This is a genomic window from Psychroserpens sp. AS72, assembly GCF_038900375.1.
In the GTDB taxonomy this organism is placed as follows: domain Bacteria; phylum Bacteroidota; class Bacteroidia; order Flavobacteriales; family Flavobacteriaceae; genus Psychroserpens.
Genome location: NZ_JBBMRC010000001.1, coordinates 749,730 through 807,400, shown reverse-complemented (window position 1 = coordinate 807,400; position 57,671 = coordinate 749,730). Strand labels below are relative to the sequence as shown.

Here is a 57,671-nt window from a genome sequence, read left to right as displayed (position 1 = left end):
TAAAAATAATGGCAATACTAACAGAGTTAAAATAGTTGCATACGCAATACCAAAGGAAATTGAAATCGCCATTGGTTTTAAAAATTGCGCTTGTCTACTTTTTTCTAAAAGTAATGGCGCTAAACCTGCAACTGTTGTTAATGAGGTTAAGAAAATAGCTCTAAAACGTGATTTACCAGCTTCGGAAATAGCTAAATCAAAGCGCATACCTTCTTTTAAATTGGTGTTAAATTTACCTATAAGTACCAACCCATCATTAACCATAATTCCAATGAGCGCGATAATTCCTAATAAGGATAGTACGTTGACAGGGAAATCAAAAATCCAGTGTCCCCAAGCTACAGCTGTTAAACTAAATGGAACAAGTAAGATTAATAATAATGGCTGACTATAACTTCGGAAAGTAAACGCTATAGTCACATAAATAAGTAACAGTATAGGAATACCTGCTGCTGCTAAAGAACTATTTAATTTTTGTGCCTCTCGGTTTTGACCTTCAAAAGCAGCTGTAATTGTTGGATATTTAGAATGTAAATCTACAATGGCATTTGTTTTAAGGTCATCAAGAATATCTGTTGCACTAGAACTTGGGTCTTTTAAATCTGCAGAGACTCTAATTTCTCGTTGTCCATCTAAGTGATTAATTGCTACATCACCTCTTTCTATCGTGTAAAACGCGATATCTTTTAATGTTACTCGCTCTCCTGTTGGAGTTAAAATTCGCATATCATCTAAATCATTGATCGATGCACGATTACTTCTATCATAACGAACCCAAACTCGAATTTCATCTTGTCCTCTTTGAAAACGCTGTGCTTGAGCACCAAAAAATCCTGAACGTACTTGAGACATTACCGTTCTCAAATCTAGACCAAGCAGATAAGCACTTTCTTTAAGCTCCAACCTAATTTCCTTAATACCTGCAGGATCATTGTCCTCGACATCTTTCAATAACGGATTTTCTTGTAAAATTTGTTTTAATTCGTTTTTGGCTGCTTTTAATTCTTCAATATTATTCCCTAATAATGCTACGGAAACAGGACTTCCTCCAAAATTCCCTCCTGAACCATAAATCAATCGCTCTGCTCCAACTACAGGACCAACTAACTCTCGCAATCTATTAGCAATCATTGAGGATTTAATCTCATCTGGTCGTTCCTCTCCTGGCAACATATTAATTACCAAACGTGCACTTGAACTACTATTTAATGTTAATATGGTGTTTTCAAAAAGCGCTTTGTCGCTACCTTTTAAATACTTCTCAGTAAACTCTTTATTAACGATAAATGATTTTTCTTCAATCATAGAGATGATTGAATCTGTTATCTTTTCATTGGTTCCATTAGGCATATCCAATTCAATAGAAACACGATCACTCGCAATAGAAGGAAATATGGTCACACCAATTATACCTCCACCCATTGCTCCAAATGTTAAGATCAATAGAGCAACAAAAATACCTAAAGACAACATTTTAAATTTGAGGACAAAATCTAATGTTGGAGCATATACTTTATCTCTTAAAAAACTCATTATTTTATCACCAAAGGCATTAATGCCTCTCATTTTAGCGAAAAATTGTTTGAATTTTGATGGATTCTCATCAACTTCCTGTTTCCGAAGCGCTTTAGAATGTGCTAAATGCGCAGGTAAAATAATTAAAGCCTCAACAAGAGAAACCACTAATGTTAAAATAACAATTACTGATACTTCTCCAAAAAACTCACCTATTCTACTATCTAAAAACAAGAATAAAGAGAAGGCTAATATCGTTGTTATGATTGCAGAAATTACTGGAGGAATCACTTCCATTGTTCCATCAATAGCAGCTTCAATTGGTGTTTTACCTTTTTCGTAATGTTGATATATATTTTCTGCAATAACAATACCATCATCCACCAAAATACCAATCACGATTATCATCCCAAAAAGTGACAATACGTTTATCGTGACATCAAATTGACCTGCAAAAATAAACATTCCTAAAAATGAAATAGGCAAGCCAAATGCGACCCAAAATGCGAGACGCGTATTTAAAAATAGTGACAAGAAAATGAGTACCAATATCATCCCAACTATAGCATTTTCAGCAAGCAATGCAGTACGTTGTTCTAATGTAATAGATAAATCTCTAACGACATCTAATCTTACATTCTCATACTTTTGATTATACGCTTCTATATAATCCTTTACTTTTTGAGCAGACGCAACTAAATCTTCATTATTAGTACTTGTTACTGCTATATTTATTGATAATTCTTGATTAAAATAAGTAGCATTAGGTGTTTCAGAAAAACGATCTCTAACAACCGCTACATCTTTTAACCTAACCGTTTTACCGTCTGGAGTTGCACGAATTATTAAGTTAGATAACTCATCTCCATAATATGCACGATTGTTAGCACGAATCAAATATTCTTCGGCATCAGTTTTAATATTACCTCCTGTTACTAGAATATTAGAAGTACTTACCGCCAGAGCAACCTCATTAAAGGTTAAATTATAAGCTAATAAATTAATTTCGTTGACTGCAATTTCAATTTCTTCGGAAGGGTAACCAGACACTTCAACTTGCGAAATCCCATCAATAGCACGTAAATCATTTTCTACTTGACGACCAATCTGTTTTAAAGTAGCCAAAGGAACATTTTTCCCACTCAAAGCAAACGAAATCGTTTCTCTTACTTCCTCACGTTTAGAAACCACTAAAGGCTCCATACCAGTAGGAAATGATGGTACTCGATCTACTGCATTTTTGACTTCAAGCAACATGAAATCAATGTTTTCACCTTTCTCTATCTCAACTGTAATCGTTCCACTATTTTCACTAGATGTGGATGTCACACGATCAATACCTCGAAGTCCTTTGAGGTTATCTTCAATTTGCAATACAATACCTTCTTCAATTTCTTGTGGAGAAGCGCCAGGATATGCAATACTAACATTGATAATTTTAGAATCAACAAGTGGGAAAAATGATGATTTTAAGGACATATATCCCAAAATACCAAAGATAAAAAACGCAATAATGAAAATATTTACTGCAACGTGATAACGAATAAAATAGGCAATTAACTTTCTCATGTCCTATTTTGCTTTTTTAGATTTAGTTACAGCGTCTTTTTTTATATCTTCTTTTTCTTCGGAAATTGGCTGCTCAACTTTTTCGTCTACAAAAGCTTTAACTAGCATTCCTGCATAAGCTCCAGGAACTGGTTTTTCTAGTATTATAGTCCCATTTGGAACATTCTTCAAAACCACTTTTGAATCTGAAAAATAAACAGGCTTCACATCAATAACATCTAAAATACTATCCCTAACCACATAAATTTGATTGCCTTCTAGCACTAAATTTCGATCAATCTCAATGGCATCAGATTCGCTTTTTGCATTAAGATTAGCTTCCAAATACATGCCTTCTTTTAAACTCTTATCATTTACTTCTATAAAAGCTGTAATGGTTTGTGTAGTTGCATCTATACTTCCGTTAACACGTGAAATCACACCAGAAAACTCCTCAGTATTTTCAAGATTATTAAGTTTCACAGTTTCTCCTACATTTAAAAGACTTGCATAAGTTTTACTTAGAGCGACTTCCATTTCATAAGAGGACGGATCAATAAATTCTCCTAATTTTTGTCCGCTTCTAATTAGAGAACCTTCTGTAGCTAGCGCTTCAGTTAAAATGCCATTAAAAGGTGCTCTTATATTATATTTTGCTAGTCGTTGCTCTAAATTTTTGACGTTGTAATAATTAGATACAATACCACGACCAGTTATAAAATAGTTTTCCTTTTCCGAAGTCATTTCAGGTAACTTAGGTGTTGATTTATTTAAATCAAAACCATTGAGGTAGGTTTGCCATTTTGGAAACACATCTGGAAAATCCAGTCGCAAATCTGGCATAATTGCAGCTATAGAATTATACAAATTACTTTTTGAAGATTGAACACTAGCATAATATTCGGCAGCATCAATACGAATTAAATTTTCACCTTGATTATATTCTTGACCTGGTTTAAAAAGTTTACCACTAGTTCTAAATACACCTTGAACTTCAGCATATAATTCTACGCGACGTTTTGCTACCAAACTACCATTTGCAGGAATTACTATTTGTATTGTGCCATTTTGAACAGTATCTGTAAATACTGTCTTTACAACTTTTTCGGGTACAGGTTTAGGCTTTTTCTTATTATCAATTAATCGTTTAGCTATAAAATATGAGCCTACAATTAAAACGACACCAATAATGGAGAGTATTATATTACGCATTGATCTAATTTGGTTGAACTAGTTAGACCGCAAAAATATTAGTAAGTTTAGTGTATGGTTGTTAATTATTCCTTAAAAAAATAAAAACTGGTTGTTTTAACTCAACTCGTCCAGCTCTAGCGTGATCGTTTCCCAATCTGCCATTAACTTTTTTAGTTTATCCTTTTTAGCTTGGTAACGATCAAAAAAACTAGCGTCAGATGCTGTAGCGTCATAATTTGTAGCAAGATCAACATCATCTTTTTTGATATCCTTTTCTAACGCATTAATCTTAGACTCAATATTACTCAATTTATTATTTAAAGATTTCAGTTTTTTCTGGTCTTGGTAAGATTGCTTATTCGTCTCTTTAGGTGTCTCTTTTATGACAGTTCGTTTTTCTACTTCTCTTAAATTTTCAACATTACGCTCTTCTAGGTAGAAATCAATATCACCTAAATATTCTTTTATTTTTTGATCTTTAAATTCGTAAACATTGTTAGTTAATCCCTGTAGAAAATCTCTATCATGTGATACTAAAATTAAAGTGCCTTCAAATTTCTTAAGCGCTTCTTTTAGTACGTTTTTAGATTTAATATCCAAGTGATTTGTTGGCTCATCCATCACTAACATGTTAAGTGGTTGGAGCATTAATTTTGCCAAAGCTAAACGATTTCGTTCGCCTCCAGATAAAACACGCACATACTTTTCGGCCTCGTCACCTCTAAATAAAAATGATCCTAAAATATCACGAACCTTACTTCTATTTGTTTCATTAGCGGCATCAATCATAGTATCTAAAACAGTTTTGCTACCATCTAGATATTCTGCTTGGTTTTGAGCGAAATAACCAATTTGCACATTGTGTCCTAATTTTAAATCGCCTTGATGTTTTAATTCGCCAACTATGATTTTAGCTAGTGTTGATTTTCCTTGACCGTTTTGTCCAACAAATGCTGTTTTACTGTCTCTTTCAATTAATAGATTAACATTAGACAATACATGGTTATCTCCATAGTTTTTAGAGATATTCTTTGCTTCCACAACTACTTTACCTGGTGTTATAGATACAGGAAAGTTTAAAGTCATTACGCTATTATCATCTTCGTCAACTTCAATACGATCCATTCTATCTAACTTTTTGATAAGCGATTGTGCCATTGTTGCCTTACTGGCTTTGGCTCTAAACTTTTCAATAAGTTTCTCAGTTTGTTCTATTTGCTTTTGTTGATTTTTTTGCGATGCTAACTGTTGCGCTTTAATTTCATTTCTAAGTATTAAAAACTTAGAATATGGTTTTGGGTAATCATAAATTCTTCCGAGGGAAATCTCAATAGTACGATTGGTCACATTATCTAAAAACATTTTATCGTGAGAGACTATAACAACTGCACCTGAATACCCTTTTAAAAAATTCTCTAACCAAATAATAGATTCTATATCTAAGTGATTGGTAGGTTCATCTAATAGTAAAATGTCATTATTTTGAAGCAATAGTTTTGCTAATTCGATTCTCATTCTCCATCCACCAGAAAAAGTATCTGTTAGCTTATCAAAATCTTCACGTTTAAATCCTAAACCTTGCAATATCTTTTCGGTTTCACCTTGATAATTATAACCACCTATTATTTCATACTGATGCTGGACCTCGTTTAAATCAATCATTAACTGATGATAACCCTCACTTTCATAGTCGGTACGTTCTGCCAATTCTGTATTGACAAACTCCATTTTTGCTTCTAATTCTTTGATTTCTTTAAATGCCTCATACGATTCCTGGAGTACTGTTCTACCCAAGACAAAATCAATATCTTGTTTCAAAAACCCAAAACTCAGGTTTTTATCTGCTGCAATTTGTCCAGAATCTGGTTCTAGTTCTTTAGACAAAATTTTAAGCATGGTAGATTTACCTGCTCCATTTTTACCGATCAAACCAATACGGTCACCAGGACTTAATTTAAAGGTAATATCTTCAAATAAGAATTCGCCTTGAAATGAAATGGAAAGATTATGAATATTGAGCATTTGCTACTTTTGTTACAGTGAATTATTTATTAAAACGTAAATTTGTATATTATTTACAAAGCGCAAAAGTAATCAAATTTAAATCATGTTAAAAGGCACAAAAATTTATAGCATTTTTACAGGAGCTTGTCCTAAATGCCAACAAGAATCCATGTACAAGACCAAAAATCCTTATGTACTTAGTGATGTCTTAAAAATTAATGACCATTGTTCGCATTGCAAATTTAAATACCGCCTTGAACCTTCATTTTTCTACGGATCTATGTATGTGAGTTATGGTGTAGGGATTGCCTTTGCTGTAGCTGCTTTTATAACAAGTTTTTTGATATTTAATTCGTCTTTAATGACAGCCTTTATCGCAATAGTTGTGACACTCATTGTTTGCGGACCAATAATCATGAGATTATCAAGAAATATTTGGATCAACATGTTTGTGAACTATGATAAAAAAATGGTGAAGAAATAAATCCCATTTCTTTTATTCTGTTTACTTCGGAAATTTGATCCACTCCCTAATTTTTAATTCTATTGATATCTATTTCGGGATCTAATAATTCTCCTTTTTCAATATGGTTGAATAATTGTTCTGCAACATAAGGAGAAATCATAACGCCTCGTGTTCCTAATCCGTTTAGCACATGTACATTTTTATAATCTGAATGTGATCCAACCAAAGGTCGCCTATCTTTAGTAGTTGGTCTTATACCAGCAACTTGTTTTACGATTTTAAAGTCACAATTTATTATCTGTTTTAGTTTATCAACTAATTGTTCTTTGGCATTATCAGTAATGCTATGCGTTTTATCTTCACGTTCATATGTTGCTCCTATCCAAAACAAATGATCTCCCAATGGAACGATAAACACAGATGATTTCATAATAAATTCCATTTTTAAATCTGGAGCTTCTATGGTGAGCATTTCTCCTTTTGTACCATTTAGTGGTAAATGATTAAAGAATGGATTTTTAGTCACTCCAAAGCCTTCTGCAAATACAATATGAGTTGCTTGTATGTTTTTATATTGAATATGATCTTGTTCTATCTTTAATAATTCATACTGAAATTCCTCATCTCTAAGTTTGTCGTTAACATGAAGGTAATTTCTGTAGGTCTTTACAAGTTGTGAGGTGTTAACTCTACCAGAATTTAAAACCTCTCCAAATCCGAAATCTGCATTTATAGTAGCGTTTGTGTTTTTCACTAAATTTGTGGATAAGAAGTCTTCTAAAACAGGTTTATCTGAAGCAGTGAACCAATCATTCTGCTCTTCAACCGAAGTAAATCGTCTGTACACAGGTAATTGATAATCTAATTTTACGTGTAGTAGTTGTTCGAGCACTTTATATTTTGGCAATGCTAAGGCTAACTGTTCTTTTGCATTCCAAACTTTGGTAAATCGCTTTAAAATTACTGGATTATACAATCCTGCTGCAACACTTGATGATTGTTGTGAGTTATTATCAAACACAACAAAATCTTTATTTGCTGTTCTCAACTGTTCACAAAAAGCAATTCCTGCTAATCCATTACCTACTATGATATAATCTACTTCTTTCACACGTTTACCAATTTAAAATAAATAGGAACACAAATGTAAAGAAGTTATAATTACAATGATTTGACTTTATCTAAAAGATTCCTATTTTCCGAAGTTATAAAACAAAAAAAACGCCCACTTTAAAAGTGAGCGTTTCATATTATTTATGTTTTCTTAGTAAGACCACATATCTTGTTCGAAGTTACGAATCTTCTCTTTAATACGATCAGATTCTAAAAGTTGCATAAGCGCATTATCTGCGATATAATCTTTAACTTCTCTATCACCATATACATTTTCTTCTTTGTACATGTAACCATTAAAACGTCTAGAATTAAGTAAGTGATCAAAAGTCAATGGCATCGCACTATTTTTATTGTTAAATGCTTTACCTTCATGTAAGACCTCTCTAGCTTCAGGATAGAATACCCAAAATAATGCATTAGGCATTTTTTGAGCCTCATCTTCAGAATCTAAGAAATTCACATCTGGTGCTGCTGGTGCAATACCAAGAATTCTATACTTTAATTCGCCATGACGTTTATCGAAATACCAAAGGCCTTTAATTAAATAAGCACTAATGTGATACGCTTCGATAGTTGTTGTTGTGATATATTCTGGATCTACATAACCATCAGCATTTAATTGGTCATAACCAATATCTAACGTGTCAACTACAGTTGTTAGGTCTTGAAGTTCCTTTTCAGTTCTTTTCTGAGAAAAGTAAGAATCAGTATAAACATTTGTTATTTTACCATCTTTTACACCTTTAATCAATGTATGATATAAAGAGCGTCTTTCTTTACCGATATTATTGGTATCTACAGGAAAGTATAATGGAAAATTAACACGTTCATCTAAAACTACTTTTTCCCAAGTCATTTTAGAAAACAAAATGTCTCTATCATCAACATAACCATATTCTAACGGCTTGTCATAATCTAATGCTAATTGCGCCTCTGTTTTAACACCAACCTCTGTAGGTTTCTTGGCATTTAAAATGTTAGCTTGAGAACATACACTAGATGTTATACAAACTGTGGCAATGATTGATAATAAAAATTTATAATTCATCTTTTTAATTTTAATTTGGGTTACTCTATTAAGTTGTTTAGTTAGACAACTCGATAACAATTGGTGATGCTGGCTTGATAATAGGACCTGAACTCTTCGATTTGATATCGAAAATTTGGACTTGAGAACCACGCTTAGCACTACTTAAAGCCGACTTTGCAGAACCATTTAATCTGTTACCAGAACATGTTATAGAAGGCTTACCTTCTACTTTAATTTTAAAGCCAGTTACCGTTAATGGTAAGTCAAAATCAAAATCTTCTAAAACAGCTTCCACTCTTCCAACAGCAACATTATTTCTAGGTAATTTAGGATTACTTGAACCTGCCATTTGACCTGAAGGTTTTGGTATATCTTTAATTCTAAATACAGCTTTATCACTTACTTTAGAACCGTCATCAAGTGTTGCAGTTACATTAATTGTAACTTCTCTACCAGATGTTGGTACCATTGTATATTTCCCTGTACCTGAACCTCTTTTTAATCCAGATCCAGAAGCAGATACTTTATTATCTGGTACACCTGCGAAAGAGATTGTCATTGGGTTAACTACACCACGATAAACAACATTCATTTTATCTGCAGAAATAGTAGCAGAGTTTGGACGTGGTACTACCACATAGTTTCCTTTAATTGGAATTTCTAATGGCTTACCGTCTTCTAAGAATGTAAATACACCATCGATTTCATGTTCACCAACTCCACCAACTCCAAAATCTAAACGAGCAGCACCAGTTGAATCAATTGCTTTTTCTAAATCTACAGAAGAACCACCTACGCTTAATCCTGTTGGTGTTACGTTTGCATATTTACCTAATACAACTTTACCTTGAAATTTCTCACCAGCAAAGAATGCCGATTTATCAGCAATTACAATTGCTGTATAGTTTTTAAGAGAAACGGCTTCATCTAAAGTATTCCCTAAGAATACATTAAACATATTTGCCTCAGTAACTTTAACATCATTTTGTAATGCTGTTAACTTAGTATAAGATGCAATTGCAGGAAATCCTTTGAAATGGTAATCTAACCAATCAATTTTCTTTCCATCTTTATTTTCTTCTTGAGCAGTACTAAATCTATTTTCAAAGTTCTCAATGGCTTTAGTATATTTTACATCATTTCCAATAATACTTTTAACCTTAGTTTTGTAAGCGTCGATTTTAGCCATAACAGCCTGACCATCTTTAGTCAATCTATCACCAGTAAACCACATTTCATCAAGAATATCGGTTTTATCCATTGCTTCAAAAGGTAATTTCCCCGTTTTTGGATCAATAGTATAATCACCCTTCTTTAAAAGTTGAACTTTTAAAGTTTCTATATATTTATAGAATTCATCAGATGCAGTGCTTATTTCTTTTGCTTTGTTTGCTGCTGTAGCAAAATCAGCTGGTTTCTCTTCTGCTTTGGCCTCCAAGTTAGCAAGTAACTTTTCGTTCATATCAGTTGTAACCACATTTGCACTTGCAAATTTTGCTTCCATTAAACCGAAAGCGGATAATACCTCTTTCGACATGTTCATAGCCATCATCGCGATGAAGACTAAGTACATTAAGTTAATCATTTTCTGCCTTGCAGATAATTTTCCTCCTGCCATGTTAATTAGTTTTTTTAGTTGTTAATGTTTTAGTTAAAAAACTAATTAGTTTTTGTTCATTGCAGATAACATACCTCCATAAACACCATTTAATGATGATAAGTTAGCAGCTAATGATTGCATTTGTTCTTTCAACTTCTCTGCATTCACAAGAGATTCTTCGTTAATTGTAGCCTGACGACTAGCGCTTTCCATTTGCACTTTATAAAGACTATTTAAAGATTCCATTTGAGCAGCAGCTAAAGACATTTCTTCACCATACTTCTTTTGAGATGCCATAGCATCAACAGTTGGGCTTATTCCTTTTGCAGCACCTTCAAAATTCTTGATACTGTTTCCTAAGCTTGCCATTAACTCACCGTCAATTTTAGCATCTTTTAATAAGTTGTCTAATTTTTTAGATAATAAACCTTCTGCATCTTTAGGCTCTTCTTTTTTAGCTTTTTTAGAAGTTAATGCTCCTCCAGCTAATTCAGGATATACTAAAGACCAATCTAAATCTGACTGTTGTCTTTCAAATGCAGAATAGGTAAATACTAAGGCCTCAACAATCATCCCTATGGTTAAAATCAACGAACCTCCTGGCCAGTGTTGAATTTTAAATAAAGCTCCAAGTATAACGATTGCAGCTCCTAGTCCGTAGACCATATTAGCGATTGTGATTTTTCCTTTCTGTGCCATAATTTTGTGTTTTTAGTTTTTTAAGTCAGTTGATAACTTAAGTAGATTAATATTTAGTTTAGTTAATTGTATAAATGTTTAGTTGTTGGTTGCAGCGTTCTTAGTTACCTCAGTTCCCATATAATCTTGAACGGTTCTAAAACCAATGTAACTTCTTGCAGAATCTGCATATTCGTAATCTCTTGAACTAACTTGTAAGAAGTAAGCAACATCTTTCCAAGATCCTCCACGAACTACTTTACGTTCGTTTTCTGGATTGTTCACACTTGGATTAAACGATGCCATATATTCATAAGAAGCAGCATCATAAGATCCTTGTACCCATTCAGAAACGTTACCAGCCATATTATATAGGTTGAAATCGTTTGGCTCATAAGCATCTGCCTCTACAGTATATAAAGCTTGATCTGCAGCGTAATCACCACGTAATGGTTTAAAGTTTGCCATGAAGCATCCTCTATCATTTTTAGCATATGGTCCACCCCAAGGATACGTTGCTCCTTGTAAACCACCTCTAGCAGCATATTCCCATTCTGCTTCAGACGGTAATCTATAAGAATTCACAAAATGATTTCCTTTTGATTTTCTATAAGCGTTGTGATATAGTGTTCTCCATTGACAGAATGCTTTAGCTTGTTTCCAAGACACTCCTACTACTGGATAATCTCCATAAGCATCATGCCAGAAATAATCATTGTGCATTGGCTCATTATAAGAATAAGAGAAATCTCTAATCCATGCAGTTGTGTCAGGATATACTACAACTTCTTCTGTAATGATAACATCTTTACGACTTAAATCTCTGTTTTTAGCAGCTTTTTGAATGTCCATATACTTATATTGGAATTTGAATTTCTTCACATCCCAAGTACGTTGTCCATTGTAAGACTCTTCAATTGGAAGATACATCGTATCCATAACTTCAGCATAATACTCATCTGGATAATCTGCAGTATCGAAAATCAAATCAACATCTTTGTTTAATTTTCTACCTTCATAGCCTGTAGGTCCAAGGCCACTATAGTTATTATCCATATATTTTTCGTAAACGGTCATATTATCAGGATCTGCATCGTTAAATGCAAATTCTCCAATACCTCCATTTCCTGGAGCTTCACCAATTTCATCAGCTAGAATAGCCAATTTGGTTCTAAGAGTTGAATCTCTTACCCATTCTACGAATTGACGATACTCACTATTTGTGATTTCGGTCTCATCCATATAAAAGGCTCTTACTGTTACAGTTCTAGTTGGAGCATCTTGTACTCCTGCTAAATCGTCATCAGATTTACCCATTATAAATGCACCACCTGGTATAAGTGTCATACCATAAGGTTTTTCTGGGTGCCATTTCTTTCCTTTAACACCTACGAGCTGTCCTCTGTCTCCAGAGTTGCAACTTACCATTAGGGCTAAAACAGTTGTTAATAAAGCAAACTTCTTAATATTCATAGAAACTTGAGGTTAAATTATTTAGTTGTAATTATGTATTAATTCTTGTTCTTAATTATTTTAAGGATGTAAACATATTTATATATATTGATAAATCCAATTTTTTTTCAATATTTTTTGCACTTTATCCCAAAAAGTTAACATTTCGTCGATTAAAGATATGTTAAATTTATCATGTTTACGACATTATACGCCATTCTTTTTATACGCTTTAAACCAACGTTCAGGTATTTTACCATGACTTGCCTCTATATAATCTTCATGCGTGCAAGGTAATAACGTATGCTTTTTTAATTTATTATTAACATTTGGTAAAAAAGGAATTTCTATCCACCAACGTCCCGTTTTTATGCTCTTATAAAATATCAACTCTTCATCTTCAATTAATACATTATATTTTTGATGTGTGTTAGTATTACTAAAATCATCATCATTTACTCTACAATTATAGCCTTCTATAAAATACCATATCATTTGTGATATGAGCATTGGTGTTGCATCTAACTCATTGGTTGATTTAAATTCATAAATACCAAAAGAAGACACTTTGTTACTTATACCAGCATATCTTGTAATTGCACAAATCTCCTTACCATTAAAACCATTAGGAGAAAATTTTTGTTTAGCTCCAACTTCAGATGCTCTTACAGATTTTAAATCTACAGTTACAATATGAGCATCTCTCATGACTGGTTCAACCAAATTAATAGCATGAGTTACATCTCCTAATCTATAAGATTCAAAGTACAACTTCTCCATCAAATCAATTTCCTCCTGAGAATTAAAATAAGTTTGATAACCTACAACAGAATAATTAAATAGATTATAAGGTTGTTCTAATATCACTTTTCCGAGGAAACTATTATTTTTCATTTCCACGGAAGCGTCACCAAGATCAAAATTAGAATCTACATTGACGATATTTACCATAGGTGACATTGTATCGTAAGCACGATAATTGGCATATGTTAAATCTTGACTACCTCCTATAATTATAGGTATGACTTTTTGTTCTAGTAATACTGAAATTATAGTACGCAACGCATAATAGGTATCTTCAATAGTTGCACCAGCTGGAATATCACCTAAATCGGCTACTGAAGTATGCCAATTCCCAGGAAATAATGCATATAATGATGTTCTAATGGTATCGAAATTTAATTCTTCACCCATATAATTAACATCGTTACGATTTTCCCTTACACCTATGATGGCAAGTTTAACACCATTTAAATCTGGAATACCGTTTTTAGCAGAATGTATTTTTATTTTTTTACCTAGTGCTTGCTCAGATAATAACTCGTTATGAGCTAAAACCGTATCTGAAACAGGAGATAAAAAATTAAAATTCATGTTTTACTTATTTTTTTGTCGTTGTTTTTTTCTTTGCAGTTGCTTTCTTTTTAGGAGCAGCCTTTTTCTTAGGCGCTTTTTTCTTTGGCGCTTTCTTTTCTATTTCTGCTTTAGCTTCTTCTAAGGTCATGTCTGTAACATCAACCGTTTTTGGAAGCTCAACTTTTATTTTACCTTTAATAATATTGTGTCTTCCCCATCTTGCTTTCTCTACACGAATGCCTTCGTCTTCCCAATTGTGAATGACTTTATCTATTTCCTTCTGAATTTTAGTTTCAATCAACTCTACAATTTCATCATCAGATAAGTTATCCCAATCGTATTTTTTATTGACATTAATAAACATGTTGTTCCATTTTATAAATGGTCCAAAACGTCCTTTACCTTTTTGAACTGGTAAATCCTTATACATATATATAGGTGCATCTGCTTTTTGCTTTTCTTTAATAAGCTCAATCGCCTGATCCATTTCTACATCTAAAGGATTAGTTCCTTTTGGAAGCGATACAAATGCTTCTCCAAACTTAACATATGGTCCAAAACGACCGTTATTAACTTCAACAGCTTCACCTTCATATGTTCCTAAACTTTTAGGCAACTGAAACAAATCCATTGCTTCATCATATGTAATAGATGTCAATTGTTGATCTGGTGATAAACTTGCAAATGTTGGCTTTTCTTCATCGTCAACTGTTCCTATTTGAACCATTGGTCCAAATTTACCTAAACGTACACTAACTTGTTTACCCGTTTTTGGATCTTTACCTAAAATACGTTCTCCAGATTCTCTATCTGCATTTTCCTGAACATCAACAACTACAGGATGAAAGCGTTTGTAAAAATCTTTCATCATTTTTTTCCAATCCTCTTTACCTTCTGCGATTTCATCAAAATCTGCTTCCACCTTAGCGGTAAAATTGTAATCTAGGATATTTCCGAAGTGAGTCACTAAAAAGTCGGTCACAATCATACCAATATCTGTTGGTATTAACTTCCCTTTATCGCTATTTACTTTTTCTGTTAATTTATTATCAGTCAGTTTTCCATCTTGAAGTAATAGTTGTGTATAATCTCTCTCAACACCTTCATTAGTACCTTTTTCAACGTAATTTCTATTTTGAATTGTAGAAATTGTTGGCGCATAAGTAGATGGTCTACCAATACCAAGCTCTTCTAATTGTTTTACCAAAGAGGCTTCTGTAAAACGGTATGGAGCGCGAGAAAAACGCTCTGTTGCAGTAATGTAACTATTTAACAAAGTCTCATTAACTTTCATTGCTGGCAACATACCTTCCTGCTCAGTATCTTCATCATCTGTACCTTCTAAATAAACTTTTAAAAACCCTTCAAAAGTGATGACTTCTCCATTTGCCGTAAATATTTCGTTATGAGTTGAAGCGTCAATTTTCACGTTGGTACGTTCTAATTGTGCATCGCTCATTTGAGAAGCAATGGCACGTTTCCAAATTAAATCATATAATTTAGCTTGGTCGCGTTCTATATTTACTGAATGTTTTTTAAAATCTGTTGGTCTAATCGCTTCGTGAGCTTCTTGAGCACCTTTTGATTTCCCTTTATATTGTCTTGATTTACTAAATTTTTCACCGTAAGCATCTTCAATTTCTGCTTTTGCACCTTTTCGTGCATCATCAGATAAATTTACACTATCGGTTCTCATATAAGTTATCAAACCAGCTTCATATAAACGCTGAGCATTTTGCATCGTTCTACTAACCGAGTAGCCTAATTTTCTAGAAGCTTCTTGTTGTAACGTTGATGTTGTAAATGGTGCAGCTGGTGATTTTTTTGCTGGTTTTTTTTGAAGATCTGCGACTTTAAAATCTGCATTAGCATTAGATTCTAAAAATTTATAGGCTTCTTCTTTAGTTTTAAAGTTCTTCGGAAGTTTTGCTTTGAAGGTTTGTCCGTCTTCATTAGAAAATTCTGCATCAATTCTATAAGATGCTTCTGGTTTGAAGTCTAAAATATCACGTTCTCTCTCAACAATTAATCGCACAGAAACAGATTGTACTCGTCCTGCAGACAAACCACCTTTTACTTTTCTCCATAATACAGGAGACAATTCATAACCTACAATTCTATCTAAAACGCGACGTGCTTGCTGTGCATCTACCAAATCATAATCAATATCTCTTGGATTTTCAATTGCTTTTAAGATAGCACTTTTAGTAATCTCATGAAAAACGATTCGTTTAGTCTTTGCTTTATCAAGACCTAGGGTTTCGGCTAAATGCCATGCAATTGCTTCTCCTTCTCGATCCTCATCACTAGCTAACCAAACAATATCTGCTTTTTTTGCAAGATCTTTTAATTTTTTAACGACATCTTTTTTGTCTTTTGATACTTGATATTTTGGATCAAAATCACCTTCTACATCAACTCCTAACTCTTTTGAAGGCAAGTCTGCAATATGCCCAAAACTAGATTCTACTTTGAAATCTTTACCAAGAAATTTTTCTATGGTTTTGGCTTTTGCTGGTGACTCGACAATGACTAAATTCTTCGGCATATATGATTTTTTGAAGCTACAAATGTATGAGAAAAATAAGTTATGTTCCTAATTTATGTGCATTTCGATTGTAATTTGTCTTAAAAAAGCGTTGTTTCATCTAACAAATAAAATAAAAAAAGCCTGAATTAAATTCAAGCTTTTTAATAATTCTATTAGAAGATTTACTATTAATAGGTATAAATTAATGGTTCTTCAAAACCTTCAATATTTAATATAATTTCGTTACTACCCTCAACTTGGATTGGTGTTATATCAAACGAACGCTCTTGTGTAAATACTGCCAAACATAATTCATCATTGGTTAACACAAATTTTAAATAACGTTGTTCTGGAGAAGATTCTGCAACATTTCCTGAATCTACTAACACCATACTCCATGTTTCACCATCACAACCACTAGCTCCAATATTAATAGATAAACAGTTATCTATAATCACTGCTTCTATAAGATTATAAACATCAGACTCTGCTGTTTCATAAAACCCATTATCAATAATAACAGTTTGATCACAAGGCGAAGCACTATTTTGATCGTCATCATCACATTGTGTATTCAGTAATAATAATGTAAAACAAAAACAGGCGGTTATAATTTTAGATAATTTCATGATGTATTATTTTTTATTAGATGCAAAACTATTTAATTGGTTGCGTCAAAATTTTCATTATTTCCTATTTGCTTAAGTTCATTAACATCTTCATTGAACCCAAACACTTCTTTATAGATAAAATATAAAGGAATAACTGCAAATGATGCAGTCACAAAAATTCCAATTCCACACATTAAGATACCCACCATTTGTGCTAACCATCCTGCAACTAGAGTAATCCCAAAAGTGATTAACCATTTTTTATTTCCTAATTCAAAACTTGCTTTGATTAGATTAGAACTAGATATATCGGGATTAAAAGCATATATAACTACGAGTAAATTAAGTGGAACCATCACATAAATTATTGGAAACACACATAATAGCATTGCTAATACACTTATTCCAAAATAAGCTAGTGACAAGTTGATGGTTTTTGAGAGATACGGTTTTCGAAGAAAAAAGAAATAATCATCTGCTCCTATTTCATTCAAATCCTTTTGTCTCATGATTCTAAACAATCCTGCTTTTAAACCAAAAGAAATAACAATCATTGCAAAAATAAATAGTAGATATGCAACACCAACAAATATTAAGGCAATTGGAGCTAAACCATTATAAGCACCTGGATTTGTCGAATCTACTACACCAAATATAAGCAACGGAAAGTATACAATAAATACAAACGGAATCATAAAAGCAAACATAATTAACAGCATCAACAAGCCTTGAAGCCAAACCTTCTTAAATAATTCTATACTATCATTTAAAAGATTACCAAAATCGAGCTGTTTAGCATGATTTATTTTGTGCTGAATTTCTGCAAATAACATAAGTCAAGGAGTTAGTTAGTTTTTCCAAATAAAGTGAAATAAAACGCATCTTCAAAACAAAATCTGCTATGACACTTTGTCACAATCCTTCAAATTATAGTATCTTTGCATGCTTATTGACAACTAAAATTTAAATTGATTCCTCCCAAATTTTTGGGATTGTACACGATATATGGACAAAACAATTGACGAAAGCAAACAAGGTAACAATCTTGTTTTAGAACAAAAAGAAGGAAACAAACGAAAACTTTTTATAGAAAGTTACGGTTGTGCTATGAATTTTAGCGACAGTGAAATTGTAGCTTCCATACTTTCAGATCAAGGTTTCAATACCACTCAAAGTCTCGAAGAAGCAGACTTGGTATTGGTAAACACCTGTTCCATTAGAGATAAAGCAGAACAAACCGTTAGAAAACGTTTAGAAAAATATAATGCAGTAAAACGTATTAACCCAAAAATGAAAGTTGGCGTTCTTGGCTGTATGGCTGAGCGTTTAAAAACTAAATTTTTAGAAGAAGAAAAAATAGTAGACCTCGTTGTTGGTCCAGATGCGTATAAAGATTTACCAAACCTTTTAGCAGAAGTTGATCAAGGTAGAGATGCCATCAACGTTATTCTATCTAAAGAAGAAACCTATGGAGATATTTCTCCTGTGCGATTAAACACTAATGGAGTTAGTGCGTATGTATCTATTACACGTGGTTGCGATAATATGTGCACCTTTTGTGTAGTCCCTTTTACAAGAGGTCGTGAGCGTAGTCGTGATCCTCAAAGCATTATTGAAGAAGTCAATGATTTATGGAACAAAGGCTATAAAGAAATCACACTTTTAGGTCAAAATGTGGATAGCTATTTGTGGTATGGAGGCGGACTCAAAAAAGATTTCGTTAAAGCCAGTGATATGCAAAAGGCAACTGCTGTTCACTTTCCGCAATTGTTGGAGATGTGTGCCATAACACAACCTGAAATGCGCATTCGTTTTTCGACGTCTAACCCTCAAGATTTAACGTTAGATGTAATTCATACCATGGCAAAATATGATAACATTTGTAAACACATTCACTTACCGGTTCAAAGTGGTAGTAACCGTATTTTAAAAGAAATGAACCGTTTACACACACGAGAAGAATATTTTGAATTGATTGATAATATTAGACGAATTCTCCCAGAATGTTCTATTAGCCAAGATATGATTGCTGGTTTTCCTACGGAAACAGAACAAGACCATCAAGACACGTTAAGTTTAATGCAATACGTAAAGTATAACTTTGGATTTATGTATATGTATTCTGAACGTCCAGGAACCATGGCTGAGCGTAAATTGGAAGATGATGTTCCTGAAGCTATTAAAAAAAGACGCCTAGCAGAAATTGTACAATTACAAAGAGAGCTTGGTGCTGAACAAATTGAAAAATATATAAATACCGAAGTTGAAGTTCTCATTGAACGTGAGTCTAAAAAATCAAACGAGCAATGGTCAGGCAAAACATCACAGAATATTGTTGCTGTTTTTCCGAAGGAAAATTACAAGATTGGAGAATTAGTAAAAGTCAAGGTGTTAGATTGTACTAGTGCTACTTTGATTGGTGAGGTCATTGGGTATTCAAAACATAATTAATGTCGCATCGAGCACAGTCGAGAGGTTTTAATTAGGTCTCGACTGCGTTCGACCAAACAATATATAAAAAAAAATTAATGGAAAGCATACAAGCCATAAAACAACGTTTCGGAATTATTGGAAACGATCCTAAACTCAACAGAGCGATTGAAAAAGCAATCCAAGTTGCACCAACAGATATTTCGGTATTAGTTACTGGTGAAAGTGGAGTTGGTAAAGAGAGCATCCCTAAAATCATACATCAATTATCCCATCGTAAGCATGGTAAATATATTGCAGTAAACTGTGGTGCTATCCCAGAAGGAACGATTGATAGTGAACTTTTTGGTCATGAAAAAGGAGCATTTACAGGTGCTACAGGAACACGTTCTGGATATTTTGAAGTTGCAGATGGTGGTACAATTTTTTTAGATGAAGTTGGAGAATTACCATTAACAACACAAGTGCGTTTATTACGTGTTTTAGAAAATGGAGAATTTATAAAAGTTGGATCAAGTAAAGTTCAAAAGACTGATGTAAGAATTGTAGCTGCAACAAACGTAAATATGTTTGATGCGATTAAAAAAGAAAAATTTAGAGAAGATCTATACTATAGATTAAGTACTGTAGATATTAATATTCCACCACTTCGAGAACGTAAAGAAGACATTCATTTATTGTTTAGAAAATTTGCTAGTGATTTTGCTTTGAAATATAAAATGCCAACCATCAAACTAGAAGATGATGCTGTTCCTATTTTACAAAAACACCGTTGGAATGGTAATATTCGTCAGTTGCGAAATGTAGCTGAGCAAATTTCGGTATTAGAACAAAACCGTACCATTAGCGCATCAACACTTCAAGGATATTTACCTGACGGAAGTAATAATCTTCCTGCAGTTATCAATAAAACAAAGTCTGATAGTGATTTCAGTAATGAAAGAGAAATTCTCTACAAAGTGCTTTTTGATATGAAAAGTGATTTGAATGATCTCAAAAAACTTACGATGGAACTCATGAAAAGTGGTAACGTTTCTCAAGTAGAAAAAGATAACGAAAGCTTAATTGAGAAAATATACGGTGAACCTCAAAAAGATAATTATACTGATGAGTTTGAGGATCTAGAAGTCATGAGAATTCCTGAGAAAACAGAAGATCATTTTGATCCTGATGATAAAAACCAAACTATCGATAAATATCATTTTGCTGAAGAAATTGAAGAGGAAGAAACCTTATCTTTACATGACAAAGAACTAGAATTAATTAAAAAATCTCTAGAACGTCATCAAGGAAAACGTAAACTTGCTGCTGCCGAATTAGGGATTAGCGAACGAACGTTGTATAGAAAGATTAAACAGTATGATTTATAAGCCTTAGTTCAATTTAAGATTTAAGAAAAGTTTAAGCAACCAACAATTCTAAAATATTATCTTTCATGTTCTATTTTAGTTATGGTTGATTCTATAAAAAAATCATACATAAATAATTAACGAATGAAAGCCATAGAAATATTTATGATTAAGAAATCGTTTACACGAAAAAGTTCTGAAGCTATAAGACAAGAAGCTGAAGATTTAGTAAACGAAAAACACTACCAAGGCTATCGTGTCATTAATATAGATTTTGATGTTGCAGATAACGCAGGCTATATCTATGCCTTTATAACAATGAAAAAACCTAACACGTATTAATACATGAAAAGTATCAAACACCTTATTATTTTTTCGGTTGCACTACTCCTATTGGGTTGTGGACCGTATTCTTTTACAGGAGTTCAGGATTTAAAGGCTGAAACATTTCAGGTTAATTATTTTCAAAATAACGCAGACTTAATTGAACCTGGTTTAGATAGAGATTTTACGCTCGCATTACAAGATTTAATAGTTAATCAAACTAATTTAAATCTAACAACATCAAATGGTGATTTAGTATATGAAGGTGAAATCACAGAATACCGCATCTCTCCAACAACTGCTCAAGCCAATAGTACTGCTGCACAAAACAGATTAACGATTGGTGTAAATGTAAGAATGTATGACAAAGACAATCCAGATGAAGAATTTGAACAACGCTTTTCATTCTTTTATGACTTTGGTGGAAGCTCACAGTTAATTGGTGCTCAAAAAGATACTGCTCATGAAGAAATTTTTGAACGTTTAACACAAGATATTTTTAATGCAACATTGGCAAAGTGGTAAATGAATAGGTCAGATTTCACATATATACTTCAAAATCCGCAGCACATCACAGATGAGCAAACAAGCCAATTGCATGATTTGAGTATTAAATATCCATACTTTCAATCTGCAAGAGCTTTATACCTCAAAGGATTAAAAAATAATGACAGCTATAAGTATAATCAAGAATTAAAAACGACTGCAGCTTACACCACAGATCGCAGTATTTTATTTGATTTCATTACTTCGGAAATTTTCAATCAAAACGAAATATCTCAAGTCATTAAACAAAATTCAGAGCACCTAAAAGACATAACTGTTAATGATTTGGATGATATATCGGTTAATAAAAGTGTTACTATTGACGATGCTTTAAAACAACACATTAAAAATACCGAAGGTGTTCTAGACCCAAACTTGTTTGAACAAAAGATAAACACCGACAATGTTGCTCACTTTTTATCACTACCAAAAACAACACCAGAGCAAGTTATCATAGATATTGATGCCAAACATATAGAAGAAAATCCTGAAGATATATTACAAATAGGGAAACCTTTAGAATTTGAAAAAACAGAAACACACTCATTTACAGAATGGCTTAAAATCACAAGTTTTAAACCAATTCAAAGAGACAAAAATGAGATAAACACTACTATTTCAGATACTTCTACTGGGCTCAGCACAAGCGAAAAAACAGAAGAGGTTAAAGAGTCTCAAAAAGAAGATAAATCGGCATTAATCAACAAAAAATTTGAGCTCATTGATAAATTTTTAGAGAATAATCCAAAAATTGTTCCTCCAAAAGAATTAAAAATAAACACTATAGATACAAGCGATAAAGTACCTCATGACGGATTGATGACAGAGACTTTAGCCAGAATTTACTTAGAACAAAACAACTATGCAAAGGCAATTCAATCTTATAAAATATTAAGTTTGAAATATCCAGAAAAAAGTGGTTTCTTTGCAGACCAAATTAAAGCAGTAAAAGAATTACAAGAAAATAATACTCAAAAATAATGAATACGTTTACAATCTTTTTAATCTTAATTATACTAGTATCATTTTTACTAGTTGTAGTCGTTATGGTTCAAAACCCTAAAGGAGGAGGATTATCTTCTTCGTTTGGAGGTGGTGGTACACAACAATTAGGAGGTGTTAAAAAAACAACAGACTTTTTAGACAAAAGTACTTGGGCTTTAGCAACTTTATTATTAGCATTAATTTTAGCATCTAACTTTGCTATTCCTGGTGCAGGAGGCGTTGAAGATTCTAAAATAATTAATGGTAGTGAAACTACGACAACTGTTCCTGCTACAACTCCTGTTGATACTGCAACAGATAATATTGCAACACCTGGAGATTCTTTATAAGAGTAACCATTTACATATCATATAAAATGCCAGCTATTTAGTTGGCATTTTTTTTTGCTTTTTTTCTACCGAAATTGGAACCTCTGCAACTTTGTCAGTTATACACTAATGGCACATTTTTAGCATAACGCTTATGCGTTGATAATTATCAACATCTAAATATTTAATTAAAAAACTTACATAACAATGAGCTTAAACATTAAACCATTAGCAGACAGAGTTCTTATTGAGCCTGTACAAGCTGAAACTAAAACAGCTTCAGGAATCATCATTCCAGACAACGCTAAAGAAAAACCACAAAAAGGAAAAGTTGTCGCTGTTGGTAAAGGCACAAAAGATGAACCAATGACAGTAAAATCTGGTGATACTGTTCTCTACGGAAAATATGCTGGTACAGAATTAAAACTAGACGGTAAAGATTACCTCATCATGCGTGAGAGTGATATTTTAGCGATTGTATAATTCGCTATGATTTCCTATAGACACTGAGCGTAGTCGAAGTGTGATGCGAAATCTTATACAACAACAATTAATTAACTAAATAGAGATTCCCATTTTCATGGGAACTTTAAAATTAAAATTTCAAAATGGCAAAAGATATAAAATTTGATATTGAAGCACGTGACGGATTAAAACGTGGTGTTGATGCATTAGCAAATGCAGTAAAAGTAACATTAGGACCAAAAGGACGTAACGTTATTATTGGTCGTTCATTTGGAGCACCTCAAGTGACTAAAGATGGTGTTTCTGTTGCAAAGGAAATAGAATTAGAAAATGAGCTCGAAAACATGGGAGCTCAAATGGTAAAAGAAGTCGCTTCTAAAACCAACGATTTAGCTGGTGATGGTACAACAACAGCAACTGTTTTAGCACAAGCCATCGTAAAAGAAGGTATAAAAAATGTTGCTGCAGGTGCTAACCCAATGGATTTAAAACGTGGGATTGACAAAGCAGTACTAGCAATTGTAAAAGATTTAGAAAAGCAATCTAAAAAAGTAGGTAGCGATTCTGAAATGATTAAGCAAGTGGCTGCAATATCAGCTAACAACGATGACACTATTGGTGAATTAATCGCTAAAGCGTTTAGTAAAGTTGGCAAAGAAGGCGTAATTACTGTTGAAGAAGCAAAAGGTATGGAAACATACGTTGATGTTGTAGAAGGTATGCAATTTGACAGAGGATATTTATCACCTTACTTCGTAACAGATTCTGATAAAATGATTGCTGATTTAGAGAATCCGTACATATTATTATTTGATAAAAAGATTTCTAACTTACAAGAAATCCTTCCAATATTAGAACCAGTTGCGCAATCTGGTCGTCCGTTATTAATTATTGCCGAAGACGTAGAAGGTCAAGCCTTAGCAACTTTAGTTGTAAATAAATTACGTGGTGGATTAAAAATTGCTGCTGTAAAAGCACCTGGATTTGGAGATCGTCGCAAAGCTATGCTTGAAGATATCGCTATATTAACTGGAGGTGTTGTTATTTCTGAAGAAAGAGGATTCTCTTTAGAAAACGCAGACTTAACTATGCTAGGTACAGCAGAATCTGTAATGATTGATAAAGACAATACAACTATTGTTAATGGTTCTGGAAAGTCTTCAGATATCAAAGCAAGAGTAAATCAAATCAAAGCTCAAATAGAAACAACTACAAGTGATTACGATAAAGAAAAACTTCAAGAACGTTTAGCTAAATTAGCTGGAGGTGTTGCAGTACTTTATGTTGGAGCAGCTAGTGAAGTTGAAATGAAAGAGAAGAAAGATCGTGTTGATGATGCTTTAAATGCAACAAGAGCTGCTGTAGAAGAAGGTATCGTTGCTGGAGGTGGTGTTGCTTTAGTAAGAGCAAAATCTGTTTTAGGAAAAATCACAACAGAGAATCTTGATGAAACAACAGGAATTCAAATTGTAGCAAAAGCAATAGAAGCACCATTAAGAACCATTGTAGAAAATGCAGGTGGAGAAGCATCTGTAGTTATCAACAAAGTATTAGAAGGAAAGAAAGACTTCGGTTTTGATGCCAAAACTGAGACGTATGTTGATATGCTAAAAGCAGGAATCATTGATCCTAAAAAAGTAACACGTATTGCATTAGAAAATGCTGCATCTGTTGCAGGAATGATTTTAACTACAGAATGTGCTTTAGTGGATATTAAGGAAGAATCTGCTGGAGGCGGAATGCCACCAATGGGTGGAGGAATGCCAGGAATGATGTAGTCGAGAACCTAGATATACACAAGCACTGACTAATATCAGTTATTTATAAAACAGCCTTTGATGAGAATCAAAGGCTGTTTTTATATGAAGTAGTTCCTTTTATAATTTAAACTTTATTACTCGTACTCATAAGTAATTATAGTAATATATGCTAGGCTATTATCTGAACTATTTTTTGTTTGAGTCTGACTAAGTAAAAGATTATCACCATTAAACTCGTAGCTAAAATTTGTTACATAACTTGTCGATTGAGATTCATTATTATAACTATAGCTCAAACTAGAAAGATAATTTAAACTCACATCATCTAAATTTTCTGTTCCTAATGTAGAAGAGTCTTTACTCAAAAGTGTATTAATTCTCCATTGATTACCAAACTTGAATCTCCCAATAGAATATGCATCTGCTGCAATTTCGTTTACGTACTCAAAATTAGAAATAACTAAGAGGTCTCCTGAAAAATAAGAATTAAGAGTCAAAGGTCCATTATTACCATATGTTGCCTCATCTCTACTACCATTAGCTAGAAACGCTGGATAATAGGATTTTACAATATTATTTTGGTTTAACTCAAGATGACTTACTTGAGTATCTCCTGACTGTACATCATCAAAATCAAAAATTTTATATTCAACGATTATTAAATCAGTATCATAAGTATACTCATGACTTACATAATAATCAAATGGTGTTAAATCTGGATTAGGCGTATTAATTCTATATGTTAGTCTACCATTACTATCATAACTATATGATTTAGTATAAAGAATATTATCATTTGCATCATATTCGGTAATTTGAGATACTTTATCACCAGAATAAGTATAAAGATGATATGAACCATCATTATATTGTATATCTGTAATTTTATCGTTATCTAAATTAATAGTTTCAACATAAGCAACCCAAGTAGAATTGATAGTTATTGACGTTAATACTTCAGAATTATTAGGTTCTCCAGATGTAGGTTCATTATTATTTTCAGAATCATTATCGCAAGAAACAAGTCCAAAAGTTAAATAAACAAAAGCGAAAATTTTTATAAGGTTTTTCATAAAATAGGTATTTATTGATATAGTCAAAATGACTTCTCTTTCTTTATAGTCTCTTATAATTCAAAAAGGTTGCGTCAAATCGTAAAAAAAGCCTAAATTTTAATTTAGGCTTAATAACTTTTAGTTTTTATGATCATCAACTACATCATCATCTCGATACATACAACATGGATGAACAGATGCATACTCCTCATCTGTAGCCTTTATTATTTTTGTATCATGACCAACAGACGCAATTTTTCTACTAATTGAATCTAAATTTGTTTTACGAGCATCATAAATTAATTTGAGTTCGTGAGTATCTACATTCCATATTGCAGATTTCACACCTTTTGTTCTAATGGCTGCTTTTTCAATACGTTCTTTACACATATTACATACACCATCAACTTCTATAGAAGCACGTTCGTTTTTGTTTTGAGCGAATGTTATTGTGGTTACCAATAACACTATCACTGTAATAACTTTTTTCATAATCTGGTCTGTTTTAATTTTTTAATCCGAATAATAACGGAATTTTTATTTGAAATTGGTTTATTTAATTCTATATCGTAATCCTGCATAATACATACTTCCAAAAATTGGACCATACACAAACGTAGTATCAAAATTTGAACCAAAAGGTTCATCAGCTCCTAAAATAGGATTGTTTTGTCTCACATTGGTAATATTTTCACCACCTAAATATACTTCAAATTTTGGAGAAAACACTTTAGTGACTTGTGCATTTAAAGTACCTACTGTAGGAGATTGCTCTGGCAATCTATACGTTGCTGGATTAGATATTGTAGATGAAAAACGCTGCTCACTCAACCAATTATAGGTAAGGTCAAATTTCCATCTCGCAAATTCTCCTTCCTCAACAGGAGTTTCATAGGATGCATTGGCAAAAAAGCGATGCTTCGGAATTAAGGGTTTAGATAATTTCCCAGAAGTATAGGACGTTTGCACATCATAATATTTATAAGCGGTTCTAAAATCGAAATTCTCAAACACATTATAATTCAATTCTACTTGAAAACTATTTGCAAAACTATCGCCTTCAAGATTATAGAAATTTACTTCCTGAGGATTTTCCCAATCTATGACGACTTGGTTTGTAAAATCGGTTTTATAGTAATCAAAAGTGATGTCTGCTTTTCTTCCGAAGAGATTAAAACCCTGAAGGTATGAAACGCCATAATTCCATGCAATCTCAGGATCTAACCCGTAGATATTTCCGTTGGTATTCAGAATATTGATAGTACGAGATGTAGCAAACATATTTTGATTTTCGGCAAAAATATTAGCACTACGCTTTCCTCTACCAATTGAAGCACGAAATGCAGATTTCTCCCAAGGCGTATATCGAGCATGTAAACGAGGAGTTACAAACTCACCTAATAAATTGTGTGTGTCAAAACGCAAACCAGCAGTTACAGTCAACTTATCTAAATCATCATATGCATATTCAAAAAAGGCACCAGCAGAACGCTCACTGCGCTCAAAATCAAGTCCAATAGCATATTCATCATAATGATCGTAAGTAAATCCTAAACCTGTCTTGACTTTATGTCTAGAATCACTAATAATCGTGTTATAAATTACATTAGAATAGACGCTATTATGGTTTATATCATATTGATTTAATCCAAAATAAGACTCTTGATTATGACTACTAAATGCAAATTGAACACCTAGACTTTGCCACGGAACTTCTGGATTAACATACCCAAGTTTTGCAGAAACTTCAAAACGCTCTGTATCAATTTCACTTCCCCAAGCATTGGTTGTCAAACGATCTGTATCTGGATTAAAATCAAGTTGACCAGATTGTTTTGCATCATTAAGATAACGCACGTTTATAAAACTAACAAACCCTTTTTCTGGATTAGTATACTGCCAACGGTTCATCACATTGATTTGATTATATAATGGCATATCTAAAAATCCGTCATCATTAACATCATGTTTTTCTTGATGTGTATTACCATGTACGTATAAACCTGTGCTCCACTTTTCACTCACTTTGGTATTAAAATGTGTGTTAAGCTCTAAACGTTGGCTACTTGCTCCATATAAATTCAAGAAAAATTTGTCATCTTTTGAAGGCTTTTGAAGTTCTGCATTAATTTGTCCTGCGATACTTTCAAAACCATTAACGACGCTTCCTGCACCTTTAGTAATTTGAATACTTTCTACCCAAGTTCCTGGTATGAAACTTAATCCGTAAGCTTGAGAAGCACCTCTTATAGATGGTATATTTTCTGTTGTTATCAAAATATACTTACTCGTTAAGCCCAACATTTTAATTTGTCGTGTACCTGTTACAGCATCAGAGAAATTAACATCTATGGATGGATTGGTTTCAAAGCTTTCAGATAAATTACAACACGCAGCCTTTAAAAGCTCATCACTACTAATCGTCATAATATTTTGGGCACTCATGTACGATCTTGAAGTCGCTCGTTTTCTTGCTGTTAGTGTAATTTGATCTAAATCACTGGTTGCTTCTAATAAATGTTTGATAAATCTAGGCTTTGTAATTGTTAAAGTATCTGTTTTAAAACCAACATAACTTATCACTAGTTTTGTATAACTTGGTTCATATGCAATACTGAATTTCCCATCAATATCTGTCACTGCACCTATTGATGTGTCGAGCCAAAATACATTGGCTCCTGCTAATGGAAATAGTTTACTTCCATCAACTTTTTCTGTAACAACACCTTCAATTTTCTCCTGAGAGAGCATGATTAAAGGCATCATTAACATGATATATATTATTTTTTTCATTTTAATTGTAGGTTTTAATAAGCATTATAATTGCCATAATAATCATAATACTATTTTCAATAAAAGTCGCTTTGGTCATAGGAAGCTTTAATGCAGTCCCTAAACAAGCACATTGAATTGATTTTTTATTTAGTAAAGTTTTAGTAACTCCAATAGTTGTAATTCCTAGAATAATTAATGTCATAATTAAAGCTATAGGAATTTCAATTCGCATCAGAAATAGAATACCCAACGACAACTCAATAAACGGATAAATCCAACCATAAGCAGGCCATATTTTTGCTAGAGGATCGTACATTTTAAAACTTTCTGGAAATCCTTTTAAATCTAACAGTTTAAAGAAACTAAATACGAGATAGAATAATCCCATAAAATCGAGCATAAAACCTTCGATAGTAAACAGATTATAATTCATCAAAACAGTTCCTAATAAGATATATCCAAAAATCAAAAAGAGCGGAAACAATTGCTTTAACTCACTCTTCTCTTCAGTGTTTTCTTCGGAAACTGAAGCAAAGACATTTTTACTTTCTTTTTCAGAAAGTGAATATTTAGATGGTAAGGCTTGTTTTAAAATTTCCGTTGAAATATGACTTTTCATTGAAATTTCAACTTCCTGAGTATCTAAATTTATAGATACATCATCAACTTTATCTAGAGTTTTTAAAGCATTCTCTACCGAAGCTTTGCAACCATTACAGGTCATTCCTGTAACTATATAAGTGTGTGTCATTATTATGTATTTGTGTAAAATTAATTATTAGACCAAAAATTTGGTCTCTAAAGAATCTTAGAAAATAGATAATATCAAATGAGGAAGACTTGATCGAGAACGTGTATGTCTGCAATCAACTTGGGAGAATTATAATATTGGTGAGGTATTGTATGTTTTTGAACAACTTCAAAAAGGTTATTAAAAGCATGAACATATGCAACCAAAAATTGTTGCTGCTCAAAATCTAAGTCATCAAATGTTTTTACTGTTAGCTGAGTTTGACCTTCAATAACATCTAAAGTATCTTTACAACATGTTTTTTTTGAAACATGCTCTTCTACCATTTCAACAGCATCTGATGCACATTTTTCTATCGTACTAAAAACTGCAACATCTATTAAAACGTCACCACAAAAATGCTTTTCTACAGTAAATGAGACTGTTGACAATAACAGTAAAACTGCCATCATCATAGAAAATACTTTATGTAAAATCTGTTTTAACATGTTGCAAAGTTAAAAAAAAGAAATTAACCCAAATAAAATTATAGTATGATTAACAGTTTATGATTTAAGCTTATAATAATAAAACGCAGGAACGAGGAGCAATAAAAGTATAGGCTGAATTAAAAACCGTCTAAAATTGAAAAACAAATAGTAATCTTCTTGTCTCGGATTAATGACGAAGTATAGAAAAAATAACATCAAAATAATAAAAGCGACGATGTAAACTATTATTGAAAACTTGACAATTGATTTATCTCTAAAAAATAGAAAAATAATACCTAATGAAATAACAGTATTTAGGACAAATCTTAATGTTGTGAAAAGTGATAGTTTTAATATTTCTCGCCGTGGAGAATCCATACTTAAGTAATCGCTTTTAAAAAACGATACATATGGATCGTAAAATAATTCGTTTTCAAAAACTCGAATTAAAACGAGCAGTCCAAACAATACCATAAGTAATATGTAAGTTATTGGATTACGCATGTTGTTTTTTCTTTTTTGAAAATCGATTCACCCAAAACATCCAAAGTAGAAAAACCATACCATAGATAATCATAGGAAATATAACTGTATGTAAAATATGTTCTCGCCAAGGATATTTATATAACCCTATAGATAATATGGCAATTCGTATGAGATTCACCACGTATATTAGCACACTTCCTGTCAGTATATAAATAAAAGTTGCTTTAAATTTATCTGCAAAAGCGATTATAAATGAAATAAATAAAATTATGACACTTATAGAATTACAGCCTTCTACAACTCTAGCTACAAATTTAGAATTTACTAATAACTTCATCGACGGTTCATCTGGATGCGGAATAATATTAGCATCATAACCAAAAGTATCTATAAGAGATTTACTTTGTTTTGCAACAAGATTGGTTAAGTAGTCTGGATAGTATTTTGAACCATCTGAAAAATCCAAATACAATTTATAACACATCGTAAGTACAATGTAAACCGCTAGAAAGGTTAAAATAAACTTTACGACAGATTTATATTTAAGAAGAAGTGCTTTCAAATAAAATGATAAATTACTTTCAGTTAAAATTATACAAAATGAATCTAGAAATAGCACTTTTTAAATACTTTTACCAAAATTATTGAAACCTATGATATTTAAGACCCTTAAACTCCAAGTTGAAAGCCTAATAACCGATGCTACTAAAACAGTTGATGAACGCTTATTATCAATATGCGAACTTCTTGAAAACCACATTGATTATTATAATTGGGTAGGTTTCTATTTTAAAAATGGAGATAAAAACGAGTTAAAATTAGGACCTTACGTTGGAGAACCTACAGATCATATTATTATTCCCTTCGGAAAAGGGATTTGCGGACAAGTAGCACTTTCAAATAAAAATTTCGTCGTACCAGACGTAGCAGCTCAAGATAATTATATTGCTTGTAGCATTACGGTAAAGGCTGAAATTGTGATTCCTATTTTTGTGAATGGTGAAAACATTGGGCAAATTGACATAGATTCTAATACACCTGATCCTTTTACTGAAGAAGATGAACGATTTTTAGAGTTTGTTTGTGAGCAGGTTGCTACTATAATTTAATTAAGAATATCTCGCAAAGGCACAAAGTTTACTTTACTGAGCTTATGTTTATTCTTGAGTAAACACTGAAAACTGCGACCACGACTACAAACTAATCTACATACCAGTTCTAATAGCCTCAACAGGATCTAACTGTGATGCAGAAATTGCTGGTATGATTCCAGAAATTAATCCGATAAATGTTGACAATCCAAATCCTAGAAATATGTTTGATAACGACAATATAAACTCAAATTCTAGAGCTGCATTGGCAATTAACGACACCAGCCAAACCATTACAATTCCTATAAAACCTCCTAACACAGAAAGTATCACAGCCTCAAATAAAAATTGAAATAAGATAAATCTATTCTTTGCACCTAGAGATTTTTGAATCCCAATAAGACTTGTGCGTTCACGAACACTTACAAACATAATATTGGCAATTCCAAATCCTCCAACAAGTAATGAGAAACCACTAATAATCCAGCCTGCAAAATTTAGACCTGAAATAATGCCATCTATAGCATCTTGCATTCCAGACATTTTATTGACAAAAAAGTTATCAGGTTCATCAGCTTTTAATCCTCTGTAAGCACGATATTTTTGTTTTAAAACGGCTTCAAAAGCTCCTATATCAACATCATTTTCTGGTTTAATTATGATTGCTCCCGGAATTCCATCAGAACCACCATTTTGAAAACGACGCACAAAATTTACTGGCACAAAGGCTTTTTCATCTGGAGAATCACCTAAGCCATTACCCATTTTTTTGAGAACACCAATAACAGTCATTTTCCTTCCGTATGCTCTAACCGTTTTACCAATCGGGTTACTATTTCCGAAGAGATTCTCAGCAGTTCCACTTCCAACAACCATGACATTTGCTCCTGATTTAGATTCAGATTCATTGTAAAAACGACCATCACTTAATTTTAAACTTTCAATATCATAAATACCATTAGACACTGGTGTCACATTAACACCAGTAACCGTATTGCCTTCATATTTTATGTTTTGACTACTCCCAAAAATCACATAAGCTATAGCACTTATATCTGGCACGTTACGCTCTATATACTCAAAATCGTCATAATCTGTCTGCGGAAAATTGTCACGTTGCCATCTAGGCACATCTGTTGGCCCAAATGAAAACTTGGTTAAGTACATTGTATTTTTATCTAAACCACTTAATTGATCTTTGATACTTTTATCTAAGGAATCAACAGCTGCCAAAACAGCAATAATGGAAAAAATACCTATAGTAATTCCCAAAAGTGATAAGAATGTTCGCAGTTTATTATTACGTAATGCATTGATAGCAAACGAAAAACTTTCTTTAAATAACCTTAAATAAACAAGCATGTGATGGGTTTGATTTTCCAGTTTAATTCTAGAATTATAAAGATAGGACGTTTTCAACAATTTATTGTTACAAAAAACTCAAACAAACTGCAATTTTGAATCAAATAAGGGTTTGATATTATGTATTTTTGAGCTTTAATTTTTACAACACAACAAAAATTCACAATGAGCAACAACAAAACAATTAAATCTGCCTTAATTTCGGTTTTTAGTAAAGACGGATTAGCACCAATCGTTAAACAACTTGACAAACAAAATGTCACTATTTATTCTACAGGTGGTACAGAAAAATTTATCAAAGATTTAGGCATCAACGTCGTTCCTGTCGAGGACGTAACGTCCTATCCTTCTATACTTGGAGGTCGTGTAAAAACATTACATCCAAAAGTTTTTGGAGGTATATTAAACCGTCAAAATCATGATGGTGACGTTGCAGAAATGGTTGATTTTGAGATTCCACAAATAGATGTTGTCATTGTCGATTTATATCCTTTTGAAAAAACGGTAGCTTCTGGAGCTGCTAACCAAGATATAATAGAAAAAATTGATATTGGAGGTATTTCTCTAATTCGCGCTGCTGCAAAAAATTATGCAGATGTAATTTGCGTATCGTCTGTTGATGATTATTCTGAGTTTTTAGAACTTCTGAAATCGAAAAATGGTGAAACTTCTGAAGCTGATAGAAAACATTTTGCTGCAAAAGCGTTTAACGTATCGTCACATTATGATTCAGCTATTTTTAATTATTTCAATGCAGATCACAGTATTGCGTCATTAAAAATTAGCGAAACTCAAGGTCAAGTTTTACGTTATGGAGAAAACCCTCATCAACGTGGTTTTTTCTTCGGAAATTTTGATGATTTATTCACTAAACTCCACGGAAAAGAATTAAGCTACAACAACCTTCTTGATGTTGATGCAGCTGTAAATTTAATGAATGAATTTAAAGGAGAAGCACCTGCTTTCGCTATCTTAAAACATAATAATGCTTGTGGTTTTGCACAACGTGATACAATTAGTCAAGCTTATACAGATGCATTGGCTGGTGATCCAGTATCTGCATTTGGAGGTGTTTTAATTTCTAATACAGAAATTGATAAAGCGACTGCTGAGCAAATTCACACCTTATTTTGTGAAGTGGTTATAGCACCTTCTTTTTCTGAAGACGCTTTAGAGATTTTGAAAGGCAAAAAGAACAGAATTCTATTAATTTTAAAAGACACAGATTTTGCAGAAACTACTGTAAGAACATGTCTTAACGGAATTTTAGTTCAAGATAAAAACAACAAAACAGATAGTATAGCAGACTTAACATATGCAACAAATACTAAACCAACTCAAAACGAGTTAGATGATTTAATATTTGCTTCAAAAATTTGCAAGCATACCAAATCAAACACAATTGTTTTAGTAAAAAACAAACAACTGTGTGCAAGTGGTACAGGACAAACTAGTCGTGTTGATGCACTTAATCAAGCCATTCATAAAGCACAATCATTCAATTTTGACTTAAAAGGAGCTGTGATGGCGAGTGATGCTTTTTTTCCGTTTCCAGATTGTGTAGAGATTGCAGATAATGCAGGAATTACTGCTGTGATACAACCAGGAGGATCCATAAAAGACCAATTAACCATTGATTACTGTAATGAGCATAACGTTGCTATGGTGATGACTGGAACACGTCATTTTAAACATTAGACAACTGTTTTGTGATTGTTACATTTCTGAAGAAAAAAGAGATCTTAGTCAATTGATTTTTTTTAATCTGAAGCTAACATCCAAAACCAAAAAGCAAACGTTTAACTACTAAAAGTTAATCGCTTAGCTTTCATATAAATTGAAATAGAAATAAAGTGTAAATATTTATTAAGTTTTACTACTTTTACAACACGTCAAAAACTGAATACAATAACACCCTCATAATATTAGAATAACGCATGGGATTTTTTGATTTCTTAACCGAAGAAATAGCCATAGATTTAGGAACCGCAAATACACTAATTATCCACAACGACAAGGTTGTTGTTGATAGTCCATCCATAGTTGCAAGAGATAGAATTTCTGGAAAAATAATAGCAGTTGGAAAAGAAGCCAACATGATGCAAGGTAAAACGCACGAAAATATCAAAACGATTAGACCTTTAAAAGATGGTGTAATTGCAGATTTTGATGCTTCTGAGCAAATGATAAGTATGTTTATCAAAAATATTCCTGCATTAAAAAAGAAATTATTTACGCCTGCTTTACGAATGGTGGTTTGTATTCCTTCTGGAATTACAGAAGTAGAAATGCGAGCAGTAAAAGAATCTTGTGAGCGCGTAAACGGTAAAGAAGTTTATCTAATTCATGAGCCAATGGCAGCAGCTATTGGTATTGGTATTGACATCATGCAACCAAAAGGAAACATGATTGTTGATATTGGAGGTGGTACCACAGAAATTGCTGTAATCGCACTTGGCGGAATTGTTTGTGACAAATCGGTTAAAGTTGCAGGTGACGTTTTCACAAATGATATTATTTATTACATGCGTACGCAACACAACTTATATGTTGGTGATCGTACTGCGGAAAAGATAAAAATTCAAATTGGTGCTGCTACCGAAGATTTAGATATGCCTCCAGAAGAAATGAGCGTTCAAGGACGTGATTTATTAACTGGAAAACCTAAACAAGTTCAGATTTCTTATCGTGAAATTGCAAAAGCATTAGATAAGTCTATTCTTAGAATTGAAGACTCTGTAATGGAAACGTTATCTCAAACGCCTCCAGAACTGGCTGCAGATATCTATAATACTGGAATCTATTTAGCAGGTGGTGGATCTATGTTAAGAGGTTTAGACAAACGTTTATCTCAAAAAACAGATTTACCCGTTTATATCGCTGAAGACCCTTTAAGAGCAGTTGTTCGAGGTACAGGAATTGCGCTAAAAAACCTAGCCAAATTTAAAAGCGTATTGATAAAATAAGAAGAATAGCAATACCTACATAGCATGCAACAAATTATAAACTTTGTCATTAGAAACAAGACCTTCCTTTTGTTTCTGTTGCTGTTTATCATTTCTTTAGGATTAACCATACAATCACATTCTTATCATAAAAGTAAGTTTATAAACTCTGCCAATTTTTTAACTGGTGGTATTTATGAACGTGCAAGTAGTATTTCAGATTATTTTGATTTAGATGACCAAAATGAGGTATTAGTTGAGGAAAACAGAAGATTACGTTCTCAAATTTTTAATTCAGGTGATTCGATTATTTCAACAAACACATCAATTGATAGTGTGACTTTTAATGGACGTTATAAAATTCAATCTGCAAAAATCATCAATAACAATTATGCCTCTACTAAAAATTATTTAACGATTAATAAAGGTGAGAAAGATGCGATTAAAGAAGATTTAGGTGTCATCACCTCAAAAGGTATTGTTGGTATTATAGACAATACGTCTCAAGGCTATGCTAGAATATTATCCATTTTAAATACAAAAAGTAGAATAAACGCACAATTAAAATCATCTAGTCATATTGGGTCGCTAAAATGGGATGGCAAGTCTCCTGCAACAACTGTTCAATTAACAGATATTTCAAAATTTGCTCCAGTAAAAGAAGGTGATACGATTATTACTGGTGGTCAATCTACTATTTTTCCAAAAGGGATTCCAATAGGTTCAATAGATTCTTTTGTTTTAGATATAAGTGGAGACACGTACACTATTCAAGTAAAATTGTTTAATGATATGACAAACCTTTCAAATGTTTACGTCATTGAAAATTTAGATTCCGAAGAAATTAAGCTTTTAGAAAACCCAATTGATGAATAGTTTAAACGTAAATAGCATCATAAGGTTTGTGGTATTAATACTCATTCAGGTTCTGGTATTTAGTAATATCAACTTTATGGGTAATATTAACCCATACCCATATATTCTATTCATCTTACTATTTCCTATTAATAACAATCGTACACTCTTTATCTTTTTAAGTTTCATGTTGGGACTGTTCGTGGATATATTTTCTAATTCTGGAGGAGTTCATGCTGCAGCTTGCGTTACTATTGCATTTATTAGACCTCCTGTTTTAAAATTTGCTTTTGGGATGGTTTATGAGCATCAAACCATTAAATTTAATAATACAGAATTTGGCAACAGAGTCATCTATTTTTCCATCCTAATTTTCATTCATCATTTTATTATGTTTTCGTTGGAAATTTTTAACATTTCAAACATACTTTTAATAGCACAAAAGACGTTATTCTCTAGTATTTTCACTATAATACTCTGCGCACTAATTTCTATACTTTTCAGTACTAAACAACGATGAGAAAAATTTTACTTTTATTGACTGTTATCCTCGTCGGACTTTTATTTATTTCACGTCTTTTTTATCTACAAGTTTATAATAAAGAAGCCTATAGCCTATTTGAAGATAGTGCCATAAAAAAAGAATATGATTACCCTAAGCGTGGCTATGTCTATGACAGAAACGGAAAATTATTAGTAGCCAATCAGCCCTCTTATGATGTAATGATTATTCCAAGAGAAGTTGAGCCTTTAGATACTTTAGAGTTTTGCAAATTATTAAAAATCACAAAAGAAGATTTTATAAAAAAATACAATAGAGCTAAAAACTATTCGCCACGATTGCCTTCGCCATTTGTACCACAATTGTCTAAAAAAGATTACGCAGTACTTCAAGAAAAAATGCGAAAGTTTGATGGTTTCTATATTCAGAAAAGATCATTACGTGACTATCAAACTACGATTGGAGCTAATGTTTTGGGTGATTTAGGTGAAGTCAATCAACGTACCATAGAAAAACAACCTTATTATACTTTAGGTGATCTTATTGGTAAACAAGGTATAGAATTATCTTATGAAGATGTTCTTAAAGGCGTAAAAGGGATTAAGTTTAGTCAAAAGGATAGGTTTAATAAAATCATTGGTCCTTACAAAAATGGACGATTTGACACATTACCTCAACCTGGAAAAGACATCAAAATCACTATTGATGCAGAGCTACAAAAATATGGTGAGCTTTTAATGACCAATAAACGTGGAGGTATTGTTGCAATTGACCCTTCTAATGGCGAAATTTTAGCATTAGTTTCTGGACCTAGTTATAACCCAAATTTATTAGTAGGTCGAGATCGTTCTAAGAATTTCACAACACTTTATCGCGATAGTATCGCCAAACCTTTGTTTGACAGGGGATTGCAAGCGCAATATCCTCCAGGTTCACCTTTTAAAGTTATCAATGCACTTATCGCTTTGCAAGAAGGTGTAATGGATCCTGATGAAAAAGTAACTTGCAGAATGGGTTATTATTATGGTAGCAGAAAACTAACAGGCTGTCACCATCATAAGAGCCCTGTAGATATGAATGCTGGAATTGCACAATCTTGTAACGCTTACTTCGTCACTGCCTACCGTAAAATAGTAGACAAGTATGATGATGCAGGAGAAGGCATGAACATTTGGGCAAATCATGCCAAAAGTTTCGGACTAGGAAATTATTTAGGATATGACTTACCTGTTGGACAAAAAGGTAGAATTCCTGATGGGAATTATTATGATAGAGCTTATGGTGATAATCGTTGGGGCTCAACATATATTGTATCAAATGCTATTGGCCAAGGCGAAGTTGAGGCAACTCCAATTCAATTAGCAAATATGGCAGCTGCCATTGGCAATCGTGGTTATTATTATACACCTCATATCATAAAAGAAATTGAAGGTGACACCATCCCAAGCAAATTTACTACTAAAAGACAGACAACAATAGATAAACGACATTTTGAACCTGTAGTTCAAGGCATGTTTGATGTGTATAATAAAGGAACTGCTGCCTCACTTCGTATTCCTGGAATTGAAATCTGCGGAAAAACAGGAACAGCAGAGAATTTCATAAAAATTGACAGTGTAAAAACACAATTAACAGATCATTCCATTTTTGTAGCTTTTGCTCCAAAAGACAACCCGAAAATTGCAATTGCAGTTTTTGTAGAAAACGGATATTGGGGAAGTCGGTTTGCTGGACGTATGGCTAGTTTAATGATTGAAAAGTATATCAATCGTGAGATAACTAGAACCGATATGGAAAATTGGATTCTCACACATAGTCTAGAAAACGAGTACGCAAAACCATATTCTGGAGAGCCTTTTAAAATTAATGGAGAAACAACGCTTCAAGTTATTGACAAAACACAAGCACCAAAAGATGATGATATTGACAATTCAATCAATATCAATGTTAATAAACCAAAATTATAAACATGCACAGTAGAGAGCATCATAGAGGTTTTGGGTTTGATTGGATTACAATTGTATTATTCTTATTACTTGTTGGTTTTGGTTGGCTCAATATTATGTCTGCCTCTCATGAAGGTGATATTGTAAGTTATTTTGACACGAGTCAATTGTATGGAAAACATGCTGTTTTTATTGGCCTAACATTTGTTCTTATTACTTTAATTCTAGCCGTTGAAGCAAAATTTTATGAGCGTTTTGCTAGTGTTATTTATATTGTCGCCATGTTGGCACTTGTCGGACTTTTTATCTTCGGAAAAGATGTCAATGGTGCACGTTCTTGGTATGGAATTGGTAGTATGACTATACAACCAAGTGAGTTTGCAAAATTTGCTACTGCTCTTGCACTTGCTAAATATATGAGCGATTTACAAACCGATATGAATACCATAAAGCACCAATTAAGAGCTGTTGGAATTATCGTATTGCCTGCCATATTAATCTTACTTCAAAATGATGCAGGAAGTACAATTGTATATGCTTCTTTTTTCTTTGTGTTTTATCGTGAAGGACTACAACAAATATATTTAGCCATTGCAATTTCAGCTATTATTTTAGCTGTTTTGGCGCTAAAATTCGGAATATTAATCACGGCTTTAGTTACAGCTATAATAATTTGTAGCTTGTACTTTTTCCGAAGAAAAAAACGTGCATCAATAATACAATCTGTAGTTATCTTGTTGGTTTGTGTCTCATTTTCTGCAGGTGTACGCATGTTTTACGATCACGTTTTAAAACCGCATCAACAAAATAGAATTAGTCTATGGTTACGCTTGGAAAAAGATCCAGTGAAATTAGAGAAAATGAAAAAAGAAGAAGCTTACAACCTCATCCAATCCGAACAAGCTATTAGCTCTGGTGGTTTAACAGGAAAAGGTTTTATGCAAGGTACGAGAACCACTGGGAAGTTTGTGCCAGAACAAGAAACCGATTATATTTTTAGTACTGTTGGTGAAGAATGGGGATTTTTAGGAAGTAGTTTAGTTGTGGTTTTATTTATGGCTTTAATTTTACGAGTCCTATTTCTTGCTGAATCCCAAAAATCACAATTTAGTCGCGTTTATGGCTATGGAGTTGCAGCTATATTATTTACACATTTTACGATTAATATAGGTATGGTCATGGGATTAATCCCAACTGTTGGGATACCTCTACCCTTTTTTAGTTATGGAGGCTCCGGACTTTGGGGCTTTACTATTTTACTCTTTATTTTTGTGAAGTTAGATAGTAATAAGATTAATGAGTGGTAATTAAACATAAAAAAACCTACAAGGTTTGGACTTCGACTACGCTCAGTCACCAAAAACCTTGTAAGTTTTGTAATTTAATTTTAAGTCTGTCTATTTTAAACTCGCCAAACTAGACTTTATAGTCTCAATCTTAGCTAAAGCATCTGCTTCCTTTTTCTTTTCACTAGCTACTACTTGCTCAGGTGCTCCTGCAACAAAACGCTCGTTTGACAGCTTCTTTTGAACCGATTTCAAAAAGCCTTCAGTATAGTTTAACTCTTCGGTTAATTTAGCAATCTCTGCTTCTACATCAATACTTCCTTCCATTGGGATGAAGTATTCGTTAGATTTCACACGATAGGTCAAAGCACCTTCAACTGGCGCTGTAACATATTCGAAATTGTCAAGGTTACCTAGTTTAGAAATCACCTCATCAAATGTCGAATTAACATTTTCATTATTCACTACTGAAAATCCTATAGCATCTTTAAAGGCAATATTTTTTTGTGTTCTAATATTTCTTATTCCTGTGATGACTTCAGAAGCAAAATCAAATTCTGAAATCAACGTCTCATTAATTGGTTTCGCCTTTGGCCATTTTGCAATAATCAACGCTTCTTCTGGAGAACGTTCTTTGATAGATTGCCAAATTTCTTCAGTTAAGAAAGGCATGAAAGGATGAATTATTTTAAGATTTTCCTCAAAAATAGACATCACTTTATTATACGTTACAGCATCAATTGGTTGTTGATATGCAGGTTTTACCATTTCTAACATCCAACCACAAAAATCATCATAGATTAATTTATAAATAGCCATCAACGCATCACTTAATCTATACTTACTGAAGTGATCTTCTATCTCAACAAGTACTTTTTGAAATCTTGCTTCGTACCATTCTAATGCTATTTTACTAGAATTAGGCTGCTCTATATTTTCATCAACGTCCCAAAGATTGGTAAGATTAAATGCATTCCATATTTTATTAGAGAAACCTTTTCCTTGCTGACATAACGCTTCATCAAACATTAAATCATTACCTGCTGCAGAACTCAATAAAAGTCCGACTCTAACACCATCAGCACTATATTCTTCAATCAACTTTAAAGCATCGGGAGAATTACCTAACGACTTAGACATTTTACGTCTTTGCTTATCTCTCACTAATCCTGTGAGGTATACATTTTCAAAAGGTCTTTCTCCTCTATACTCATAACCAGCAACAATCATTCTTGCTACCCAAAAGAATAAAATATCTGGACCTGTCACCAAATCATTAGTTGGATAGTAATACTTGATTTCTTCGTTTTCCGGATTTCTAATACCATCAAAAACACTCATTGGCCATAACCATGAGCTAAACCATGTATCTAAAGCATCTGTATCTTGTCTCAAGCTTTCAGCAGTTAACTCTTGGTTGTTAGCTTTTACTCTTGCAAGTTTTACAGCGTCCTCAATGTTTTCTGCTACAACATAATCTTCTTTACCGTCACCATAGAAATACGCAGGAATTTGTTGTCCCCAAAGTAATTGACGCGAGATATTCCAATCGCGAATATTCTCCATCCAGTGTCTATACGTGTTTTCAAATTTCTTCGGAAACAGCTTTACTTCACCAGTTTTTAACACAGCATCAATTGCAGGCTTCGCTAAATCTTCCATTTTAAGGAACCATTGATCACTCAAACGAGGTTCTATAACCGCCTTTGTACGTTCTGATGTTCCTACTTTATTGATGTGGTTTTCAGTTTTTATAATCACACCAGAAGCTTCTAATTCTTTAGCAACTGCTTTTCTAACAACAAAGCGATCTTGCCCTTCAAAGTGCATTCCGAAGCTATTCAAACTCGCATCATCATTAAAAATATCAACAACTTCAAGGTTATGCTTATCACCTAACACTTTATCATTTTCATCGTGAGCAGGTGTCACTTTTAAGCAACCTGTCCCGAACTCAATATCAACGTACTCGTCTTCAATGATTGGAATCACTCTTCCGCAGATAGGAACAATTGCTTTCTTCCCTTTGAGATGCGTAAAACGTTCGTCTGTTGGGTTAATACAGATTGCAGTATCTCCAAAAATGGTTTCTGGTCGTGTTGTAGCAATGGTTAATTTCTCATCACTACCTTCTATTTTATATTCTAAATAATAGAGTAATCCTTGCTTTTCTACATGGATAACTTCCTCATCAGACAAGGTTGTTTTAGCTTCAGGATCCCAATTAACCATACGATATCCTCTGTAAATCAACCCTTTGTTATGTAAATCAACAAATACCTTGATAACAGCTTCACTCATATCATCATCCATCGTAAACTTTGTACGATCCCAATCACATGAGCAACCTAATTTTTTTAATTGTTCTAAAATAACACCTCCATACTCTTCTGTCCATTCCCAAGCATGCTCCAAGAAATCTTCACGAGATAAATCATTTTTATCAATCCCTTGAGCTTTTAACTTAGCCACAACTTTGGCTTCTGTAGCAATAGATGCATGATCAGTACCAGGAACCCAACACGCATTTTTACCTTGTAAACGCGCACGACGAATGAGCACATCTTGAATTGTATTATTCAACATGTGTCCCATGTGTAAGACACCTGTCACGTTTGGTGGCGGAATTACAATAGTATATGGTTCTCTCTCATCTGGTGTAGAATGAAAGTAATTATGTGACATCCAGTAGTCGTACCATTTGTTTTCTACTGCTTGTGCTGAATATTTTGATGGAATTTCCATGCTTTGGTATTGTTTTTGCTTTATAACTCACAAAAGTACTTATATTTCTTTTTTAGCGAAATGAATACGAGAAATAATGATCACTTAATTCGTAATTAATGTTAATTAAAAGGTCATACAACTAATTTATTTTGCAGAATGGCAAAAAGTAAGTAGCTTTGATAGTATCAATTTAAAAATTTAAATGATGAAAAAAATAGTAACAATTTTATGTGTAGCGTTTATTAGCTTTGGAGCAATGGCTCAAGAGAAAATCGCAAAAATAGAATTTAAAACAGATGTAATTGATTACGGAACAATAGAAAAAGGTTCTGATGGTGTTAGAATATTTGAATTCACCAATACTGGTAATGCACCTTTAATTATATCTAACGTTAAGTCAACTTGTGGTTGTACTGTACCTAAAAAACCGGATGGCCCTATTTTACCTGGAGAAACTGGAAAGATAGAAGTTAAGTACGATACTAATAGAGTTAACCCAATTAGAAAAACTATTACAGTAACTTCTAATGCTGAAACTCCAACAGTAGCCTTAAAAATTAAAGGTTTGGTTATTGATCCTAGTAAGACTAACGTACTAGAAAAAACTGAAAAAAGTGTAATGGAGCAATAACATCCTTACTTAAAATACAATTTAAAAGAACTCCTCTAATTTGGGAGTTCTTTTTTTTTGAATACATCTTCTAGTCTAAATTCTACACTTAGTATTTGATTACCTCGTTCTACTTTTAATCTCACCATTTTACCTACTTTCCCTCTAAAGTAATGAATAACCTCTTGTAATTTAAGCTCATGAGCTTGCTTACCATTTATAGAAACTATTACATCACCTTTAAGCAAACCTACGTTATCTGCTGGTGAATTCTCTCTAACCTCTATAATTGTATACGCAGGTTTCAAACCTACACTATAAGTTTCTACCGTAGAAATAGTGGTATTATCATCATTTGATCGTCCATAATTATCGAGTGTCTTTTTTTGCACAGCTTCTTTCACTAAACGTAGACCATGTTGTTCTAAAATAATACCGCTTCTGTTATAGTTGAATTTATCTTTGAAATTACTGTTTTTCTTGAGCCGTATTGTTGCTTTTTCATAATCAAAAATAATATTGAAACGTCTCAATATTTCGGCAGATAAACTCCCGTTCCGGTCTTCTATTCTTTTAGCGAATTTAATTGAAGAAGAGTCTGGAAATGCAGCATTCACATTCTTTAAAGTAAAACTTTTAAGTTTAAAAGCACTTATTTTTGAACGTTTACCATGTACATTGCCACTTAATCCTCTACCTAAAAAATCATGAAAATAGTTGTTGTTTTTAGCAGAAATTCCATGACTATCATCTTCAAACAACCACAAGGCATCACTACTTCCAGTATCTATTAATAATTTAACTGGTATTGCCTTTTCACCTAATATAACTTCACCCTCGATATATGGTTTGTTATTATGAAATGAGAGATTAAAATTTTCGCATTTTTTACAGGATTTATAGGTATACCCTTCTCTCTTATTTAGCTTAATGTTTTTTGATTTATAATCAATCTCAACGATAAAATCCTTGAAGAAATCATAACCTATGATACCATGAACAGGAACACCTAACTTAGGTGTAAAATTAATTTCTTGATCAAATACAACATAAATTTCTTGATTAATATTAATCGCATTTCCAATTTTAATAAAATTGTTTTTTGACCTTAGTGCTTTAACTGTTTCTCCTCCTCCAAGTCCACGTAAAAAAATCGTTTCTACATTATTCATTTGAAGCGAATCTGTATTTGTAATATTAAATAAAATGGGTTTACTAACACCAGTATCTAACATAAAAGACAATTTAACACCATTGATTTCAACAGGTAAAACAATAAGATTATTAATAAGTTCAAATCTAATTTTAGCTTTTTGTTTTCCTGGTAACTCAAATTTTCCTTGCCCAAAAGAGAACATTACACTCAATAATAAGAGTGAAGTAAAAGCTACTATTTTTCTATCAAAATCCATAAGTATTAATACCAAGTTACAAATCTTTATTTCATAGTTTGTTTTTTACCTCAGTTTTAAATAAAATTTAAGATTATTTTTCAGAACTTTACATTCTTAAACTCACAAACATGCCAAAAATATCTAAGAAGGGAATCTCAATGCCAGAATCTCCTATTCGTAAACTAGTTCCTTATGCAGAGAAAGCCTACAAACAAGGAAAAACGGTTTATCATTTAAATATCGGTCAACCTGATATCAAGACACCTCAAGTGGCTATGGATGCTGTAAGAGTACACTCATTAGATATTTTGGCTTACACTCGATCTGAAGGTTCTGAAGGTTATCGTACTAAAATTGCCAACTATTATGCTAATAACGATATTCATGTAAAACATGATGATATTATTGTTACAACTGGTGGTAGTGAAGCACTTTTATTTGCCTTCGGAAGCGTTATGGATACAGACGATGAAGTAATTATACCAGAACCTTTCTATGCAAACTATAACGGATTTTCAACAGCATCTGGAGTTAAAGTTGTTCCGGTAATATCAAAAATTGAAGATAATTTCGCTTTACCACCTATTGAAGAATTTGAAAAATTAATTACTCCAAAAACTAAAGCTATTTTAATTTGTAATCCTGGAAATCCAACGGGATATTTATATTCCAAAGAAGAAATAAAAAAATTAGCAAATATTGTAAAGAAACATGATTTGTTTTTGATAGCAGATGAAGTTTATAGAGAATTTGCATATGATGGTGCAAAACATTATTCTATACTTCAAGAAGAAGGCTTAGACGATTACGCTATTGTTATTGACTCTGTATCAAAACGCTATAGTATGTGTGGTGCTCGTATTGGTTGTTTAGTATCAAAAAATAAAGACGTTATAAAAACTGCTTTAAAATTTGCACAAGCACGTTTGAGTCCGCCAACATTGGCACAAATTGCTAGTGAAGCTGCTTTAGAAACACCTCAAAGTTATTTTGATGATGTGATTGAAGAATATGTTGAACGACGTAATGTTTTAATAGAAGAATTAAACAAAATTGAAGGCGTACAAGTTGCTAATCCTAAAGGTGCTTTTTATTGCATTGCACAGTTGCCAATTAAAAACAGTGATGCCTTTGCGCAATGGTTATTAGAATCATTTGATGTGGATGGAGAAACAGTAATGGTTGCTCCTGCTGCAGGTTTTTATAGTACTCCTGGTGTTGGTTTAAACCAAATTAGAATCGCTTATGTGCTTAATACAGATAGTTTAAAAAAAGCTGTACATATTATAAAAGAAGCATTAAAAGTATACAAAGACTAGTGCAGATTCTAAACGACATATCTTTAAAACCATATAACACATTCGGAATCGATGTAAAAGCCAAACATTTTGTTTCGGTTACTACTGTTGAAGAATTGAAAACTATTTTTTCTTCGGAAGAATTTCCGCAGAAATTTATATTAGGAGGTGGCAGTAATATGTTGCTCACCAAAGATATAGATGCTTTAGTGATTCATTTGAATCTCAAAGGAAAAAAAATAATATCACAATCTAATACAGAAGCCTTAATTGAATCTAAAGCTGGAGAAAACTGGCATGAATTTGTTCTATGGACTCTAGAAAAAGATTTTGGAGGTTTAGAAAACCTTTCACTTATTCCTGGTAATGTTGGCACGAGTCCAATACAAAACATTGGTGCTTATGGAGTAGAATTAAAAGATACTTTTCATTCGTGTAATGCCTTAAACTTAGAGACTTTAGAAATTGAGACCTTTACAAAAGAAGACTGTAAATTTGATTATAGAAATTCAATATTCAAACAACACGCTAAAGGCAAATACATAATAATTAGTGTTATTTTCAATTTGAGTGTTGGTGACCATAAATTAAATACTAATTATGGTGCTATTACTTCGGAATTTGAAAATAGGAATATAGATCAACCTACAATTCAAGATGTTTCAAAAGCAGTTATTGCAATTCGTCTAAGCAAACTTCCAAATCCTAAAGAGATTGGTAATTCTGGAAGTTTCTTTAAAAACCCAGTAATTACAAAAGACGCGTTTTCAAAACTTCAAGAAAATTTCCCAAACGCTCCACATTATATAGTTTCTGAAACTGAAATAAAAGTTCCTGCAGGTTGGCTAATAGAACAAGCTGGCTTTAAAGGCAAAACATTTGGTAATTATGGCGTTCATAAAAAACAGGCTTTAGTGCTTGTAAATTATGGAGGCGCGAAAGGAAAGGAAATTTTAGAGCTTTCGAAATTAATTCAAGACACAGTCGCTAGGATTTTTGAAATTCAAATTGAAGCCGAAGTAAATATTATATAAAAAAAGCCTCAACTTAATGAGGCTATTGTTTACTATAGAATAGTCTTGATAATGCTATTAATCAATTTTCTTTTAGGAAGAAAAATTTTCTATTCCACAGAAATTATATGTAAATGGATTAAATTCGTTTTGGTATTATTTTACTAATTTTACTGTCTTATTATTATATACGGTTGAAATTTAATTTTGGACGTTTCAAAATTCATTTTTTTAAATTATTTTAAATTCTAATTTTTTTGAGCACACCTATAGAACAACAAATAGTAGAATTACTTGCAAAAGGTGATAAAAAAGCACTTAATCTTCTTTATGAAAATTATTCAGACAGTCTTTATGGTGTTATTTTAAAAGTCACTATTAACGAAGAAATAGCTCAAGACGCACTTCAAGAAACTTTTATTAAAGTATGGAAAAATGCTAAAAAGTATGATTCCAAAAAAGCAAAACTGTTTACATGGTTATATAGAATTGCAAAAAATACTGCCATTGATAAATTAAGAAGTTTTAACAATAGATTTGAAAAAGAAGTCCAAATCGATAATTCAAACGTATATATCTTACCAACAGCAAATTTAAATCAAGATGTATTAGATTTAAAAGAGCATGTTGCACGACTAGATGAAAAGTATCAAATAGTGTTGAAAGCCTTGTTTTTTGAAGGGATGACTCAACAAGAAGCTAGTGACGAATTAGACATTCCGTTAGGTACTATTAAGTCTAGATTAAAAATTGGATTACGAGAACTTAAAAAGGTTTACGATCCAGAAACAAATTAAAATGGAAAAAAAATTACATACCTTTTTTCAATCTAGATTACTTGATAAGTATGTTCTAGATGAAACTTCTGCTTCAGAAAGTCTGAAAGTAGAACATTACATTGAAACCTATCCAGAAGTGGAAAGCGAGTATTTAAGATTACAAAATAATCTTGAGATACTAGCTAAAGCTAATGCTGTAGAAGCTCCTAAATTCATCTTAGACAATATTCTAAATGACATTAAGGAAGAAGAAACTCCAGTAATTAAAATGGAAACTTCACATCGTAAAACACCTTGGTATAGTATTGCTGCAAGTATTGTAGCGTTATTTTTTGCTGGTGCTTCTTTTATGATGTACGAACAAAACCAAGAATTACTACAAGAAAACCAAGTTGTTGTAGATGAAATATTTGACTTAAGAAGTGATATTGCTATCAATAACAAAAAACTTGATGATGTGATGCGTCAGTTTATGAAACTGAATAATCCTGAAACTGAGAAATATGTTTTAAGAGGAAACGCTCGTGCTAAAAACTTAAAGACTGTTGCTTATATCAATGCTGTTGAAAAAACATCAATGATTGACGTAGTATCCTTACCTCATTTAGAAAAAGGTGAGTTTGTTGAAGTCTATGCTCAAATTGAAGATAAGTTTGTTAGCTTAGGGATCTTAGATCCTTCAGATAAGAAAATGCAAACATTACCATATATGGAAAATGCTCTTGGTTTAAGCCTTAGAATTAGATCTAAGACAGATAAAGAAGCTAATGCAAGTGATGACGAATTAATTGCAGAAATTGAATTGAAAGCTAAAAATAATTAATAACAATCTATTAATTAATAAAAAAAGCCACTTTTGATATATCAAAAGTGGCTTTTTATTTAAAACTCTTATCAGTTATTCTTTGTCAAAAAATGCTTTATTAATAAATCCAGCAACAATTGCACCTGCAATTGGAGCTAACCAAAACAACCATAATTGTGCAGTAAATTCTCCACCAGCAAATAGTGCTTGACTTGTAGAACGTGCAGGATTCACAGATGTATTAGAAATTGGAATACTTATTAAATGTATTAATGTCAAACCAAGACCAATAGCAATTGGAGCAAACCCTTTAGGAGCTCTAACATTTGTACTTCCTAATATAATCAATAAGAAAAACATTGTTAATAAAAATTCTGCTACTAGAACAGATGTCATACTGTAACCACCTGGAGATAACTCACCATAACCATTAGAAGCAAAACCTCCAATATCTACAAAACCAGATTTTCCAGATAAAATCAAATACAAAGCTCCAGCTGCTACACAAGCACCAATTACTTGTACTATAATGTAACCAATTAAGTCTTTTGCTGGAAACTTTCCTGCTGCCCATAATCCTAAAGATACTGCAGGATTAAAATGTCCACCAGAAATATGTCCAACAGCAAAAGCCATTGTTAAAACGGTAAGACCAAACGCCAATGCTACACCAGCAAATCCAATTCCTAATTCTGGGAAAGCAGCAGCAAAAACAGCACTACCACATCCTCCAAATACAAGCCAAAATGTTCCGAAGAACTCTGCCAATAATTTTTTCATAATAAATATTATTAAGTTAGTTAAAAATTTAATTCATTAATTTTAAGACACTTAATCTACTCTAAAAGTCACATTTATTTTTTTAACTAATAATATCACATTAAATAATGTGATTAAAAACATTCAAATATTTATCTTTGCATAAATATTTGAACACAAATGAAACTCTTACTAATTACATTATTTCTTTTAGGTATTGGTGTTGCAGGAATTGCAATTAAAATTTGGGCTAAAAAGGACGGTAAATTTGCTGGTACTTGCGCGAGTCAAAATCCTATGATCAATACAAAAGGTGAGTCTTGTGGTTTCTGCGGAAAAACGCCTGACCAATTTGAAAACTGTGACGAACCTCAACACTCGTCATAATTAATGTTCATTTTTGAGATTCTCTTCTATATTTTTATTGTTATTGTTGCCATTCAAGTTATTTTCTATGGTTTTATCTTCGGAAAATTTGCAACACTAAAACAAAAAAAAGTATCTATTTCCAATCAACCTGTATCTGTCATTATATGTGCAAAAAATGAGGCAGAAAATTTAAAAAAAAATCTACCTTTTATAATATCTCAATCTTATCCAGCTTTTGAAGTTGTTTTGATAAACGATAACTCTTCGGATAAAACTTTGAAAGTCATGGAAGCTTTCAAAAAAGACAATGAAAATATAAAAATTGTAAATATCCAACCCATAGAAAAATTTTGGGGTAACAAAAAGTATGCATTAACATTAGGCATTAAAGCAGCAAAATACAATACATTATTATTTACTGATGCAGATTGCAAACCAGTGTCTAAACATTGGATAAGTGAAATGAGTGCAAGATTTGACTCAGATAAATCACTTGTTCTAGGTTATAGTCCTTATCAAAAAATTAAAGGGTCATTCTTAAATCTCCTCATTAGGTTTGAAACCTTTATGACTGCGGTACAGTATTTTTCATATACAACTATTGGATTACCCTATATGGGTGTTGGTAGAAATCTAGCATATAGAAAAGAACTTTTTTTTGAAGCTAACGGTTTTATGAGCCATATGAATGTAAAATCTGGAGATGATGATTTGTTCGTAAATCAAATAGCAACTTCAAAAAATACAGCAATATGTATTTCAAAAGGTAGTTTTACTGCGTCGATTCCGAAGAAAACATTTAAATCTTGGATTCTACAAAAGAGAAGACATGTAAGTACGGCATCTCATTACAAACTCAAACATAAAATCTTACTTACCATATTTTATATATCACAATTTCTATTTTGGGCCTTGGCAATAGCTTTATTAATTTTCTTGTACCAATGGCAATTCGTTTTAGGTTTAGTAGTGTTGCGGTTTATCATTCAATATACAACGCTATATTCAGCATCTGCTAAGCTTAACGAAAAAAGCTTAATCATTTACACTCCAATCTTAGAATTATTCTTAATTATCATTCAATTCTTTATATTTATAAAAAATCTCACATCAAAACCAAACCATTGGAAGTAAAAGACGCGATAGAAAAAGCTAAACAAAATGATCAAATTGCTTTTAATTTTCTATTAGATAAGTTTTGGAATACTGTTTATGGGTTTCAACTTAAACGAACCCAAAACGAAAATGATGCTGAAGATATTACCATTCAAACCTTTTCTAAGGCTTTTGACAAAATAGAAACCTATAATAACAAATATGAATTTTCAACATGGCTAGTTACTATTTCTAAAAATATTCATATTGATTTAGTACGTCAACAGAAATCGACTATTACCAGTCAGTCTAATTCTGATAAAGACGATGAATATTTTACTATAATAGATGAGTCGCCTACTCCTGAAGATAAAATCATTACAGAACAAAATTTAGCAAAACTACTTAGAGATATCAAAAAACTGAAACCTCATTACCAAGAAGTTATCAATCTTAGATACTTTCAAGAATTGAGTTACAAAGAAATCTCTGAGCATCTAGGTGAGCCTATGAACAATGTGAAGGTCAAACTTTTACGTGCAAAAAAATTATTAGCAGAGATTATTAAGAAAGATTAATGAATTTTAGCCTTAAAAAAATAGGTCCAGGTTTATTATTTGCAGGTGCTGCTATTGGTGTTTCACACCTCGTTCAATCTACAAGAGCTGGTGCTGATTTTGGTTTTGGACTCATTTGGGCTTTGCTACTCGTAAACATTTTTAAATACCCTTTTTTTCAGTTTGGACCTCGTTACGCAATGGCAACTGGTGAAACACTTTTAGATGGTTACAAAAGATTAGGTAAAGGGGTTTTAGTATCTTATTTCATATTGACTTCTGCAACAATGTTTACCATCCAAACAGCAGTTACAATAGTTACAGCCGGTTTGGCTAAATCTATTTTTGACAGTTATTTTTCTATTTCTATTGAATTATGGACAGTCATTATTTTAACCATATGTTTTTGCATACTTATCATTGGTAAGTATACTTTTTTAGATAAACTAATGAAGTTTATTATCATCACATTAACTATTAGCACTGTAGTTGCTGTTGGTTTTGCTTTTCAAGGACCTATGCAAGCACCATCATTGACTCAGGTATTTCCAAACGTATTAGAATTCGGGTTTCTTATAGCTTTTATGGGTTGGATGCCAGCACCTTTAGACATTTCAGTTTGGCACTCCATTTGGGCTATAGAAAAGCAAAAAACTGAAAAAGACTACAATGTAAATTCTACATTGTTTGATTTCAACGTTGGCTATTTTACCACTATCATTTTAGGCTTAGGTTTTTTATCATTAGGAGCTCTAGTGATGTTTAAAAGTGGAGAAATATTTAGTAGTAAAGCAGGTGAGTTTTCTAATCAGTTAATTTCTATGTATACCAAAAGTTTAGGTAGTTGGTCATATATTCTAATTGCTATTGCTGCTTTCACAACCATGTTTAGTACAACACTTACAACTCTAGATGCATCTCCAAGAGCTTTAGCTAAAACGACAGAACTACTTTTTGGTAACATTTTAAAGAGACCATATTTACTATGGATTCTGATCTTAATTTTAGGGACTGTCCTAATTTTCTTTTACTTCCAGTCTGATATGATTTTACTCATTAAAATTGCTACAGTATTATCCTTTTTAACTGCGCCTTTTTATGCCATAATTAATTATAGATTGATTAGTAGTCATCATACACCTAAAAAATGGCAACCAAGTACTATGCTTCATATAATGAGCTGGTTAGGGATTCTTTTTCTAATAGGTTTTAGCATCTGGTATCTCACGATATTATAAGCATAAAATTAATTTTATACTTCGTATCTTTGTCAACTATAAAATATGTAGATGGATACAAAAATTGCATCAAAACCCGTTGTTACTCGCCAGCCAAAACCAAAATGGCTACGTGTTAAATTACCAACTGGAAAAAAATACACAGAGTTAAGAGGACTTGTAGACAAGTACAAATTAAATACAATTTGCACATCTGGAAGTTGCCCTAATATGGGTGAATGTTGGGGAGAAGGCACAGCAACCTTTATGATATTAGGAAATGTATGTACACGTTCTTGCGGATTTTGTGGTGTTAAAACAGGACGTCCAGAAACTGTTGATTGGGCAGAACCAGAAAAAGTAGCTCGATCAATTAAAATTATGGGTATTAAACATGCTGTTTTAACTAGTGTAGATAGAGATGACCTTAAAGATATGGGAAGTATCATGTGGAGCGAAACTGTAAAAGCAGTGAGACGAATGAATCCTGAAACAACATTAGAAACCTTAATTCCAGACTTTCAAGGTATAGAACAACATATAGATAGAATTATTGATGTAGCACCAGAAGTCGTATCTCATAATATTGAAACCGTAAGACGATTAACTCGTGAGGTTCGTATTCAAGCAAAATATGATAAAAGTTTAGGTGTGCTTAAATATTTAAAGCAACAAGGTCAACGTAGAACTAAATCTGGTATTATGTTAGGTTTAGGTGAAACTCGCGAAGAAGTCATTGAAACACTTCATGATTTGAGAGCCAATGACGTTGATGTAGTTACTATTGGTCAATATTTACAACCTTCAAAAAAACATTTACCTGTAAAACTATTTATCCAACCAGATCAATTTGAAGAGTATAAAGAAATTGGTCTTAATTTAGGATTTAGACATGTAGAAAGTAGCGCTTTAGTAAGATCTTCTTATAAAGCTCAAAAACATATCAACTAATGATTCGTGTTGCAATTAATGGTTTTGGACGTATTGGACGTCGCGTTTTTAGATTAATCCAAGAGAGAGAAGACATGCAAGTTGTCGCCATTAATGATCTTGCAGATGCTAGAACACTTAGCCATTTGTTAAAATATGATAGCATCCATGGTGTTTCAAAACATATGATTTCTTCTTCGGAAGATGCCATCATCATAAACAGCAGATCCATCAAACTTCTAAATCATAACCATCCAAGCTTAATCGATTGGTCTCCATATGATGTCGATTTTGTAATTGAATCTACCGGAAAATTTAAAACTTCCGAAGAACTAAAACATCACATTACCAATGGAGCTAAAAGAGTCATTCTATCTGTTCCACCTATAGAAGATGATATTAAAACAGTTGTTATAGGCGTTAATGATAAAGATATTGATGGCACCGAATTAATAATCTCCAATGCATCGTGTACTACTAACAATGCAGCTCCAATGATTTCTGTTATAAAAGATTTGTGTGGAATAAAACAAGCCTATATAACTACCATTCATTCCTATACTACAGATCAAAGTTTACATGACCAACCTCATAAAGATTTACGTCGTGCTAGAGCTGCTGGACAATCTATAGTACCAACAACAACTGGTGCTGCAAAAGCACTGACTAAAATTTTTCCTGAATTATCTAATGTTATAGGTGGTTGTGGTATTAGAGTACCTGTTGCAAATGGTTCATTGACTGATATTACATTTAATGTTGAAAAAACAGTAACTATTGAAGATATCAACCAAGCTTTTCAAAAAGCAGCCAACACACATTTAAAACATATTCTTGAATATACCGAAGACCCAATTGTATCCATAGATATTGTTGGAAACACACATTCTTGCATCTTTGATTCTCAAATGACATCTGTCATTGGAAACATGGTCAAAATTGTTGGTTGGTATGATAATGAAACTGGCTATTCAAGTAGAATTTTGGATTTAATATGCAATTTATCGATGAAATAGTGTATTTTATCGAATAAATATTTATATTTGTCCAAATGAAAGTGGTCTAATATGTCCCAAACTAAATATTACATACTTGCTTTTTTCCTATTATTTACTTGTGCAATAGTTGCGCAAAATAATGATATTGAGGATATTGATGTCTTAAATCTTCGTGTTAAAAATATAATTACACAATCGGAATTTGATCTAAAAAGAGGCGATTTTTTTAATTCTAAAGAGAATCTTGAAAAGGCTTTAGAGCTAGCAATAAAAATTGAAGATAAAAAAAGTCAAGGTATTATCTTAGCTAAAATTGGTGAATTAGAATTTACAGTTAATGAGTTTGATAAATCATTAGCATCACTTATCAAAGCTGCTGAAATTCAAAGAGAAATAGAAGATATTGAAAATTTAGCTGTCACGTACAGTATAAAAGGTGCGCTTCATGCAGGAAAAGAAGAGTATAATGATGCCTTAGAATATTTGAACTCTGCAAAAACGTTATTTGAAGAAAAACGTTTAGAAGCTAAAATCCCAGAAGTCACCCTTAACCAAGGTAAAGTATATCTTAAATTAGAAGACTACAAGACTGCTAAATCTCTATTTGAAAAAACAATTGTTTTAGCTAAAAAGAATAATCAAACAAACATACTATCTAAAGCTTTAATCTATAATGGTAAAACGTTAGTTAAACTTGGTAATAATGAACAGGGAATTACATCTTCGCTTGAAGGTTTAAACGTTGCAAGATCAAACAATCAAATAAACAATATTGATGAAGCTTATATTAGTCTAAGTGATATTTATAAAAAAAATGGAGATTTTAAGCAAGCTCACGACTACCTTCAAAAGCATGCACAAATTTCAGATTCAATCCTAACTGTTGAGCGCGCAAATATTACTCCAACTGGACAAACAGATTATATTGAAGCTCATAATGCAGCCGAATTTCAGAAGCTAAAAAAACAAGTTGAAGATCAAGAATCTGAAAGTAATCTAGCCAAAATTACAACCATTCTTAGTATCGCTTTAATCACAATTTTATCACTGCTAACCTTAGCACTTTATAAAAACAATAATATTAGACTCAAATCTAATAATATGCTTCAAGAAAAGAATGATGATTTAATTGAAGCGATGAAAAGAGCAGAATTAGCATCAAAAACTAAAGCAAACTTTTTGTCGACTGTTACCCACGAGCTAAGAACACCTTTGTATGCTGTTACAGGTTTAACTAACATGTTACTAGAAGAAGAACCTAGTGAAAAGCAAATACCGCATTTAAAATCTTTGAAATTCTCTGGAGATTATTTATTGACTTTCATTAATGATATCCTCCAAATCAATAAAATTGAAGCTAATAAAGTAGAATTAGACCCAATACTTTTCAATCTTAAAACTAAGGTAGAAAATGTATGTTCTGCTTTAAATAATTCGGCATTAGATAATAATATCAAAATGCACTATAATTTTCAAACAGATTTACCACAAACCTTTGTTGGTGACAATCTTAAGATCTCTCAAATACTTATCAATTTAATAGGCAACTCTATTAAATTCACAAAAGATGGTGATATATGGGTTAGAGTGTATAGTATTGACCAAAAAGGAAACGATCACATGATTCGTTTTGAGATTGAAGATAATGGTATTGGTATTTCTAAAGAAAAGCAAGATAATATGTTTGAGAGCTTCTCCCAAGGCTCCATACAAATCAATAGAAAATATGGTGGTACAGGTTTAGGTCTGTCTATCGTTAAAGGTTTAATTGAAATTTTAAAAGGAAAAATCTACTTAAAAAGTGAACTCGGAAAAGGAACAACCTTCTTCTTCGAAATTCCATTAACCTACGCTCCAGAAACTGTTAAAATAGTAAAAGAAGATTACTCTAAAAACATTAGTAAATTGGACATAAGCAACATTAAAATCTTAATTGTCGAGGACAATAAGATTAACCAAATGATTACCAAAAAGATTCTTAATAAGATGAATTTACAATGCGAGGTTGTGGATAATGGTGAGGCAGCTGTAGAAAAAGTTAAACAAAATAATTACAATATTGTTTTGATGGATATTCACATGCCTGGAATTAGCGGACTAGAAGCCACAAAAATTATTAGAACTTTTGACAAAGAACTTACAATTTTTGCACTTACTGCTGTAACTCTAGAAGATAAAATGCATGAATTTGACGAAGCTGGATTTGATGATATTATATCAAAACCATTTAAGCAAGAAGACTTTGAGAAAAAATTGTACGAAGTATTATCTGCTAATCAAAACTCAACGGCTTCATATCAATAATCATA

Annotated in this window: 52 protein-coding genes (2 of these 52 cut by a window edge); 28 read left to right on the top strand and 24 right to left on the bottom strand. The window is 32.4% G+C overall.

All coding sequences use genetic code 11. The features are described from left to right. From WNY78_RS03495 to WNY78_RS03485, 3 genes are all read right to left on the bottom strand, one after another. A protein-coding gene (locus tag WNY78_RS03495; protein ID WP_342871787.1) for an efflux RND transporter permease subunit crosses the window boundary here: on the bottom strand, positions 1 to 3,084 show its 5' portion. 114 nt of this gene lie to the left of the window's left edge; the window shows 3,084 of its 3,198 coding nt (coding positions 1-3,084); its start codon is at positions 3,082 to 3,084; its stop codon lies off the left edge, out of view. Positions 3,085 to 3,087: 3 nt separating this feature from the next. Then, a complete protein-coding gene (locus tag WNY78_RS03490) occupies positions 3,088 to 4,275 on the bottom strand; it encodes an HlyD family efflux transporter periplasmic adaptor subunit (RefSeq protein ID WP_342871786.1) in 1,188 nt (395 codons plus the stop codon). 96 nt (positions 4,276 to 4,371) lie between these two features. Continuing rightward, on the bottom strand, positions 4,372 to 6,279 hold the full coding sequence (locus WNY78_RS03485; protein WP_342871785.1) for an ABC-F family ATP-binding cassette domain-containing protein: 1,908 nt from the start codon (positions 6,277 to 6,279) through the stop codon (positions 4,372 to 4,374). Positions 6,280 to 6,361: 82 nt separating this feature from the next. Here WNY78_RS03485 and WNY78_RS03480 point away from each other — a divergent pair, with 82 nt between their 5' ends. Continuing rightward, complete coding sequence (locus WNY78_RS03480; protein ID WP_342871813.1) at positions 6,362 to 6,745, top strand: DUF983 domain-containing protein; 384 nt, start codon at positions 6,362 to 6,364, stop codon at positions 6,743 to 6,745. Between the two features lie 46 nt (positions 6,746 to 6,791). On the opposite strand, the gene WNY78_RS03475 is transcribed toward WNY78_RS03480, so the two are convergent. The 9 genes from WNY78_RS03475 to WNY78_RS03435 form a co-directional block, all read right to left on the bottom strand. Then, positions 6,792 to 7,838, bottom strand: a complete 1,047-nt coding sequence (locus WNY78_RS03475; protein ID WP_342871784.1) for an FAD-binding oxidoreductase — start codon at positions 7,836 to 7,838, stop codon at positions 6,792 to 6,794. Between the two features lie 153 nt (positions 7,839 to 7,991). Further along, positions 7,992 to 8,891 (bottom strand): gliding motility protein GldN, encoded by a 900-nt coding sequence (gldN, locus tag WNY78_RS03470; protein ID WP_342871783.1) that lies wholly within the window; start codon positions 8,889 to 8,891, stop codon positions 7,992 to 7,994. Positions 8,892 to 8,928: 37 nt separating this feature from the next. Further along, entirely contained in the window at positions 8,929 to 10,491 is a 1,563-nt protein-coding gene (gldM, locus tag WNY78_RS03465; RefSeq protein ID WP_342871782.1) for a gliding motility protein GldM, read from the bottom strand. Between the two features lie 45 nt (positions 10,492 to 10,536). After that, on the bottom strand, positions 10,537 to 11,172 hold the full coding sequence (gene gldL, locus WNY78_RS03460; RefSeq protein ID WP_342871781.1) for a gliding motility protein GldL: 636 nt from the start codon (positions 11,170 to 11,172) through the stop codon (positions 10,537 to 10,539). A gap of 78 nt (positions 11,173 to 11,250) precedes the next feature. Further along, positions 11,251 to 12,624 carry a gliding motility lipoprotein GldK gene (gene gldK / locus WNY78_RS03455; RefSeq protein WP_342871780.1) on the bottom strand — a complete coding sequence of 458 codons (1,374 nt, stop codon included), beginning with the start codon at positions 12,622 to 12,624 and terminating at the stop codon, positions 11,251 to 11,253. A gap of 186 nt (positions 12,625 to 12,810) precedes the next feature. Continuing rightward, positions 12,811 to 13,977 carry a formimidoylglutamase gene (locus WNY78_RS03450; RefSeq protein WP_342871779.1) on the bottom strand — a complete coding sequence of 389 codons (1,167 nt, stop codon included), beginning with the start codon at positions 13,975 to 13,977 and terminating at the stop codon, positions 12,811 to 12,813. A gap of 7 nt (positions 13,978 to 13,984) precedes the next feature. Further along, positions 13,985 to 16,507 carry a type I DNA topoisomerase gene (topA, locus tag WNY78_RS03445; protein ID WP_342871778.1) on the bottom strand — a complete coding sequence of 841 codons (2,523 nt, stop codon included), beginning with the start codon at positions 16,505 to 16,507 and terminating at the stop codon, positions 13,985 to 13,987. A 170-nt stretch (positions 16,508 to 16,677) separates the two neighbouring features. Beyond that, on the bottom strand, positions 16,678 to 17,118 hold the full coding sequence (locus WNY78_RS03440) for a hypothetical protein (protein ID WP_342871777.1): 441 nt from the start codon (positions 17,116 to 17,118) through the stop codon (positions 16,678 to 16,680). Positions 17,119 to 17,150: 32 nt separating this feature from the next. Beyond that, positions 17,151 to 17,933 carry a hypothetical protein gene (locus WNY78_RS03435; RefSeq protein WP_342871776.1) on the bottom strand — a complete coding sequence of 261 codons (783 nt, stop codon included), beginning with the start codon at positions 17,931 to 17,933 and terminating at the stop codon, positions 17,151 to 17,153. A 172-nt stretch (positions 17,934 to 18,105) separates the two neighbouring features. On the opposite strand from WNY78_RS03435, the gene miaB reads away from it, so the two are divergent. The 8 genes from miaB (at position 18,106) to groL (ending at position 25,305) form a co-directional block, all read left to right on the top strand. Further along, a complete protein-coding gene (gene miaB / locus WNY78_RS03430; RefSeq protein WP_342871775.1) occupies positions 18,106 to 19,551 on the top strand; it encodes a tRNA (N6-isopentenyl adenosine(37)-C2)-methylthiotransferase MiaB in 1,446 nt (481 codons plus the stop codon). Positions 19,552 to 19,628: 77 nt separating this feature from the next. Further along, positions 19,629 to 20,900, top strand: a complete 1,272-nt coding sequence (locus tag WNY78_RS03425) for a sigma-54 dependent transcriptional regulator (protein WP_342871774.1) — start codon at positions 19,629 to 19,631, stop codon at positions 20,898 to 20,900. A gap of 123 nt (positions 20,901 to 21,023) precedes the next feature. Beyond that, positions 21,024 to 21,221: a hypothetical protein gene (locus WNY78_RS03420; protein WP_342871773.1), complete on the top strand. Its 198-nt coding sequence runs from the start codon at positions 21,024 to 21,026 to the stop codon at positions 21,219 to 21,221. A gap of 3 nt (positions 21,222 to 21,224) precedes the next feature. Beyond that, positions 21,225 to 21,728 (top strand): LptE family protein, encoded by a 504-nt coding sequence (locus WNY78_RS03415; RefSeq protein WP_342871772.1) that lies wholly within the window; start codon positions 21,225 to 21,227, stop codon positions 21,726 to 21,728. Next, on the top strand, positions 21,729 to 22,730 hold the full coding sequence (locus WNY78_RS03410; RefSeq protein ID WP_342871771.1) for a hypothetical protein: 1,002 nt from the start codon (positions 21,729 to 21,731) through the stop codon (positions 22,728 to 22,730). Next, complete coding sequence (gene secG, locus WNY78_RS03405; protein ID WP_342871770.1) at positions 22,730 to 23,083, top strand: preprotein translocase subunit SecG; 354 nt, start codon at positions 22,730 to 22,732, stop codon at positions 23,081 to 23,083. The genes WNY78_RS03410 and secG overlap by 1 nt, the downstream gene beginning before the upstream one ends. Before the next feature lie 186 nt (positions 23,084 to 23,269). Next, positions 23,270 to 23,545 carry a co-chaperone GroES gene (gene groES, locus WNY78_RS03400; RefSeq protein ID WP_342871769.1) on the top strand — a complete coding sequence of 92 codons (276 nt, stop codon included), beginning with the start codon at positions 23,270 to 23,272 and terminating at the stop codon, positions 23,543 to 23,545. Between the two features lie 125 nt (positions 23,546 to 23,670). Further along, complete coding sequence (groL, locus tag WNY78_RS03395) at positions 23,671 to 25,305, top strand: chaperonin GroEL (protein ID WP_342871768.1); 1,635 nt, start codon at positions 23,671 to 23,673, stop codon at positions 25,303 to 25,305. 116 nt (positions 25,306 to 25,421) lie between these two features. Here groL and WNY78_RS03390 read toward each other — a convergent pair whose 3' ends face one another. From WNY78_RS03390 to xrtF, 7 genes are all read right to left on the bottom strand, one after another. Then, a complete protein-coding gene (locus tag WNY78_RS03390; RefSeq protein ID WP_342871767.1) occupies positions 25,422 to 26,360 on the bottom strand; it encodes a hypothetical protein in 939 nt (312 codons plus the stop codon). A 120-nt stretch (positions 26,361 to 26,480) separates the two neighbouring features. Further along, complete coding sequence (locus WNY78_RS03385) at positions 26,481 to 26,834, bottom strand: cation transporter (RefSeq protein ID WP_342871766.1); 354 nt, start codon at positions 26,832 to 26,834, stop codon at positions 26,481 to 26,483. 60 nt (positions 26,835 to 26,894) lie between these two features. Continuing rightward, the gene (locus WNY78_RS03380; protein ID WP_342871765.1) at positions 26,895 to 29,135 is read right to left on the bottom strand and encodes a TonB-dependent receptor; all 2,241 of its coding nucleotides are present in this window, start codon (positions 29,133 to 29,135) and stop codon (positions 26,895 to 26,897) included. Between the two features lies 1 nt (position 29,136). Then, complete coding sequence (locus WNY78_RS03375) at positions 29,137 to 29,868, bottom strand: MauE/DoxX family redox-associated membrane protein (RefSeq protein ID WP_342871764.1); 732 nt, start codon at positions 29,866 to 29,868, stop codon at positions 29,137 to 29,139. A gap of 74 nt (positions 29,869 to 29,942) precedes the next feature. After that, positions 29,943 to 30,356: a hypothetical protein gene (locus WNY78_RS03370; RefSeq protein WP_342871763.1), complete on the bottom strand. Its 414-nt coding sequence runs from the start codon at positions 30,354 to 30,356 to the stop codon at positions 29,943 to 29,945. A 57-nt stretch (positions 30,357 to 30,413) separates the two neighbouring features. Then, positions 30,414 to 30,812: an exosortase F system-associated protein gene (locus tag WNY78_RS03365; RefSeq protein WP_342871812.1), complete on the bottom strand. Its 399-nt coding sequence runs from the start codon at positions 30,810 to 30,812 to the stop codon at positions 30,414 to 30,416. Positions 30,813 to 30,834: 22 nt separating this feature from the next. Further along, the gene (gene xrtF / locus WNY78_RS03360; RefSeq protein ID WP_342871762.1) at positions 30,835 to 31,386 is read right to left on the bottom strand and encodes an exosortase family protein XrtF; all 552 of its coding nucleotides are present in this window, start codon (positions 31,384 to 31,386) and stop codon (positions 30,835 to 30,837) included. 91 nt (positions 31,387 to 31,477) lie between these two features. On the opposite strand from xrtF, the gene WNY78_RS03355 reads away from it, so the two are divergent. Continuing rightward, positions 31,478 to 31,933: a GAF domain-containing protein gene (locus WNY78_RS03355; protein ID WP_342871761.1), complete on the top strand. Its 456-nt coding sequence runs from the start codon at positions 31,478 to 31,480 to the stop codon at positions 31,931 to 31,933. A gap of 96 nt (positions 31,934 to 32,029) precedes the next feature. Here WNY78_RS03355 and WNY78_RS03350 read toward each other — a convergent pair whose 3' ends face one another. Further along, positions 32,030 to 33,277: an ABC transporter permease gene (locus WNY78_RS03350; protein ID WP_342871760.1), complete on the bottom strand. Its 1,248-nt coding sequence runs from the start codon at positions 33,275 to 33,277 to the stop codon at positions 32,030 to 32,032. A gap of 165 nt (positions 33,278 to 33,442) precedes the next feature. On the opposite strand from WNY78_RS03350, the gene purH reads away from it, so the two are divergent. From purH to rodA, 6 genes are all read left to right on the top strand, one after another. Then, positions 33,443 to 34,975: a bifunctional phosphoribosylaminoimidazolecarboxamide formyltransferase/IMP cyclohydrolase gene (purH, locus tag WNY78_RS03345; protein ID WP_342871759.1), complete on the top strand. Its 1,533-nt coding sequence runs from the start codon at positions 33,443 to 33,445 to the stop codon at positions 34,973 to 34,975. A 239-nt stretch (positions 34,976 to 35,214) separates the two neighbouring features. Continuing rightward, positions 35,215 to 36,243 carry a rod shape-determining protein gene (locus WNY78_RS03340; protein ID WP_194509000.1) on the top strand — a complete coding sequence of 343 codons (1,029 nt, stop codon included), beginning with the start codon at positions 35,215 to 35,217 and terminating at the stop codon, positions 36,241 to 36,243. Between the two features lie 24 nt (positions 36,244 to 36,267). After that, positions 36,268 to 37,098: a rod shape-determining protein MreC gene (gene mreC / locus WNY78_RS03335; protein WP_342871758.1), complete on the top strand. Its 831-nt coding sequence runs from the start codon at positions 36,268 to 36,270 to the stop codon at positions 37,096 to 37,098. Then, positions 37,091 to 37,597: a rod shape-determining protein MreD gene (locus WNY78_RS03330; protein WP_342871757.1), complete on the top strand. Its 507-nt coding sequence runs from the start codon at positions 37,091 to 37,093 to the stop codon at positions 37,595 to 37,597. The genes mreC and WNY78_RS03330 overlap by 8 nt, the downstream gene beginning before the upstream one ends. After that, on the top strand, positions 37,594 to 39,546 hold the full coding sequence (gene mrdA, locus WNY78_RS03325) for a penicillin-binding protein 2 (RefSeq protein WP_342871756.1): 1,953 nt from the start codon (positions 37,594 to 37,596) through the stop codon (positions 39,544 to 39,546). Before WNY78_RS03330 ends, mrdA begins: the two co-directional genes overlap by 4 nt. Positions 39,547 to 39,548: 2 nt before the next feature. Then, complete coding sequence (gene rodA / locus WNY78_RS03320; RefSeq protein ID WP_342871755.1) at positions 39,549 to 40,832, top strand: rod shape-determining protein RodA; 1,284 nt, start codon at positions 39,549 to 39,551, stop codon at positions 40,830 to 40,832. A 90-nt stretch (positions 40,833 to 40,922) separates the two neighbouring features. On the opposite strand, the gene WNY78_RS03315 is transcribed toward rodA, so the two are convergent. Then, positions 40,923 to 43,556, bottom strand: a complete 2,634-nt coding sequence (locus tag WNY78_RS03315) for a valine--tRNA ligase (RefSeq protein ID WP_342871754.1) — start codon at positions 43,554 to 43,556, stop codon at positions 40,923 to 40,925. 187 nt (positions 43,557 to 43,743) lie between these two features. Here WNY78_RS03315 and WNY78_RS03310 point away from each other — a divergent pair, with 187 nt between their 5' ends. After that, positions 43,744 to 44,169, top strand: a complete 426-nt coding sequence (locus WNY78_RS03310) for a DUF1573 domain-containing protein (RefSeq protein ID WP_342871811.1) — start codon at positions 43,744 to 43,746, stop codon at positions 44,167 to 44,169. Between the two features lie 35 nt (positions 44,170 to 44,204). Here the strand turns inward: WNY78_RS03310 and WNY78_RS03305 are convergent, their stop codons facing one another. Next, positions 44,205 to 45,575 carry an aspartyl protease family protein gene (locus tag WNY78_RS03305; protein WP_342871753.1) on the bottom strand — a complete coding sequence of 457 codons (1,371 nt, stop codon included), beginning with the start codon at positions 45,573 to 45,575 and terminating at the stop codon, positions 44,205 to 44,207. 95 nt (positions 45,576 to 45,670) lie between these two features. Here WNY78_RS03305 and WNY78_RS03300 point away from each other — a divergent pair, with 95 nt between their 5' ends. The 4 genes from WNY78_RS03300 to WNY78_RS03285 all read left to right on the top strand — a co-directional run bounded on the left by WNY78_RS03300 (position 45,671) and on the right by WNY78_RS03285 (position 49,455). Next, positions 45,671 to 46,861: a pyridoxal phosphate-dependent aminotransferase gene (locus tag WNY78_RS03300; protein WP_342871752.1), complete on the top strand. Its 1,191-nt coding sequence runs from the start codon at positions 45,671 to 45,673 to the stop codon at positions 46,859 to 46,861. Next, entirely contained in the window at positions 46,861 to 47,874 is a 1,014-nt protein-coding gene (murB, locus tag WNY78_RS03295) for a UDP-N-acetylmuramate dehydrogenase (protein ID WP_342871751.1), read from the top strand. The genes WNY78_RS03300 and murB overlap by 1 nt, the downstream gene beginning before the upstream one ends. A gap of 236 nt (positions 47,875 to 48,110) precedes the next feature. Continuing rightward, on the top strand, positions 48,111 to 48,650 hold the full coding sequence (locus WNY78_RS03290) for an RNA polymerase sigma factor (protein WP_342871750.1): 540 nt from the start codon (positions 48,111 to 48,113) through the stop codon (positions 48,648 to 48,650). Position 48,651: 1 nt separating this feature from the next. After that, a complete protein-coding gene (locus WNY78_RS03285) occupies positions 48,652 to 49,455 on the top strand; it encodes an RNA polymerase subunit sigma-70 (protein WP_342871749.1) in 804 nt (267 codons plus the stop codon). Between the two features lie 75 nt (positions 49,456 to 49,530). On the opposite strand, the gene aqpZ is transcribed toward WNY78_RS03285, so the two are convergent. Beyond that, positions 49,531 to 50,217 (bottom strand): aquaporin Z, encoded by a 687-nt coding sequence (aqpZ, locus tag WNY78_RS03280; protein WP_342871748.1) that lies wholly within the window; start codon positions 50,215 to 50,217, stop codon positions 49,531 to 49,533. A 159-nt stretch (positions 50,218 to 50,376) separates the two neighbouring features. Here aqpZ and WNY78_RS03275 point away from each other — a divergent pair, with 159 nt between their 5' ends. Genes WNY78_RS03275 through WNY78_RS03245 form a run of 7 tightly spaced genes read left to right on the top strand, consistent with a single transcriptional unit; the run spans position 50,377 to position 57,666 of the window. After that, the gene (locus tag WNY78_RS03275) at positions 50,377 to 50,583 is read left to right on the top strand and encodes a membrane or secreted protein (RefSeq protein WP_342871747.1); all 207 of its coding nucleotides are present in this window, start codon (positions 50,377 to 50,379) and stop codon (positions 50,581 to 50,583) included. A gap of 3 nt (positions 50,584 to 50,586) precedes the next feature. Beyond that, a complete protein-coding gene (locus WNY78_RS03270) occupies positions 50,587 to 51,699 on the top strand; it encodes a glycosyltransferase (protein WP_342871746.1) in 1,113 nt (370 codons plus the stop codon). Continuing rightward, on the top strand, positions 51,690 to 52,238 hold the full coding sequence (locus tag WNY78_RS03265; RefSeq protein WP_342871745.1) for a sigma-70 family RNA polymerase sigma factor: 549 nt from the start codon (positions 51,690 to 51,692) through the stop codon (positions 52,236 to 52,238). Before WNY78_RS03270 ends, WNY78_RS03265 begins: the two co-directional genes overlap by 10 nt. After that, positions 52,238 to 53,455 carry an Nramp family divalent metal transporter gene (locus WNY78_RS03260; protein WP_342871744.1) on the top strand — a complete coding sequence of 406 codons (1,218 nt, stop codon included), beginning with the start codon at positions 52,238 to 52,240 and terminating at the stop codon, positions 53,453 to 53,455. Before WNY78_RS03265 ends, WNY78_RS03260 begins: the two co-directional genes overlap by 1 nt. 51 nt (positions 53,456 to 53,506) lie before the next feature. Then, positions 53,507 to 54,385, top strand: a complete 879-nt coding sequence (gene lipA, locus WNY78_RS03255; protein WP_342871743.1) for a lipoyl synthase — start codon at positions 53,507 to 53,509, stop codon at positions 54,383 to 54,385. Further along, a complete protein-coding gene (gene gap, locus WNY78_RS03250) occupies positions 54,385 to 55,380 on the top strand; it encodes a type I glyceraldehyde-3-phosphate dehydrogenase (protein WP_342871742.1) in 996 nt (331 codons plus the stop codon). The genes lipA and gap overlap by 1 nt, the downstream gene beginning before the upstream one ends. A 51-nt stretch (positions 55,381 to 55,431) precedes the next feature. Next, positions 55,432 to 57,666 carry an ATP-binding protein gene (locus WNY78_RS03245; RefSeq protein WP_342871741.1) on the top strand — a complete coding sequence of 745 codons (2,235 nt, stop codon included), beginning with the start codon at positions 55,432 to 55,434 and terminating at the stop codon, positions 57,664 to 57,666. Here WNY78_RS03245 and lpxK read toward each other — a convergent pair whose 3' ends face one another. Beyond that, positions 57,667 to 57,671: the 3' end of a tetraacyldisaccharide 4'-kinase gene (gene lpxK, locus WNY78_RS03240; RefSeq protein WP_342871740.1), read on the bottom strand. Its footprint extends 1,006 nt past the window's final position; only the last 5 of its 1,011 coding nucleotides appear in the window; its start codon lies beyond the right edge, outside the window — the gene reads right to left on this strand; its stop codon occupies positions 57,667 to 57,669.

Excerpts from the sequence above, each read along its gene's own strand:
- WNY78_RS03490 (WP_342871786.1), bottom strand. The coding sequence starts at position 4,275 with ATGCGTAATATAATACTCTCCATTATTGGTGTCGTTTTAATTGTAGGC.
- WNY78_RS03485 (WP_342871785.1), bottom strand. The coding sequence starts at position 6,279 with ATGCTCAATATTCATAATCTTTCCATTTCATTTCAAGGCGAATTCTTA.
- gldN (WP_342871783.1), bottom strand. The coding sequence starts at position 8,891 with ATGAATTATAAATTTTTATTATCAATCATTGCCACAGTTTGTATAACA.
- gldM (WP_342871782.1), bottom strand. The coding sequence starts at position 10,491 with ATGGCAGGAGGAAAATTATCTGCAAGGCAGAAAATGATTAACTTAATG.
- gldL (WP_342871781.1), bottom strand. The coding sequence starts at position 11,172 with ATGGCACAGAAAGGAAAAATCACAATCGCTAATATGGTCTACGGACTA.
- gldK (WP_342871780.1), bottom strand. The coding sequence starts at position 12,624 with ATGAATATTAAGAAGTTTGCTTTATTAACAACTGTTTTAGCCCTAATG.
- WNY78_RS03450 (WP_342871779.1), bottom strand. The coding sequence starts at position 13,977 with ATGAATTTTAATTTTTTATCTCCTGTTTCAGATACGGTTTTAGCTCAT.
- topA (WP_342871778.1), bottom strand. The coding sequence starts at position 16,507 with ATGCCGAAGAATTTAGTCATTGTCGAGTCACCAGCAAAAGCCAAAACC.
- WNY78_RS03440 (WP_342871777.1), bottom strand. The coding sequence starts at position 17,118 with ATGAAATTATCTAAAATTATAACCGCCTGTTTTTGTTTTACATTATTA.
- WNY78_RS03435 (WP_342871776.1), bottom strand. The coding sequence starts at position 17,933 with ATGTTATTTGCAGAAATTCAGCACAAAATAAATCATGCTAAACAGCTC.
- miaB (WP_342871775.1), top strand. The coding sequence starts at position 18,106 with ATGGACAAAACAATTGACGAAAGCAAACAAGGTAACAATCTTGTTTTA.
- WNY78_RS03425 (WP_342871774.1), top strand. The coding sequence starts at position 19,629 with ATGGAAAGCATACAAGCCATAAAACAACGTTTCGGAATTATTGGAAAC.
- WNY78_RS03420 (WP_342871773.1), top strand. The coding sequence starts at position 21,024 with ATGAAAGCCATAGAAATATTTATGATTAAGAAATCGTTTACACGAAAA.
- WNY78_RS03415 (WP_342871772.1), top strand. The coding sequence starts at position 21,225 with ATGAAAAGTATCAAACACCTTATTATTTTTTCGGTTGCACTACTCCTA.
- WNY78_RS03410 (WP_342871771.1), top strand. The coding sequence starts at position 21,729 with ATGAATAGGTCAGATTTCACATATATACTTCAAAATCCGCAGCACATC.
- secG (WP_342871770.1), top strand. The coding sequence starts at position 22,730 with ATGAATACGTTTACAATCTTTTTAATCTTAATTATACTAGTATCATTT.
- groES (WP_342871769.1), top strand. The coding sequence starts at position 23,270 with ATGAGCTTAAACATTAAACCATTAGCAGACAGAGTTCTTATTGAGCCT.
- groL (WP_342871768.1), top strand. The coding sequence starts at position 23,671 with ATGGCAAAAGATATAAAATTTGATATTGAAGCACGTGACGGATTAAAA.
- WNY78_RS03390 (WP_342871767.1), bottom strand. The coding sequence starts at position 26,360 with ATGAAAAACCTTATAAAAATTTTCGCTTTTGTTTATTTAACTTTTGGA.
- WNY78_RS03385 (WP_342871766.1), bottom strand. The coding sequence starts at position 26,834 with ATGAAAAAAGTTATTACAGTGATAGTGTTATTGGTAACCACAATAACA.
- WNY78_RS03380 (WP_342871765.1), bottom strand. The coding sequence starts at position 29,135 with ATGAAAAAAATAATATATATCATGTTAATGATGCCTTTAATCATGCTC.
- WNY78_RS03375 (WP_342871764.1), bottom strand. The coding sequence starts at position 29,868 with ATGACACACACTTATATAGTTACAGGAATGACCTGTAATGGTTGCAAA.
- WNY78_RS03370 (WP_342871763.1), bottom strand. The coding sequence starts at position 30,356 with ATGTTAAAACAGATTTTACATAAAGTATTTTCTATGATGATGGCAGTT.
- WNY78_RS03365 (WP_342871812.1), bottom strand. The coding sequence starts at position 30,812 with ATGGTATTGTTTGGACTGCTCGTTTTAATTCGAGTTTTTGAAAACGAA.
- WNY78_RS03355 (WP_342871761.1), top strand. The coding sequence starts at position 31,478 with ATGATATTTAAGACCCTTAAACTCCAAGTTGAAAGCCTAATAACCGAT.
- WNY78_RS03350 (WP_342871760.1), bottom strand. The coding sequence starts at position 33,277 with ATGCTTGTTTATTTAAGGTTATTTAAAGAAAGTTTTTCGTTTGCTATC.
- purH (WP_342871759.1), top strand. The coding sequence starts at position 33,443 with ATGAGCAACAACAAAACAATTAAATCTGCCTTAATTTCGGTTTTTAGT.
- WNY78_RS03340 (WP_194509000.1), top strand. The coding sequence starts at position 35,215 with ATGGGATTTTTTGATTTCTTAACCGAAGAAATAGCCATAGATTTAGGA.
- mreC (WP_342871758.1), top strand. The coding sequence starts at position 36,268 with ATGCAACAAATTATAAACTTTGTCATTAGAAACAAGACCTTCCTTTTG.
- WNY78_RS03330 (WP_342871757.1), top strand. The coding sequence starts at position 37,091 with ATGAATAGTTTAAACGTAAATAGCATCATAAGGTTTGTGGTATTAATA.
- mrdA (WP_342871756.1), top strand. The coding sequence starts at position 37,594 with ATGAGAAAAATTTTACTTTTATTGACTGTTATCCTCGTCGGACTTTTA.
- rodA (WP_342871755.1), top strand. The coding sequence starts at position 39,549 with ATGCACAGTAGAGAGCATCATAGAGGTTTTGGGTTTGATTGGATTACA.
- WNY78_RS03315 (WP_342871754.1), bottom strand. The coding sequence starts at position 43,556 with ATGGAAATTCCATCAAAATATTCAGCACAAGCAGTAGAAAACAAATGG.
- WNY78_RS03310 (WP_342871811.1), top strand. The coding sequence starts at position 43,744 with ATGAAAAAAATAGTAACAATTTTATGTGTAGCGTTTATTAGCTTTGGA.
- WNY78_RS03300 (WP_342871752.1), top strand. The coding sequence starts at position 45,671 with ATGCCAAAAATATCTAAGAAGGGAATCTCAATGCCAGAATCTCCTATT.
- WNY78_RS03285 (WP_342871749.1), top strand. The coding sequence starts at position 48,652 with ATGGAAAAAAAATTACATACCTTTTTTCAATCTAGATTACTTGATAAG.
- aqpZ (WP_342871748.1), bottom strand. The coding sequence starts at position 50,217 with ATGAAAAAATTATTGGCAGAGTTCTTCGGAACATTTTGGCTTGTATTT.
- WNY78_RS03275 (WP_342871747.1), top strand. The coding sequence starts at position 50,377 with ATGAAACTCTTACTAATTACATTATTTCTTTTAGGTATTGGTGTTGCA.
- WNY78_RS03270 (WP_342871746.1), top strand. The coding sequence starts at position 50,587 with ATGTTCATTTTTGAGATTCTCTTCTATATTTTTATTGTTATTGTTGCC.
- WNY78_RS03260 (WP_342871744.1), top strand. The coding sequence starts at position 52,238 with ATGAATTTTAGCCTTAAAAAAATAGGTCCAGGTTTATTATTTGCAGGT.
- lipA (WP_342871743.1), top strand. The coding sequence starts at position 53,507 with ATGGATACAAAAATTGCATCAAAACCCGTTGTTACTCGCCAGCCAAAA.
- gap (WP_342871742.1), top strand. The coding sequence starts at position 54,385 with ATGATTCGTGTTGCAATTAATGGTTTTGGACGTATTGGACGTCGCGTT.
- WNY78_RS03245 (WP_342871741.1), top strand. The coding sequence starts at position 55,432 with ATGTCCCAAACTAAATATTACATACTTGCTTTTTTCCTATTATTTACT.